At 55.9% G+C, this 57,384-nt stretch carries 51 protein-coding genes, 4 tRNA genes and 1 other annotated feature; of the genes, 50 read left to right on the top strand and 5 right to left on the bottom strand.

Annotated elements, in window-relative coordinates:
* Positions 1-200: 200 nt before the first annotated feature.
* On the bottom strand, positions 201-728 hold the full coding sequence (gene thiT, locus FZ041_RS09705) for an energy-coupled thiamine transporter ThiT (protein WP_149189407.1): 528 nt from the start codon (positions 726-728) through the stop codon (positions 201-203).
* A gap of 176 nt (positions 729-904) precedes the next feature.
* Here thiT and cbiT point away from each other — a divergent pair, with 176 nt between their 5' ends.
* From cbiT to rpsI, 17 genes are all read left to right on the top strand, one after another.
* Positions 905-1,483, top strand: coding sequence for a precorrin-6Y C5,15-methyltransferase (decarboxylating) subunit CbiT (gene cbiT, locus FZ041_RS09700; protein ID WP_075443933.1), 579 nt, complete (start codon positions 905-907; stop codon positions 1,481-1,483).
* 36 nt (positions 1,484-1,519) lie between these two features.
* A complete protein-coding gene (gene cobM, locus FZ041_RS09695) occupies positions 1,520-2,275 on the top strand; it encodes a precorrin-4 C(11)-methyltransferase (protein WP_075443936.1) in 756 nt (251 codons plus the stop codon).
* A complete protein-coding gene (locus FZ041_RS09690; RefSeq protein ID WP_149189406.1) occupies positions 2,272-3,387 on the top strand; it encodes a cobalt-precorrin 5A hydrolase in 1,116 nt (371 codons plus the stop codon). Before cobM ends, FZ041_RS09690 begins: the two co-directional genes overlap by 4 nt.
* Complete coding sequence (gene cobJ / locus FZ041_RS09685) at positions 3,375-4,130, top strand: precorrin-3B C(17)-methyltransferase (protein ID WP_149189405.1); 756 nt, start codon at positions 3,375-3,377, stop codon at positions 4,128-4,130. The genes FZ041_RS09690 and cobJ overlap by 13 nt, the downstream gene beginning before the upstream one ends.
* Complete coding sequence (gene cobK / locus FZ041_RS09680) at positions 4,127-4,894, top strand: precorrin-6A reductase (protein WP_075443945.1); 768 nt, start codon at positions 4,127-4,129, stop codon at positions 4,892-4,894. Before cobJ ends, cobK begins: the two co-directional genes overlap by 4 nt.
* Before the next feature lies 1 nt (position 4,895).
* Positions 4,896-5,531 (top strand): precorrin-8X methylmutase, encoded by a 636-nt coding sequence (locus tag FZ041_RS09675; RefSeq protein WP_075443948.1) that lies wholly within the window; start codon positions 4,896-4,898, stop codon positions 5,529-5,531.
* 3 nt (positions 5,532-5,534) lie between these two features.
* Positions 5,535-6,113: a bifunctional adenosylcobinamide kinase/adenosylcobinamide-phosphate guanylyltransferase gene (gene cobU / locus FZ041_RS09670; RefSeq protein WP_149189404.1), complete on the top strand. Its 579-nt coding sequence runs from the start codon at positions 5,535-5,537 to the stop codon at positions 6,111-6,113.
* Positions 6,114-6,125: 12 nt separating this feature from the next.
* Entirely contained in the window at positions 6,126-7,661 is a 1,536-nt protein-coding gene (locus FZ041_RS09665; RefSeq protein ID WP_149189403.1) for a cobyric acid synthase, read from the top strand.
* Positions 7,655-8,596, top strand: coding sequence for an adenosylcobinamide-phosphate synthase CbiB (gene cbiB, locus FZ041_RS09660; RefSeq protein WP_149189402.1), 942 nt, complete (start codon positions 7,655-7,657; stop codon positions 8,594-8,596). The genes FZ041_RS09665 and cbiB overlap by 7 nt, the downstream gene beginning before the upstream one ends.
* Positions 8,597-8,638: 42 nt before the next feature.
* Positions 8,639-9,406, top strand: a complete 768-nt coding sequence (cobS, locus tag FZ041_RS09655) for an adenosylcobinamide-GDP ribazoletransferase (protein ID WP_149189401.1) — start codon at positions 8,639-8,641, stop codon at positions 9,404-9,406.
* Between the two features lie 30 nt (positions 9,407-9,436).
* Complete coding sequence (locus FZ041_RS09650) at positions 9,437-10,327, top strand: GHMP family kinase ATP-binding protein (protein ID WP_075443962.1); 891 nt, start codon at positions 9,437-9,439, stop codon at positions 10,325-10,327.
* Between the two features lie 15 nt (positions 10,328-10,342).
* On the top strand, positions 10,343-11,725 hold the full coding sequence (locus tag FZ041_RS09645) for a cobyrinic acid a,c-diamide synthase CobB (RefSeq protein WP_149189400.1): 1,383 nt from the start codon (positions 10,343-10,345) through the stop codon (positions 11,723-11,725).
* 12 nt (positions 11,726-11,737) lie between these two features.
* On the top strand, positions 11,738-12,805 hold the full coding sequence (gene cobD / locus FZ041_RS09640; protein WP_149189399.1) for a threonine-phosphate decarboxylase CobD: 1,068 nt from the start codon (positions 11,738-11,740) through the stop codon (positions 12,803-12,805).
* 3 nt (positions 12,806-12,808) lie between these two features.
* Positions 12,809-13,426, top strand: coding sequence for a histidine phosphatase family protein (locus FZ041_RS09635; protein ID WP_149189398.1), 618 nt, complete (start codon positions 12,809-12,811; stop codon positions 13,424-13,426).
* Positions 13,427-13,444: 18 nt separating this feature from the next.
* Positions 13,445-14,368, top strand: coding sequence for an NAD-dependent epimerase/dehydratase family protein (locus tag FZ041_RS09630; RefSeq protein ID WP_149189397.1), 924 nt, complete (start codon positions 13,445-13,447; stop codon positions 14,366-14,368).
* A gap of 201 nt (positions 14,369-14,569) precedes the next feature.
* On the top strand, positions 14,570-15,010 hold the full coding sequence (gene rplM, locus FZ041_RS09625) for a 50S ribosomal protein L13 (RefSeq protein WP_033170485.1): 441 nt from the start codon (positions 14,570-14,572) through the stop codon (positions 15,008-15,010).
* Between the two features lie 24 nt (positions 15,011-15,034).
* Positions 15,035-15,427 carry a 30S ribosomal protein S9 gene (gene rpsI / locus FZ041_RS09620; RefSeq protein ID WP_075443976.1) on the top strand — a complete coding sequence of 131 codons (393 nt, stop codon included), beginning with the start codon at positions 15,035-15,037 and terminating at the stop codon, positions 15,425-15,427.
* Between the two features lie 116 nt (positions 15,428-15,543).
* Here rpsI and FZ041_RS09615 read toward each other — a convergent pair whose 3' ends face one another.
* Positions 15,544-15,750, bottom strand: a complete 207-nt coding sequence (locus FZ041_RS09615; protein ID WP_075443979.1) for a hypothetical protein — start codon at positions 15,748-15,750, stop codon at positions 15,544-15,546.
* Positions 15,751-15,989: 239 nt separating this feature from the next.
* Here FZ041_RS09615 and FZ041_RS09610 point away from each other — a divergent pair, with 239 nt between their 5' ends.
* The 10 genes from FZ041_RS09610 (at position 15,990) to clpB (ending at position 27,591) form a co-directional block, all read left to right on the top strand.
* Positions 15,990-16,724, top strand: a complete 735-nt coding sequence (locus tag FZ041_RS09610) for a hypothetical protein (protein WP_075443982.1) — start codon at positions 15,990-15,992, stop codon at positions 16,722-16,724.
* Between the two features lie 190 nt (positions 16,725-16,914).
* Positions 16,915-17,180, top strand: a binding site (T-box leader).
* A 47-nt stretch (positions 17,181-17,227) separates the two neighbouring features.
* The gene (locus FZ041_RS09605) at positions 17,228-17,857 is read left to right on the top strand and encodes a phosphoribosylanthranilate isomerase (protein WP_149189396.1); all 630 of its coding nucleotides are present in this window, start codon (positions 17,228-17,230) and stop codon (positions 17,855-17,857) included.
* On the top strand, positions 17,854-18,654 hold the full coding sequence (gene trpC, locus FZ041_RS09600; RefSeq protein WP_149189395.1) for an indole-3-glycerol phosphate synthase TrpC: 801 nt from the start codon (positions 17,854-17,856) through the stop codon (positions 18,652-18,654). The genes FZ041_RS09605 and trpC overlap by 4 nt, the downstream gene beginning before the upstream one ends.
* A 13-nt stretch (positions 18,655-18,667) precedes the next feature.
* The gene (gene trpB, locus FZ041_RS09595; protein ID WP_075443991.1) at positions 18,668-19,858 is read left to right on the top strand and encodes a tryptophan synthase subunit beta; all 1,191 of its coding nucleotides are present in this window, start codon (positions 18,668-18,670) and stop codon (positions 19,856-19,858) included.
* Complete coding sequence (gene trpA / locus FZ041_RS09590) at positions 19,855-20,649, top strand: tryptophan synthase subunit alpha (RefSeq protein WP_075443994.1); 795 nt, start codon at positions 19,855-19,857, stop codon at positions 20,647-20,649. The genes trpB and trpA overlap by 4 nt, the downstream gene beginning before the upstream one ends.
* A 77-nt stretch (positions 20,650-20,726) precedes the next feature.
* Positions 20,727-20,993 (top strand): hypothetical protein, encoded by a 267-nt coding sequence (locus tag FZ041_RS09585; protein WP_255449334.1) that lies wholly within the window; start codon positions 20,727-20,729, stop codon positions 20,991-20,993.
* 77 nt (positions 20,994-21,070) lie between these two features.
* Positions 21,071-22,573 (top strand): anthranilate synthase component I family protein, encoded by a 1,503-nt coding sequence (locus FZ041_RS09580; RefSeq protein ID WP_149189394.1) that lies wholly within the window; start codon positions 21,071-21,073, stop codon positions 22,571-22,573.
* Positions 22,554-23,123 carry an anthranilate synthase component II gene (locus FZ041_RS09575; RefSeq protein ID WP_149189393.1) on the top strand — a complete coding sequence of 190 codons (570 nt, stop codon included), beginning with the start codon at positions 22,554-22,556 and terminating at the stop codon, positions 23,121-23,123. Before FZ041_RS09580 ends, FZ041_RS09575 begins: the two co-directional genes overlap by 20 nt.
* Positions 23,124-23,229: 106 nt before the next feature.
* Entirely contained in the window at positions 23,230-24,870 is a 1,641-nt protein-coding gene (locus FZ041_RS09570) for a DUF4127 family protein (protein WP_149189392.1), read from the top strand.
* 147 nt (positions 24,871-25,017) lie between these two features.
* A complete protein-coding gene (gene clpB, locus FZ041_RS09565; protein ID WP_149189391.1) occupies positions 25,018-27,591 on the top strand; it encodes an ATP-dependent chaperone ClpB in 2,574 nt (857 codons plus the stop codon).
* Positions 27,592-27,648: 57 nt separating this feature from the next.
* On the opposite strand, the gene FZ041_RS09560 is transcribed toward clpB, so the two are convergent.
* A complete protein-coding gene (locus FZ041_RS09560; protein WP_075444009.1) occupies positions 27,649-28,494 on the bottom strand; it encodes a polysaccharide deacetylase family protein in 846 nt (281 codons plus the stop codon).
* 175 nt (positions 28,495-28,669) lie between these two features.
* Complete coding sequence (locus FZ041_RS09555; protein ID WP_149189390.1) at positions 28,670-29,341, bottom strand: C40 family peptidase; 672 nt, start codon at positions 29,339-29,341, stop codon at positions 28,670-28,672.
* A 234-nt stretch (positions 29,342-29,575) separates the two neighbouring features.
* Between FZ041_RS09555 and map the strand changes: the two genes are divergently transcribed.
* From map to rpoC, 16 genes are all read left to right on the top strand, one after another.
* Positions 29,576-30,448, top strand: coding sequence for a type I methionyl aminopeptidase (gene map / locus FZ041_RS09550; protein WP_075444014.1), 873 nt, complete (start codon positions 29,576-29,578; stop codon positions 30,446-30,448).
* Positions 30,448-31,761, top strand: a complete 1,314-nt coding sequence (locus FZ041_RS09545; protein WP_149189389.1) for a DEAD/DEAH box helicase — start codon at positions 30,448-30,450, stop codon at positions 31,759-31,761. The genes map and FZ041_RS09545 overlap by 1 nt, the downstream gene beginning before the upstream one ends.
* A gap of 156 nt (positions 31,762-31,917) precedes the next feature.
* Positions 31,918-33,207: a diphosphate--fructose-6-phosphate 1-phosphotransferase gene (gene pfp, locus FZ041_RS09540; RefSeq protein WP_149189388.1), complete on the top strand. Its 1,290-nt coding sequence runs from the start codon at positions 31,918-31,920 to the stop codon at positions 33,205-33,207.
* Positions 33,208-33,369: 162 nt separating this feature from the next.
* Positions 33,370-33,445: transfer RNA gene (locus tag FZ041_RS09535), tRNA-Met, on the top strand.
* Positions 33,446-33,484: 39 nt separating this feature from the next.
* A tRNA-Met gene (locus FZ041_RS09530) sits at positions 33,485-33,560 on the top strand.
* Between the two features lie 13 nt (positions 33,561-33,573).
* A tRNA-Thr gene (locus tag FZ041_RS09525) sits at positions 33,574-33,649 on the top strand.
* An 8-nt stretch (positions 33,650-33,657) separates the two neighbouring features.
* Positions 33,658-33,734 (top strand) — tRNA-Met (locus FZ041_RS09520).
* 170 nt (positions 33,735-33,904) lie between these two features.
* Positions 33,905-34,054 carry a 50S ribosomal protein L33 gene (rpmG, locus tag FZ041_RS09515; RefSeq protein WP_075431109.1) on the top strand — a complete coding sequence of 50 codons (150 nt, stop codon included), beginning with the start codon at positions 33,905-33,907 and terminating at the stop codon, positions 34,052-34,054.
* Positions 34,055-34,084: 30 nt separating this feature from the next.
* The gene (secE, locus tag FZ041_RS09510; protein WP_075444023.1) at positions 34,085-34,264 is read left to right on the top strand and encodes a preprotein translocase subunit SecE; all 180 of its coding nucleotides are present in this window, start codon (positions 34,085-34,087) and stop codon (positions 34,262-34,264) included.
* A gap of 16 nt (positions 34,265-34,280) precedes the next feature.
* Positions 34,281-34,832, top strand: coding sequence for a transcription termination/antitermination protein NusG (nusG, locus tag FZ041_RS09505; protein ID WP_075431105.1), 552 nt, complete (start codon positions 34,281-34,283; stop codon positions 34,830-34,832).
* Between the two features lie 40 nt (positions 34,833-34,872).
* On the top strand, positions 34,873-35,298 hold the full coding sequence (gene rplK, locus FZ041_RS09500; protein WP_033170889.1) for a 50S ribosomal protein L11: 426 nt from the start codon (positions 34,873-34,875) through the stop codon (positions 35,296-35,298).
* A gap of 64 nt (positions 35,299-35,362) precedes the next feature.
* Complete coding sequence (gene rplA / locus FZ041_RS09495; RefSeq protein WP_075431103.1) at positions 35,363-36,046, top strand: 50S ribosomal protein L1; 684 nt, start codon at positions 35,363-35,365, stop codon at positions 36,044-36,046.
* Between the two features lie 208 nt (positions 36,047-36,254).
* Positions 36,255-36,794, top strand: a complete 540-nt coding sequence (gene rplJ / locus FZ041_RS09490; protein WP_075431100.1) for a 50S ribosomal protein L10 — start codon at positions 36,255-36,257, stop codon at positions 36,792-36,794.
* 63 nt (positions 36,795-36,857) lie between these two features.
* Positions 36,858-37,226, top strand: coding sequence for a 50S ribosomal protein L7/L12 (rplL, locus tag FZ041_RS09485; protein ID WP_075431098.1), 369 nt, complete (start codon positions 36,858-36,860; stop codon positions 37,224-37,226).
* Between the two features lie 297 nt (positions 37,227-37,523).
* Positions 37,524-41,258, top strand: a complete 3,735-nt coding sequence (gene rpoB / locus FZ041_RS09480) for a DNA-directed RNA polymerase subunit beta (protein ID WP_075444026.1) — start codon at positions 37,524-37,526, stop codon at positions 41,256-41,258.
* Between the two features lie 18 nt (positions 41,259-41,276).
* Complete coding sequence (gene rpoC, locus FZ041_RS09475; RefSeq protein WP_075444029.1) at positions 41,277-45,278, top strand: DNA-directed RNA polymerase subunit beta'; 4,002 nt, start codon at positions 41,277-41,279, stop codon at positions 45,276-45,278.
* A gap of 55 nt (positions 45,279-45,333) precedes the next feature.
* Here the strand turns inward: rpoC and FZ041_RS09470 are convergent, their stop codons facing one another.
* Positions 45,334-46,185 carry an AraC family transcriptional regulator gene (locus FZ041_RS09470; protein ID WP_149189387.1) on the bottom strand — a complete coding sequence of 284 codons (852 nt, stop codon included), beginning with the start codon at positions 46,183-46,185 and terminating at the stop codon, positions 45,334-45,336.
* Positions 46,186-46,354: 169 nt separating this feature from the next.
* Between FZ041_RS09470 and FZ041_RS09465 the strand changes: the two genes are divergently transcribed.
* The 7 genes from FZ041_RS09465 (at position 46,355) to FZ041_RS09435 (ending at position 57,377) form a co-directional block, all read left to right on the top strand.
* Positions 46,355-46,678: a hypothetical protein gene (locus FZ041_RS09465; RefSeq protein ID WP_075444044.1), complete on the top strand. Its 324-nt coding sequence runs from the start codon at positions 46,355-46,357 to the stop codon at positions 46,676-46,678.
* A 172-nt stretch (positions 46,679-46,850) separates the two neighbouring features.
* Complete coding sequence (locus FZ041_RS09460; protein WP_075444047.1) at positions 46,851-48,374, top strand: flotillin family protein; 1,524 nt, start codon at positions 46,851-46,853, stop codon at positions 48,372-48,374.
* 203 nt (positions 48,375-48,577) lie between these two features.
* The gene (locus FZ041_RS09455; protein ID WP_149189386.1) at positions 48,578-48,772 is read left to right on the top strand and encodes a hypothetical protein; all 195 of its coding nucleotides are present in this window, start codon (positions 48,578-48,580) and stop codon (positions 48,770-48,772) included.
* A 209-nt stretch (positions 48,773-48,981) separates the two neighbouring features.
* Positions 48,982-50,946: a molecular chaperone HtpG gene (gene htpG, locus FZ041_RS09450; protein WP_075444053.1), complete on the top strand. Its 1,965-nt coding sequence runs from the start codon at positions 48,982-48,984 to the stop codon at positions 50,944-50,946.
* Between the two features lie 105 nt (positions 50,947-51,051).
* Positions 51,052-51,798, top strand: coding sequence for a nitroreductase (locus FZ041_RS09445; RefSeq protein WP_255449333.1), 747 nt, complete (start codon positions 51,052-51,054; stop codon positions 51,796-51,798).
* 129 nt (positions 51,799-51,927) lie between these two features.
* Positions 51,928-55,083 carry a beta-galactosidase, LacZ type gene (gene lacZ / locus FZ041_RS09440; protein WP_149189385.1) on the top strand — a complete coding sequence of 1,052 codons (3,156 nt, stop codon included), beginning with the start codon at positions 51,928-51,930 and terminating at the stop codon, positions 55,081-55,083.
* Between the two features lie 44 nt (positions 55,084-55,127).
* Positions 55,128-57,377 carry an alpha-galactosidase gene (locus FZ041_RS09435; protein WP_149189384.1) on the top strand — a complete coding sequence of 750 codons (2,250 nt, stop codon included), beginning with the start codon at positions 55,128-55,130 and terminating at the stop codon, positions 57,375-57,377.
* The last annotated feature ends 7 nt before the right edge of the window (positions 57,378-57,384 follow it).

The following is a 57,384-nucleotide window of genomic DNA, read 5'->3' as shown; positions in this document are numbered from 1 at the left end:
TCCATGTCAGAGACCTCACTTTCAAAGGATTTCGACCTTTCTGCGAGGGGAAACGAATCGCCTACCGTATCGGTGGTCTGTGGCAGACAGGTAATCTGCCACAGATATTATAGCATGGATGTAGTTGTGGAACAAATGATGTTTTGTAGACAAGACAACCCCGAAGGGCTCGATGGATGTGTGAGCCTTTCGGGGGTGTTTTATTTTGCCGTGCTGAGTTCTGCCGTCAGCCGTTTGAGCGGGAGCAGTCTTAAGATCAGGCAGCAGATGGCAAAGTCGGGGACTAGCGTTGTGGCGTTGTAGGTGGCGGAGTAGAGGATTGGTGACATGCCTTCGGGGGCATAAGCGGCGAAGAAGATGACGCCGGAAAGGAAATGGCAGAGGAATTTCAGGGTGAAGGCGGCTGTGACGCCGAGGTAGAGATGGCTGCGGAACAAGGCGACGATGGCCATGACCATGTAAGGCAGGGGATAGTCGAGCAGCACCTGCACGGGATGATAGATGAAGGGATTGAGCAGCAGGCCGATGAGGCCGCAGAGGAAGCCGGCGAGCAAGGTGATCTTGCTGCCATGGGTGCGGGCCAGTAGGATCAGCGGCACCATGGTGCCCAGGCTGATTTCACCGCCCTGCGGCAGCTGGAACAGATGGAACTGGGCGAGGACAATCGTGATGGCTGACATCATGGCAGCCTGTATAAGGATGCGTGTGGAAAGTTTCTTATGATTCATGTTAGGTCACTCCTTTGGGAACAATATCTTCTATTATAACGCAAAAAGCGAAACGCTCACAATGGTTTTGCCGCGATTGTGCTGAAAGCTATCAGACATTGAGGTTTTCCGCGTAATTTGGTATGATAGATACGTATTGTTATAAGATAAATCAGAATGATGCAGGAGGCTTGGCGATGGATTATTTGGGTCTGGATGATGAGGCTTTTATCCGCAAGAATGTGCCGATGACGAAGCAGGAGATACGCATCCTCAGTTTGGTCAAGGCGAGAATCAAGCCGGATGCGGTCATTTACGACATCGGTGCTGGTACGGGCTCGCTCTCCATCGAGGCGGCCCGTATGGCGCCGCAGGGGACGGTGTATGCCTTGGAGCGCAATCCCGAGGGCGTCAGTCTCATCCGTGCCAATGCGGCGAATTTCTCCGTGGGCAATCTCAAGGTCATGGAGACGGAGGCGCCAGCTGGCATGGAGAACCTGCCTGCGGTGGACACGGTGTTCATCGGGGGCAGTGCGGGCAGGCTGGCGGATATCCTTGCGGTGGTGACGCCGAAGCTCAAGGCAGAGGGGCGCATTGTGCTCAACTGCATCACGGTGCAGACGCTCATGCAGTGCATCGAGTATATGCGCAGCCATGCGGATATCTATGCGTATGAGGCGATACAGGTGCAGATCAGCCGTCTGCAGCAGGTGGGGCCGTATGATATGGCTAAGGCCTTGAACCCCATCTATATCGTGACCTGCTGGAAGAAATAACAACAATCAGATACTTGACGGAAGAGGGAATTGGATATGGTACATATCGTTGGTGCGGGTCCTGGCGATCCGGAGCTTATCACAGTCAAAGGTCAGCGCTATCTGCGCGAGGCGGATGTGGTCATCTATGCGGGCTCGTTGGTCAATCCGGCGCTGCTGGAGCTTTGCAAGCCGGGGGCAGAGATCCACAACTCGGCGTCGATGACGCTGGATGAGGTCGTAGCTGTCATCGAGAACGCGGAGCAGAAGGGGCAGGTGACGGTGCGTCTGCATACGGGCGATCCTTCGGTTTACGGTGCCATCCAGGAGCAGATGGATGCCTTTTCCAAGAAGGGCATCGCCTACGATATCGTTCCCGGCGTGAGCAGCTGCTTTGCCACGGCCGCAGCGCTCAAACAGGAGTATACGCTGCCGGGCATCTCCCAGACGGTCATCATCACGCGCAACGAGGGCCGCACACCAGTGCCTGAGGCAGAGAAGCTGCGCAGTCTGGCGAAGCATCAGTCGACGATGTGCATTTACCTGTCGATCGCGATGCTCGACAAGGTCGTAGAGGAGCTCATCGCGGGCGGCTATGCACCGGATACGCCGATCGCGATCGTCCAGCGGGCTTCGTGGCCGGAGGAGAAGATCGTGCGGGGGACGCTGGCAACCATCGTCAAGGATATCGAGGGCAAGAATATCGACCGCACGGCCATGATCGTCGTCAGCCGTTGCCTGGGCGCAAGCTATGATCTTTCGCGCCTGTATGCGCCGGAGTTTTCCCATATGTTCCGTGAGGCCAGCAAATGAGATTAGCCGCTTTTGCCTTGACAGCCAAGGCGTATGAATTAGCCAAGACCTTCCAGCGCAGCCTGGATAATCCGATGACCGTCTATGTGTCGGCCAAGGTGGCCCCCCCGACGGTTGCTGCCGAGACGGGGGCGGGGATAAAGACCTTTGCCAAGCTCGAGGAAGCGGTGGCCGAGACGTTTACCGCTTATGACGGGCTTGTGTTCATCATGGCAGCGGGAATCGTCGTACGGACGATCGCGCCCCTGCTGCAGGATAAGCTCCAGGACCCTGCCGTGGTCGTTTTTGATGAACGCGGCCAGCATGGCATCAGCCTGCTTTCGGGCCATATCGGCGGCGCCAATGTGCTGACGCAGCAGCTTTGCCAGGCTGTGGGAGCATCGCCGGTCATCACGACGGCGACGGACGTCAATCAGTGCCAGGCACCGGATGCCCTGGCGGCTAAGCTGTGCCTGCGCCCCTGGCCGAAGGTGCGCATCCGCACGCTCAATTCGGCGGTACTTGAGGGGCAGGAGGTATGCTGGCGGATAGACAAGACACTGCCCCACAGCGTCTTCTATAAGAGGCAGCTGGAGCAGGCTGGCCAGACCGCCGAGCTCTGCGTGACCAGCCAATGCCTGCAGTTTTGTGCCGAGGAGAAGGATAGAACTTGGGCGGTCATCCTGTCGGAGCCGAATCTGCCAGCTCTGCCAGAGCTGCCGCAGAATGTGCTCTGCCTGACGCCGCGCCGGCTCATTGCTGGTGTCGGCTGCCGCCGCGGGACGCCGGCTGCCTTGGTCATGGGCGCTTTGGATATGGCGTGCCGCATGATTGGCCGTGACCGTTCGTTCATTGATGCCTTGGCGAGTACGGTCGTAAAGCGCCATGAGGCGGGGATTTTGTTTGCGGCAGACAGTCTGGCACGGCCGGTGCATTTCTACGACCATGCGCAATTGCAGGCGATGATTGCACGGTATCAGCTGGAGGAGTCTGACTTCGTGAAGGAGAATATAGGCATCGGCAATGTCTGCGAGGCCGCAGCCTATTGCTGCGTCGGCGAGGCCGGCGGGCGGCTGGCGCTGCGCAAGACGAAATTCGAGAAAGTGACGGTAGCATTAGTATGGGAAAAATAACAGTGATCGGTATTGGCCCTGGCAGCCTTGAGGATATGACGCCGCGGGCGCGCAAAGCCATCGAGGCAGCTGAGGTCGTAGCCGGATATAACACGTATATCAAGCTCATCGAGCCGCTGCTGGCTGATAAACAGGTAATCGGCACGGCGATGATGCAGGAGATCGAGCGCTGCCGCATGGCAGTCGATGAGGCGGCAGCCGGCCGTGACACCGTAGTCGTATCCAGTGGTGATGCGGGCGTTTATGGTATGGCTGGCCTGGTGCTGGAACTCATCCTCCAGCGTGAGGAAAGCCAGCGTCCGGCATTTGGCGGCATCATTGCGGGGGTCTCGGCAGTGAATGCGGCGGCGTCGGTGCTCGGCGCACCGCTGATGCACGATTTCGCCGTCATCAGCTTGTCGAATCTGCTGACGCCTTGGGAGCTTATCCGCAAGCGCATCGAGATGGCAGCCCAGGGCGACTTCGTCACGGCGCTCTACAATCCGAAGAGCAAGAAGCGCGTGCAGAACATCGAGGAAGTCCGCGAGATCATGCTGAAGCACCGCGACCCGCAGACGCCGGTCGGCATTGTCACGGCAGCCAGCCGCGACAAGGAAGCGAAGGTCATCTCGACGCTGGCTGATTTCACCAAGGAGGATATCAATATGTTCTCGATGGTTATCATCGGCAATAGCCAGACCTATGTCAAAGAGGGCTGGATGATCACGCCGCGTGGCTATGAGAATAAGGAGAACGGTTTATGATTTTTGTTGCCGCTGGTACGCAGGATGGCCGGGAGCTGTCGAAGTACCTGCTGGAGCATGGTTATGATGTAGCGGCCTCTGTGGTCACAAGCTATGGTGAGCAGCTGCTGGCTGACTGCCGGGGGCGCAATCTCATCATCAATGACCAGCCGCTGGACCGGGAGGGGATGCAGGCCTATCTGGCTGACCATCATATACGGCTGCTGGTCGATGCCAGCCATCCCTATGCCGTCAACATTTCGGCCAATGCGATGGAGGCTTGCCAGCTGCTGGGCATTCCCTACGTGCGCTATGAGCGTGACCTCACAGCCGTGGACTACGATCAGGTCACGGTCGTGCACAGCTATGAGGAGGCGGCGGTGGCAGCGGCCAAGCTGGGGCGCCGTATCTTCTTGACGACGGGCAGCCGCAATCTGGTGAAGTTCACGACGGCTGAGGCCCTGGCAAGGTGTGAACTCATCGCTCGCGTGCTGCCCTCGGCGGAGGTCATCAGCCTCTGCGAAAGCCTTGGTCTCACACCGGGGCAGATTGTTGCCATGCAGGGGCCATTTTCCAAGCAGCTCAACAAGGAGCTTTTCCGGAAATACCGTGCCGATGTCATCGTGACGAAGAACAGCGGGTCCATCGGCGGCACCGATACGAAATTCGCAGCTGCCGAGGAACTGGATCTGCCGGTGGTCGTCATTGACCGGCCGGCCATGACCTATGGCAATATCGGCAGAACCTATGAAGATATCTTGAGATTCGTAGAGGAGCATTATTGAGATGGACTTTATCAAACAGCCAATGGAAATCGAATCACGCAGCATGGAGATCATCGCGCCGCATCTGCAGGCCTTCAATCTCGATGAGAAGACGACGAAAGTCTACAGCCGCATCATCCACGCGGCTGGTGATGTGGAATACGCCCCGATCATCCGTGTCGGCGAGGGGGCAATCGATGCAGCGATTGCAGCCCTGGCCGGTGGCTGTGATATCTATACCGATGTCGAGATGGTCCGCACGGGCATCAACAAGCGCAAGCTGGCTTCGTTTGGCGGGCAGGTGCATTGCCTGATCGCCGATGAAAAGGTGGCAGCTGCGGCCAAGGCGGAGGGTATCACGCGTTCGATGGCGGCCATGCGCACCTTCGGGGCTGCGCTGGATGGCAATATCGTCGCCATCGGCAACGCGCCGACGGCGCTCTTCGAGGTGCTGCGGCTCATCCGTGAGGAGGGAGTCCGTCCCGCCTGTGTCGTCGGCATCCCCGTAGGCTTTGTCGGTGCCGCGGATTCCAAGCAGGCACTGGCCGAAAACGGTCTGGTGCCGTATATCACCGTTGCGGGCACCAAGGGCGGCAGCCCCATTGCGGCGGCGGCCATCAATGCCATGATGTATTTCATCAACAACGAGCGAGGCTGAACGATGAACGGGACAGAGACAGGCAGGATCGTGCTGGTGACTGGCGGTGCCCGGTCGGGCAAGTCGACGTTCGCGGAGAAGCTGGCTGCGCAGAGCGGCCAGAGGATTGGCTATATCGCCACGGCACAGATCTACGATGAGGAGATGCGGTTCCGGGTCGCCCTGCATCAGCAGCGGCGCCCGGCCAACTGGCAGACCTATGAGGCGCCGTTTGGGGCAGAGAAAGCCATCCAGGCGGCCTGCCAGCAGAACGATGTCATCCTGTTTGACTGCATCACGCTGTATTTGAGCAACCTGCTCTGCAGCCTGCCCGAGGCAGAGCTTGCGGCCCAGGATAAGGTCTACGCGCTGACCCGTCAGAAGGTCGGAGCGCTCATCACGGCAGCGGAAGCGGCGGCCGAGCGGGGCTTGACGGTCATTTTCGTTACCAATGAAGTGGGCGCGGGCATTGTTCCGGAGAACAAGCTCAGCCGCATCTACCGGGATATCAGCGGGCTGGCCAATCAGCAGATTGCGCAGGCCGCAGCAGATGTATACGCAGTCATAGCAGGCATTCCAGTAAACATCAAGGCACTAGCTTAAGGAGGAACCCACATGTCGAACGCGATCATGCTCATGGGAACGAGCTCCCATGTCGGCAAAAGCATCATAACCACAGCCCTCTGCCGCATCTTCCATCAGCAGGGGCGCAAGGTCGTCCCGTTCAAGGCGCAGAATATGGCCTTGAACTCCTATGTCACCAAAGATGGCAAGGAGATGGGGCGCGCGCAGGTCGCCCAGGCCGAGGCAGCGGGCCTTGAGCCGATGGTCGACATGAATCCGGTCCTTTTGAAGCCGACGGGCAACAGCTGCTCCCAGGTCGTCCTGAACGGCGAGCCCATCGGCAATATGAGTGCCCGGGAGTATCACAAGGGGTACAGCCTCAAGGCCTTTGACGCCGTAAAAGCTGCACTGGGACGCTTGCAGGCTGGTTTCGACACGCTGGTGATCGAGGGCGCGGGCAGTCCGGCCGAGGTCAATCTCAAGGCCAATGACATCGTCAATATGCGTGTGGCCAAATACCTCCAGGCGCCGGTGCTGCTGATTGCCGATATCGATCGCGGCGGTGCGCTGGCGTCCCTGGTCGGGACGCTGGAGCTTCTCGACGAGGAGGAGCGGGCTCTCGTCAAGGGGCTGGTCATCAACAAGTTCCGTGGCGATGTGAGCCTCCTGACACCAGCCGTTGATTTTCTTGAGCAGAAAACGGGCAAGCCGGTGCTTGGCATCGTGCCGCATATCGATGCACTGGGCATCGACGATGAGGACTCGGTATCCCTGGAGGAAAAGCAGGCTGTGTCCCAGGATGCGCCCATAAGCATCGCGGTCATCCAGACGCCGAAACTTTCGAACTTCACGGATTTTGACAGTCTGGCCGCTGAGCCGGATGTATCCCTCTACTATGTGAAGTCCGTCGAAGAGCTCGGGGAGCCGGATCTCATCTTGCTGCCGGGGTCGAAGAACACCACGGAGGATCTGCTCTATTTGCGGGAGTCGGGCATCGAGGCGGCTATCCGTCAGGAGGTGGAGCAGGGAACACCGCTTTGGGGCATTTGTGGCGGCTATCAGATGCTGGGCCGCGCCATCCATGATCCCCTGCATACAGAGTCTGCCCACGATAGTGTCACAGGGATGGGGTATCTGGCTATGGAGACGACCTTTGCTGCGTCTAAGCTCACGACTCAGGTGACTGCCGATTGTGTCAAGCTGCCATTCCTGGGCAGGACGCTGATGGCAGAGGATATGCCTGGCTATGAGATCCATATGGGCAAGACGGAGTTTGGCGAAGAAATCCAGCATCCGTTCCATATCACGGCCAAGGCTGATAAAGCCTTTGATGGCTGGGATGGCGCATGGACAGCAGCGAATCATGGCGAGGTGGTCGGCACCTATATCCATGGCATCTTCGACCATGACGGGTTCCGCCGCCAGCTCATCAATGCCCTGCGGGAGCGCAAGGGGCTGGCCGGACTTTCCGTCCAGCGCAACGTGCGGATGGAGAAGGAAAAGGCCTACAATCATCTGGCTGATGTGGTGCGGCAGAGCCTCGATATGGAAAAGCTGGCTCAGATCATGGGAGAAACGACATGCTGACAGCAATCCTGGCTTTTTTCATCGATACGGTCATTGGCGACCCCAACAGCCGCTGGCATCCCGTCGTGCTGATGGGGAAGCTCATCGGCGGCCTGGAGCGGCTGTTTTATCGGCCTGAGGACAGCGACGGCAAGAAATATGCGATGGGGGCCATGCTCGTGCTGATCACGCTGCTGGTGAACTATGAGGCGGCTGCGGCAATCATGATGCTTTCCTACCATATCCCTTGGGAATGGGGCAAGATTGTTGTGGGGGCGTTGCTGCTCTCGTTCACGATTTCGCCTAAGAGCCTTGCTAAGGCCGGCAAGGGCATTTATGCACTGCTGATTCTCGGCGAAATCGAGGAAGCGCGCAAGAAAGTGGGCTGGATTGTTGGCCGTGATACGGAGGAGCTTACTGATGCCGAAATCGCCCGGGCGACGGTGGAGACCATCGCGGAAAATACAGTCGATGGCATCATTGCCCCGCTGTTCTTTTTTGTCCTTGGCGGTGTGCCGCTGGCTGTGCTTTATCGTGCAGCCAATACGATGGATTCGATGATTGGCTACAAGAACGATAAGTATCTTTATTTTGGACGGGCGGCGGCCAAGCTCGATGATGTGCTGAACTACATTCCCGCCCGCATCACGGGGGTGCTGTTCATCTTTGCGGCCTGCCTGCTGGGCTTTGATTACAAGAACGCCTATGATATGATGCTGCGGGACGCGGCCAAGCATCCGAGCCCGAATGGCGGCTATGCCGAGGCGACGGTGGCCGGTGCCCTGCATATCCGCCTGGGCGGCATCAATTCGTATTTCGGCAAGAAGTCGCTGCGTGCGTATATGGGCGAGGCCATTGAGCTGACTGCGCCCAAGCATATCATGGAATGCATCCGCATGATGTACACCGTGACTGTGATGTTTATCATTATTACCTATGCGATGTTTGGGTTATGATAGGAGTGATAAATATCACTAACATCTAGGAGGACATTATCCATGAAATCATTCATCACTGCTTTGCAATTCCTGACGCGTATCCACGTGAAGAACCAGCCAGATCTGACCATCGAGGACTTCGGCCGTAGTACGAAGTTCTTCCCGCTGGTCGGTGCGATCCTCGGTCTTATCTATCTGCTGGCGACCTGGTGCCTGATTGCTGTGTTCGGCTGGGCGAATTTTGTCACGACGATCCTGGTCCTGCTGCCGGTCCTCGTGACGGGCGGGCTGCTGCTCGATGGCTACATGGATACGGCTGATGGTGTCTTTTCGGCCCGGGACCGTGAGCGCAAGCTCGAAATCATGAAGGACAGCCGCGTTGGCTCCTTCGGTGTCATCGCGCTCGTCGCCCTTATGATGGTCAACTGGACGGTGCTGCGCGATATCAAGCTCGTGCTCATCATGACGGCCTTGTTCATCATGCCGATCATCGGCCGCATGGCCATGGTCATGGTCATCGCCTTTTTCCCCTATGCCCGCAAGGAAGGCATGGGCAAGGCTTTTGCGGATATGGCCGATAAGGAGACGGTAGCCATTGCTGGCATGACGACAATCCTGTTTGTCGTGCCCTGGGGGCAGGCGGCGATCGCGGCACTGGCTGCGGGGCTGGGCTTTGCCTGGCTGCTGGGGGTCTGGCTGACGAGCAAGCTCGGCGGGCTGACCGGCGACACCTATGGGGCGATCGAGACGTTGACCGAGACCATGGTGCTCGTCGTATTCTTAGTGACTTCCTGGATTCCAGGCGGTCTGCATATTTTATGGCGCTGAGGAAGGCGCCCCTTAGGAGCGTTTGAATTTATGGAAATCACTGTCCGTGTCCCCGGTTCCTGCGGCGAGCTGCTGCAGGGCGAGCTGCAAGGCGAGCCGTTTCTGGTCACTTGCCCGATTGGCTGCTATACGACGGTGCGTGTTTCGGATGCCTTGGCAGGCATCCATGGGCTGGGCCGCAAGTCGCTGATGGCCTTGGAGAAGACGCTGACGAGTCTCGGCAAGGAGGAGCTTCCCTGGGGAATCCGCCTGGAGTCGAGCCTGCCGCGCGGCAAGGGTATGGCTTCGTCGAGTGCTGACATTGCAGCGACCATCGCCGCGGTGGCGCTGGCCTTTGGCTATCAGCCGTATTGGGAGGAGATCATGCGGCTGGCTGTGGATATTGAGCCCACGGATGGTGTTTTCTGTCCTGGTGTCGTGTGCATCAATCATATGGATGGGCGAATGCTGGCAGGCTATCGGGGCCTGCCGGCTTTTCGTATCTCTGTTTACGATACGGGCGGTGAGGTGGATACCATCCGCTATCATGAGACAATGGCAATGTCGCCGGCTGGCAGCGCGTCGGCTGCGGCGATGGAGCAGTTCCAGCGCGGGGTGCAGCTGCGCGATGAGGCGCTGCTGGCGGCTGCGGCGACGACCAGTGCGCTGGCCAATCAGCGGCTGCTCCCCAAGGAAGGCTTGGAGGAGCTGCTGGCCTTCAGCCGGCGTCTTGGTGCGCATGGACTGAATGTGGCGCACAGCGGTACTGTGGTCGGTGTGCTGTGGCCGGCAGGCTTTGCGGATGATGAGCTGCGGCAGGCGGAACGCTGCATAGGGAAGCGCTTCCCGCAGCTGAAGTTCCTGTTGCGCTCGCGCCTGCAGGGCGGCGGCATCTGGATGGCGGCAGGCGATGACGGACAGTGGCAGGGATTGTTTGCGTGACAGGAGGAAACAAAGATGGTACAGAAGCAGGAAAAGGCGGTATTGCCGCGGCTCGTCATAGCTGCGACCCAGTCCGGCTCAGGCAAGACGACAATCGTTACGGGACTGCTCGCGGCACTGCGGGCGCGCGGGCTGGTGGTGCAGTCCTTCAAGGTGGGGCCGGATTACATCGATCCTGGCTATCACGCCCTGGCCAGTGGCAGGCCGGCACATAATCTGGATACCTGGCTGACGCCAGCCGAGCTCGTACCGGCCTTGTTCGCGGCTGAGGCCGCTGGCGCTGACCTGGCTGTCATCGAGGGCGTCATGGGACTCTACGATGGCGGCCGCCAGGGGGTGAGCTCGACTGCTGCCATTGCCAAGCTGCTGGACGCACCCGTGCTGCTGGTGATCGATGCCAAATCGATGGGAGCATCGGCGGCGGCGATAGCCCAGGGCTTCCGTGACTATGATCCGGAAGTGAAGCTGGCAGGTGTCATCCTGAACCGGCTGGGGTCTGACACGCATGAGGCGATGATCCGTGAAGCCATGGCTGCTATCGGCATCGAGGTCTACGGTGCCCTGCGCCGTGATGATGCGCTGCGGATGCCTGAGCGCCATCTGGGACTGCTGCCCGTACAGGAAAACGAGGAGCGGCAGGTCGTGCAGGCAATGGGGCAGGCAATCGGCCGCCAGCTTGACATCGCGGCGATAAGACGGCTGGCGCAGCAGGCGGCGCCACTCGCCGTCCCTGGGCTGACGGCAGCTGATGCGCCGGAGAAGCGCTGCCGCATCGGCGTGGCACGCGATGAAGCGTTTTCGTTCTATTACCCGACGAGCCTGCAGGTCTTGGAGCGCCTGGGGGCAGAGCTGGTACCCTTCAGCCCGTTGCACGATACGGCCCTGCCAGCCGTCGATGGCCTGCTGCTCGGCGGCGGATTTCCCGAGATGTTTGCCCCGCAGCTGGCCGCGAATAAAGGTATGCGCCTGGCAATCCGCCAGCAGGCGGAGGCGGGCATGCCTATCTATGCCGAATGTGGCGGGTATATGTACTTGTTTGCAGAGCTGCAGGATTTTGCGGGGGACTGCTATCCGATGGCCGGCGTGTTTTCTGGGCGGGCCGTGATGACGAAGAAATTGCAGATGGTCGGCTACGTGACGGCTGAGCAGAAATGTGATACGATACTAGGAGAAAAGGGCATGACCCTTAAAGGTCACGAATTCCATTTTTCGCTGGAACAGGAGAACGGGGAGCTGGAGCGTCCCTTTGCCTTCACGAAGCTGCGCAACGGAGCTGTCTATGCAGCGGGCCAGCAGGCTGGGCAGGCATTGGGCAGCTATCTGCATCTGCACTTTGCCGGCTGTCCGGCGGCGGCAGCGTCCTTTGTCCGCCGGTGCGAGAAATGGCATGCTAGGTAAGAGGTGGCAGACATGGAAAAGTTCGAACATGGCGGGAATATCTATCGGGAGGACGTGCCTGCTGGTGACTGGCTGGATTTTTCAGCCAATATCAATCCGGCGGGACTGGCACCTTCGGTGCGGGCCGCTTTGCTGGCGGCAGTAGACGATGTGATAAATTATCCCGATCCCGAGGCAAGGGAACTCAAGGCAGCCTTGGCGGAGCGTTATAACGTGCCTGCGGAGCAGCTCGTGCTGGGAAATGGTGCGGCAGAGCTTTTTTATCTGTTCCTGCAGACCGTCCGGCCGCGGCGTGTGCTGCTGCCGGTGCCGTCGTTCAGTGAGTATGAGCGGGCGGCGCTGGCAGCGCGCTGCAAGGTGAGCTGTTTTGCCCTCAGTGCCGAGAATGATTTCCGCATCGATTGGGAGGAGATGCTGGCGGCGCTGCCGGTGACGGACTGCATCATCCTGGGCAATCCCAACAATCCGACGGGCACGCTGGTGACGCGCAACGAGCTGGTACGCCTGCTGGAGGCAATCAAGGATGGCACGCAGTGGCTGGTCGTTGACGAGTCCTTCCTGGATTTCCTGCTCTTTGACAGCCGCTATACGGTGCGCGATCTGGTGGCGGAGTACCCGCGGCTGTTCGTCGTGCAGTCGCTGACGAAGTTCTATGCCTTGCCGGGGCTGCGTCTGGGCTTTGGCGTAGCGCAGGAAGAGCTGGCTAAGCGCCTCAATGCTGGCAAGGATGTCTGGAATGTCAACCTTCTCGCTCAGAAGGCGGGGGTGGCGGCGCTGGCGGATACGGAGTATCAGCAGCAGAGCCGCCAGCAGCTCATCGAAGAGATGCAGCGCCTGTACAAACGCATCGACGGCCTGCGCGGCATCAAGGCTTTCCAGCCAAGTGTGAACTTCATGCTGCTGGATGTCTCGGGAACGGGGCTCAGCAGCAGTGGATTTACGGCAAGATTGCGGGCGCGGGGGATTCTCGTGCGCGATTGTGCCAATTATACAGGCATCGAAGACGATTGTTATGTGCGCATTGCCATCCGCCGGCCGGAGGAGAACGATCGCCTGCTTGCCGTACTGGAGGAATTTTGATTCATGGTGAAAGTTGTATTCGTCCGTCATGGACAGACGGAATGGAATGTCAGTGGCCGGTATCAGGGGCAGTCGGATGTGGCCCTGTCGGCGGCGGGACTGGCGCAGGCTGAAAGGCTGGCTGCGGAGTTTCCCGTGGCGAAGCTTGACGCAATCTATGCCAGCGACCTGGTGCGTGCGCGCGTTACCGCTGAGACGGTGGCGCAGAGATTCGGCTTGCCCGTCCAGCTGGAGCCGGCTTTCCGGGAACTGAGCTTTGGGGACTGGGAAGGCCTGACCTATGAGGAGATCGTGGCTGCATGGCCCGATGCCATGCGCAACTTCCTGGCGCATCCGGATATCCTGGAGGTGCCTAACGGCGAGTCGTTCCCCGCTGTGCAGCAGCGGGCGCTGGAACGGTTGCACGAGCTGCTGGCTAAGCATGAAGGCCAGACCATCATGATCGCCGCCCATGGTGCCGTGCTGCGGACGATGCTGGCGGCGGCGCTGCACATGCCGCTGCAATATCTGTGGAGCATCCGGCAGTTCAACACGGCGGTCAACATCGTGCGTTACGATGCAGACGGCAATCCGACGGTAGAGTTATTGAACAGCACAGCTCATCTAGGTGAGCTCAGATAAAAGGAAGAAGGTTTGGACATGAAGGTTTTAGTGACAGGCGGAGCAGGGTTCATCGGTTCCCATTTGGTGCGGCAGCTGCTGGCTGCAGGCAATGAAGTCACCGTGCTTGACAATGTCAGCACGGGCGACTGGGGACACTTGCCAGCAGGCTGCGAGGAGTGGGAGATGGACATCCGCTCGCAGGAGATCATCCCGCGCATCATGAAGGCGCGCTTTGATGCCATCGTGCATCTGGCTGCCCAGACGATGGTCAACGTCTCGATCGATGATCCGGCGTTCGATGCGATGCAGAATGTCGTCGGCACCGTGAATGTGCTGGAGGCTGCCCGCAAGAGCGAGGTTGGCCGTGTCATCTTTGCTTCGACTGCTGCCGGCTATGGCGACGTGGCGGAAACAGAGCTGCCCATCAAGGAGCAGCAGGCACTGCAGCCGATGTCCTTCTATGGGCTCAGCAAGGTGACGGTGGAGAAGTATCTGGCGATGTACAAGGAAGTCTTTGGCCTGGATTATGTTGCGCTGCGCTTTGCCAACGTCTATGGTGAGCGCCAGGGAGATACGGGCGAGGGCGGTGTCATCAGCATCTTCGCGAAGCGGGTCGCGGCCGGCAAGGGCATTACGATCTATGGTAACGGCGAGCAGACGCGTGACTTCATCTATGCGGGGGATATCGCTGCGGGCATCTGCGCGGCCCTGGAAACGGAGAATGTCAATGCGGTCTATAACCTGAGCACCAGCACAGAGACCAGCCTCAACGAGCTCGTGAAGATCATGGAGGATATCACCTGGAAGAAGGTCGATGTGTCCTACGGTGCTGTCCGCACGGGGGACATCCGCCGCTCGGTGCTGGATAACAGCATGGCTGTCCAGAATCTTGGCTGGAAGCCGCAGACGAGCCTCAAGAAGGGCCTCAAGAACACCATCGGCTATTTCAAGGGGGCATGATGCTTATCCACAGGATCGCTGTGAATAAGCTGGCATTTTTCTCGGAGAAAATGTAAAAAATCCCTTGACTTGTTGCGTTTTTATGAGTAGAATATTTCTATGTGATGTTACGGACTCAGGCATCCATTAGCCCCGGAAGCCGTTTTCGAGAGCGTCATATACCGATAAAATAAGAATTGAAATCATTAGGGGGGAAATCGCATGAAGACAACGTTTATGGCAAATGCATCCAATATCGAGCGCAAATGGTATGTTGTAGACGCTGAAGGCCAGACTGTCGGCCGCCTCGCAGCTGAAGTCGCAAAAGTTCTTCGCGGTAAAAATAAACCGACCTTTACTCCGCACGTTGATACGGGTGATTACGTCATCGTCATCAATGCAGAGAAAGTAAAATTCACGGGTAAGAAACTGACGGACAAGACCTACTTCCGTCATTCCGGTTACCAGGGTGGCACGACGTTCACGTCCGCTGGCCTGATGCTCGAGAAGTTCCCGGAGCGCGTCCTGGAGCACGCTATCAAAGGCATGCTGCCGCACAACCGCCTCGGTGCTCAGATGTACCGCAAGCTCAGCGTTTACGCTGGCAGCGAGCATCCGCATGCAGCTCAGAAGCCGGAAAAGCTTGAGCTGAACATTCGCTAATCTGGAAAGGGAGGAACATTCTACATGGCACAAGTAAGCTACTACGGCACTGGCCGCAGAAAATCTTCCGTTGCCCGTGTTCGTCTGGTTCCGGGCGAAGGCAAAGTTACGATCAATGGTCGTAGCATGGAAGAGTATTTTGGTCTGAAGACTCTCGAACTCATCGTTCGTCAGCCGCTCAACCTTACGGAGACTGTTGACAAGTATGACGTCATCGCAAACGTTGCAGGTGGCGGTGTAACTGGTCAGGCAGGCGCCATCCGTCACGGTATCACCCGTGCACTCATGGAGATGGATGCTGATCTTCGTCCGGCCCTCAAGAAGGCTGGTTTCGTAACGCGTGACCCGCGTGAGAAAGAGCGCCGTAAATACGGTCTCAAGAAAGCTCGTAAGGCTTCCCAGTTCTCGAAACGTTAATCCGTTTTATACGAACAATATATCCGCAGCTTCGGCTGCGGATTTTTTTGCCGCGGGGCAAAAAAAGAACCAGCAAGTGTACTTGCTGGTTCTTTTTTGCTGTTGATGATTGCTGCTTACTTCTTCAGCGCCTCTTTGAGGATTTCCGTCAGGGCTTTCTGTGAGATACGCATCATGTCAGAGAGCAGAGCGTTGTACAGATCGCCACCGTCCGTTACGCCACGGCCATTTTCCGTGATGAAGAATTTTTTCGGATGATCTTCTGCTTTGTAGGCCTCGTCAAGTTTTTCCTGGACAAGTTTCTCAATTTCCTGTTCTGTCATTAAAGACACCTCTTTCCTAAAATCTAAATATATTATACGACATTGTGTGATGTTTTTCCTTGTTTTTTCTAAAAATAAATGAAATTAATCTTTTCAGCTGCTTTCCATTGAATTTGAATCACAATTTAATTGCTACTTAAAACTAATTTAAATACAAGCCCTTATACTGTAACCATAGCAAGCAACCGAAGCAAGGCTGCTTGCCTGGAGCAAGCGAGTACAGAAAGGTGATGGATAATATGAAAAGCATGAAGAAAAAACTGTTAGCAGGTGTAGTGGCCGGTGCGGTCCTTACGGGGGTAGGCCTCAATGCGACGAGCGTGAAGGCTGCTGAGAACATGCAGCGCCAGACGCCGCCGCCGATGCATCAGCAGGGACAGATGGGACAGCATCCGCCGGTCCAGATGAGTGCGGATGAAGCAGCGAAGAACATCCATGAAACGTTTGGCGTCGATGAGGCTGAGGTAAAGGCAGCCATCACGGCGCACAAGGATTTCCGCGATATCGGCCAGGCAGCGATGCTCTCCAAGATCAGTGGCAAATCCTTCAAGGATGTGCTGGGCATGAAGACCGAGAAGAACAACTGGCCGGAGATCGGCAAGAGCCTTGGCGTGACGCGCGAGCAGGTAGAGACGCAGATGCTCACGATGCAGGCCATGCACATCGAGAAGAAAGCGAATATCGGCAAGGACAGAGTCCTGGCGCTGCTCAAGAACGGCTACCAGGCACGGGACATCGAGTGTGCGGGTCTGCTGGCCAAGGCTGCGGGCAAGGACGTACAGGCTGTCCTGGACATGAAGAAGATCAACAATCGTTGGACGGACGTTGCTGCGGAGCTGGGTGTGGACAAGAACGTGCTCAGACCTGAGAAAGGGGCACGCCCAGGCCATGGACCGCAGGGCGGCCCGCCGGCTGAGGGCATGATGGGAGCTCCGGACGGTGCGCCTCAGGGCGAGCCGCAGCCGGCCGAATGATTGCATATGGTATGGCTGTCACACGCTTCTGCGTGTGGCAGTTTTTTTGTTTGGAAGCATCGTTCTATACGTTAATGGAATAATGTCTGCATTTTTTGCTGAAAAATGTAAAATATGTATTGACAAGAAAAACAAAAGCGTGTAGTATATGAAACATCGACGGGTTAACAACTTTACAGTCGATAACAAAGATAAATCGGCGAACGGGAAATAGTAGGAATGCAGGTCGCTGTCAAGCGAGCCGGAGACTGGGGAACCAGTGGTGTGAAGTCCGGTCAGCGAGGTGTTTTGAATGGTCCCGCGAGAGTCCACCGAAAACAGCCTGGGCTGTAAGTAGGCTGGAACGGCTGCCTCCGTTAACGGGCTACGGCATCGGCTCTTTGGGCCTGCGCCGGAATGAGGTGCGTCTTTGACGTATGAAAACGGGTGGTACCGCGAAGTAGATTCGCCCCGACTGGATTTTTCCAGCCGGGGCTTTTGTATTACATATAGGGGATGAGCAGATGAAGGTAAAGATGTGTGGGATGAAATCGTTGCTGGCAGCCAAGGTTGCCGAGGAAGCCGGAGCAGATTTCATCGGGTTTATTTTCTGGCCGCAGAGCCATCGTTATATTGAGCCGGAACATGCAGCCGTCATCGCCGGGCAGTTGCAGCAGGCTTGGAAGACAGGCGTCTTCGTCGATGAGGATATCGAGAAGGTCAACGAGATTGTCCAGCAGGTACATCTTGACTTCGTCCAGCTCCATGGACATGAGAACGCGGCTTATGCCCGCAAGGTGCAATGTCCCGTGATCAAGGCGTTCCATTACGATGATGGATTCAGTGCGCAGGCAGCCAATGAGTTCCCTGCTGAAATGATCTTGATCGATACTTACCGTCCGGGGCAGCCGGGTGGTACGGGGGAACCCTTTGACTGGCGGGATGCCGCGGAAGAGATAGCCAAAGTGGAGAAACCCGTGCTGATTGCCGGTGGCATCAATACGGGGAATCTGCGGACGGTGGCGCGTATCTTTCATCCGTATGGTGTGGATGTATCGGGCGGTCTCGAGGAGAACAAGGAGAAATCAATCAGCAAGATACAGGCTTTCATGCGTCGCGCACGGAGCCTGCCACGCGGGAGGAAACGTCATTGAAAGATATTTTAGGCGAAATTGTCGAAAAGAAAAAAGCTATCGTAGCTGAGGCCAAGCGGAAAATGCCTCTGGCGGAAGTGAAGGCACGCATGCAGCCGGGGACATTCCGCATGAGCAAGGTCTTCAAAAAAGATGCATGGAATCTCATTGCAGAGTGCAAGCTCCAGTCGCCAGCCAAGGGGCGGCTGAACCAGACACACACGGTGGAGCAGCTGGCGGCTATCTATGCAGCCAACGGTGCCAGTATGCTATCCGTGCATACGGATCCCCATTTCCTGGGCTGCAATGAAGATTTCTGCAAGGTGCGCGAGCTCGTGGAGCTGCCACTGCTGCGCAAGGACTTTGTCATCGATGACTATCAGCTGTATGAGGCGCGGATGCTGGGGGCCGATGCTGTGCTGCTGATTGCCCGCATCCTATCCCCAGAACAGCTCAAGGAATATCTCTATACGGCTTGGAGCCTGGGCATGGATGCGCTGGTCGAGGTGCATGATGAGGTGGATATGGCCGCAGCCCTGACGACACCGGCAGAATTCATCGGTATCAACAACCGCAACCTCAAGACCTTCACGACGTCGATCGAGCAGACGCTGCAGCTTCTGCCCTATGCCGACAAGGAACGGGTGCTGATCAGCGAAAGCGGCGTGCTTTGTGCAGACGATGCCAGGGTATTGCGTGAGGCTGGCTGCGATGGCATCCTGGTCGGTGAAGGCTTGGTGAGGGCTGGTGATATCGGTGCGATGACGAATGCGCTGGCGGATATCGATGCAGGCAATGACAGGAAAATGATGGCATAAGGAGATAGACAGAATGAATACCAAGGGAAGATTTGGCCAGTATGGCGGGCAGTATGTGCCGGAAATCGTGATGCCGGCGCTCAATGAGCTTGAGGCCGCTTACCATAGATATAAGAACGATCCGGAATTCACGGAGCAGTTCCGCGCGTTGCTGCGCGAATATGCAGGGCGTCCGACGAATCTCTACTACGCAGAGAAACTGACCGCGCATTATGGCCGGGCGAAGATTTTCCTCAAACGTGAGGACCTGCTGCACACGGGAGCTCATAAAATCAACAATGCGCTGGGGCAGGCGCTGCTGGCTAAGCTCATGGGCAAGAAACGCATCGTGGCGGAGACGGGGGCCGGCCAGCATGGTGTGGCTTCGGCTACCGTTGCTGCGCTGTTTGGCATGGAGTGCCATGTGTTCATGGGGGCTGTGGATGTCGAGCGGCAGAAACTCAACGTGTTCCGCATGAAGCTGCTCGGCGCCAAGGTCATCCCCGTTTCAAGCGGCACGGGAACTCTCAAGGATGCGACGAGCGAGGCCATCCGCTATTGGGCGACGAATATCACCGACACCCATTATATCATCGGCTCGGCTGTCGGCCCCCATCCGTATCCGACGATCGTGCGCGACTTCCAGAAGGTCATTGGCGAGGAAATCCGCGAGCAGATCAAAGCGCAGACCGGGGGACTGCCGGATTATCTGGTCGCCTGCGTCGGCGGCGGCAGCAATGCCATCGGCACATTCTACGATTTCCGCAAGGACAGTGCTGTCAGGAAGTTTGGTGTCGAGGCAGGCGGCCGCAGTGATGGGGTGGCGGATAATGCCAAGACGCTCTCCGGTGCTGGTGAGCCGGGAATCCTGCATGGTGCCTTCAGCTACCTGCTGCAGACGCCTGATGGCCAGGTCGTCGAGGCGTATTCGATATCCGCAGGTCTTGACTATCCGGGGGTAGGGCCGGAACATTCCTACTATAAAGATGAGAACATCGTCAAATATGTATCGGTCACGGATGAAGAGGCCTTGGCGGCCTTCCAGCGCTTGTCGCAGATCGAGGGCATCATTCCTGCCTTGGAGAGCTCCCATGCGTTGGCGTACCTTGAGAAACTGATGCCGGAAACAAAAGCTGGTGAGTCCGTAGTCGTATGCTTGTCGGGCCGTGGCGATAAGGATGTAGCCATGGTGGCCAGGGCACTGGGGGAGGATATCGAGTTATGAACCGTATTGAGGCGAAGATGGCAGCGCTCAAAGCTGCTGGCAAAAAAGGCATTTATATCTATATCACCTGCGGTGCGCCGGATGTGGCGACGACAATCGAGGCAGTCCGGCAGGCTGAGCAGAATGGCGCTGATCTCATCGAACTGGGACTGCCGTTCTCAGATCCGATGGCCGATGGCCCGGTCATCCAGACCGCATCGGTGGTGGCGCTCAAGAATGAGATGACGCTGGCCAAGGAGCTGGAAATCCTGCGCGAGATCCGCAAGTTCTCGGATATCCCCTTGGTGGGTATGGGGTATATCAACAATATGTACCACTATGGATTTGCGAGATTCGTCAAGGATTTCCAAGCTGCTGGCATGGATGGCATCATCGTGCCGGATGTCCCGCATGAGGAGTCGGAAGAGATGCGCCGGATCTGCCAGGAGAATGATTTCGTGCTGGCGGAATTCATCACGCCGGGCACGACGGAGGCGCGCATGCAGGATACCTGCAAGGATGCACGTGGTTTCATCTACTGTGTCTCCAACAATGGTGTCACAGGGGTCAAGAAGGTGGACTACCGTGTGATCGGCGGCGTTTGCGACAAGGCGCGCAAGTATACGGATACGCCGCTGGCGGTGGGCTTTGGCATCGGCTCGGCTGAGGCGGCTGTGGAAGCCGCTGCGCATGCGGATGCTGTCATCGTGGGCAGTGCTGTGGTCAAGCGTCTGCTCGACCATGAGCTTACGGAAGCCATGGCCTTGGTCCATGAGATGCGCGTGGCGCTCGATGCGAATTATGCGCAGTGAAAACAGAGAAAAGGATTTTTAGAAGCGATGACGAATAGTTATTTCTAGGAAATTCGATTCCAGAAAGGAAGATAGCTATGATCGTCACTGATATAAAAACCGTAGATGCGGCCGAAGATCTCATTCGCCGCCATACGCAGAACCGTCCGGAAAAACCAAGGAGCGTACAGGAGATATCGGCCCGCTACCGGCAGGCGATAAAGCAGTATCAGGTACTCATGCATGCGGAGATCGATAACCGCGAGCAGCGGGTCATGCTGTATTCGGAAATCAAGACGCTCGGCTGGTGTTTGGGACGCGACGAGCATAAGGTGGTAAAGGATATCAACACGCCGCAGCCATGACGGCGTCCATCCGGTGAAAGCCCCTGCCTGGTGATAAGACGCCAGGCAGGGGCTTTTTCTGGATGGGAGTGAGACATATGAAGCTTGAGCCAGCGTGTGCTGACTTTTGCCGGTTGGCAAAGACGAAGAATCTCATCGCTGTGTCGGCAGAACTCAATATGGATATGGATACGCCAGTGTCGGTATATTATAAGCTGGTCGATGAGCACAAAGGCTTCATCCTGGAGTCGGTTGACACGACGCATCAGCAGTTCGGCCGCTATTCGTTCATCGGAGCAGAGCCGTTTGCACGGCTGCAGGTCTTCAAGAACCGCTTGATGATCAAGGAAAATGATTTGATGAAGACCATCGAGGGCAATCCGGTCGCAGCAATCCGCCAGTACATGGCACGGTTCCAGCCGGCCATCGAAGATGCGGCGATCCCTCTGGCCAATGGTGGACTGGTGGGGTATTTCAATTATGAGATTGTTGGGACCTTTGACCGGGTGCGGGGCTTGGACATCGGGGAGGAGGATCTCTTGGGGCAGTTCATGCTCTGCCGCATTCTGGTCGTCTACGATGCGCTGCGCAACCGGGCAAGGATTGTCTGCTTTGCTGACATCAAGGCTGGCGAAGAGCCTGAGGCTCTGTACCACAGCATCGAGGCGAAGATGGAAGCTTTGCAGCAGAAGCTCGCAGCGCCGGTGGCCTTGCGGGCAGCAAAGCCTGCAAAGCGCCAGGAACCTGTGGATTTCCTCGGGAAGTATGGGCAGGTGCCTGAGGATTTCCTCACGGCGATCCGCAAGGCCAAGGAGCATATCTTTGCCGGAGATATCTTCCAGATCGTGCCTTCGCGTCAGTTCCGGCAGAAAATCACCAAGCCCTGCTTTGATTTCTACCGCCGGCTGCGGCAGGTGAATCCGTCCCCCTATATGTTTTACCTCAACTTTGGCCGCGTGAAGCTTGTCGGCGCTTCGCCGGAGATGCTGGTCAAGGTGACCGGTGGTACCGTCTATACTTATCCGATTGCCGGTACGCGCCGCCGGGGCAGGACGGCCGCAGAGGACAGCGAGCTGGCGGCAGGCCTCAAGGCGGACAGCAAGGAGGTTGCAGAGCATTCGATGCTCGTGGATCTGGCGCGCAACGATATCGGCCGCATCAGCGAGCCGGGCTCGGTCCGCGTGACCAAGCTCAAGCAGGTCGAGTATTTCAGCCATGTCATGCATATGGTTTCTGAGGTGGTGGGCAAGATAAAAGCGGGCTATACGCCGATGGATGTGCTCAAGGCGACGTTCCCGGCGGGAACAGTCAGCGGGGCACCGAAGCTGCGGGCGATGGAAATCATCCATGCGCTTGAGCCGGTGAAGCGCGACACATATTCGGGGACAGTCGGCTATATGGACTTTGCCGGCAATATGGATATGTGCATCACCTTGCGCACGATGCGCATCGAAAACGATGACACGGCCATCATCCAGTCGGGGGCTGGCATCGTGGCTGACTCGGTGGCCGAGAAGGAATACCAGGAGATCCTGCAGAAATCCAAGGCGCTGTTTGAGGTAGTAGAGGAGGTGGAAAACGATGTTGTTGCTTTTAGATAACTACGATTCGTTCACCTACAATGTCTACCAACTCTTGTCGGAACTTGGGGCTGAGGTCGAGGTCATACGCAACGATCAGACGACCGTAGAGGAAATCCGCCGCCACGGCTATGCGGGCATTGTGCTTTCACCGGGGCCGGGGGTACCGGCGGAGGCCGGCATCACAGAGCAGGTGATTGTCGGGCTGAAGGGCGAGCTGCCGATGCTGGGCATCTGCCTCGGCCATCAGGCCATTGGCGAAGTCTTTGGCGGCCAGGTGGTGCGGGCTGGCGAAATCGTGCATGGCAAGACTTCGCCGCTGAAGCATACCGGTCAGGGCTTGTATGCCGGACTAGCTCAGGGAATCCCGATTGGCCGCTATCATTCGCTGGTGATCGACCGGGAGACACTGCCGCCGTGCTTTGCCGTTACCAGTGAGCTGGCTGATGGCATGGTCATGGGCATCCGCCATAAGGAATATGATATCGAGGGGATACAGTTCCATCCTGAGTCCATCCTGACGCCGGATGGACGTACGATGATGCAGAATTTCCTGGCGCGTCTGGGTTGAGGAGGAAAGATTATCTGGCCTTCCCTGCGGGGAGGGCTTTTTCTTTTGCCTGAGTGTGCTATAATAGAAGCCGTCATGCTTTTTATGATGGTGAAAGGAAATATTCATGCGAAATATACTGACCAAGGCGGGAATCCTGGTGCTGCTGTTCCTGATGCTGCTGCCAGCTGTTCCCGTGGCCGCGGGCAGGCATAAGGCTGACCAGGCGGCAAAGCCGAAGGCCAGGATCTTGTTTGTGCCGCAGGACAACCGGCCGACATCCTGCGAGCAGACCGCTGATGTGGTACGCAAGCTCGGCTATGAAGTGGTGATGCCTGACAAGGAATTGCTGGGCGGGCTCAAGAAACGCGGCAATCCCGAGCGTCTGTGGCAATGGACCAAGGAGCAGGCGCCGAAGGCCGATATCGCGGTGATTGCGACGGACTCGCTGCTCTACGGCGGCCTGGTAGCCTCGCGCAAACACAATACACCGCTGCCGGTACTGCAGGAGCGGGCTGGCAGGCTGGCGGAGCTGCATCGGGACAATCCTGGCCTCAAGCTCTACGCCTTTGCGTCGCTAATGCGCACGCCGCGCAGCGGCGAGGCGTCGGGCGGTGAGGACCCGGATTATTATATTGATTACGGGGCCAAGATCTTCCGCTATACGGGGCTTATGGACAAGGCTGAGATGCGCGGGCTCAGTGCCGCCGAGGCGGATGAGGCGATGGAACTGGAGTCGGCAATCCCGGACTGGGTGCTGGCCGATTGGATGAAGCGCCGGCAGCATAATGTCGATACGACGAAAATGCTCATCGACGACGTGCGCGCTGGTGCCATGGAGTATCTGCTGGTGGGCAAGGACGACAATGCGAGCTTGTCGCAGACCCATCGCGAGAGCCGCTGGCTGAAGACTTATGCCGAGGGGATTCCGGCCGAGCACTTCCAGCTGGTAGCGGGCATCGATGAACTGGGCCTGCTGCTCTTGAGCCGGGCCGCCAATGCCTGGGAACATGTCGTCCCGCAGGTGGCGATTCGGTATAATGAAGGCTTTGGCGGACAGACGATACCGACGTATTCCGATGAGCGCGTCGAGGCGACCCTGCAGACGGATCTGCAGATTGCTGGCGGAAGGCTTGTGGCGGAACCGGCGAAGGCGGATTTCACGCTGCTGGTGAATACGAATCCGGATGGCGTCACTGGCGAGGCCAACCATATCCGCGACTGGGAGCAGGCGCCGCTGAACAACGGGCAGGATCGTGCGGGAACCAATGCTTTCCTGCGGCAGCTGCGGGAGCTGCTGCACAAGGGCTATGCCGTAGGCGTAGCTGATATAGCCTTCACGAACGGTGCGGACAATGCGCTCATGCGCCACTTGGAACAGGAGAACCTGTTGTTCTCCCTGCGTTCGTATGCCGGCTGGAATACAGCGACCAATAGCCTGGGTTTTTCCCTGGCTCAGGGCATGCTCGCTGCGCGCATGCCCAAAGCGGCGGCCAACGCACTGCTATTGACCCGCTATCTGGACGATTGGGGGTATCAGGCCAATGTGCGCACGGCACTGGCCATGGAGATTGAACAGTTGGAAGATCCGCAGGTATATCTCTATCTGGGCGATTATGAGCCGTATATGGTGGAGCAATCGACGGCATTGCTGCAGGCGTTTGCCCGCGAGCATCTGCCACAGCTGCATAGGCCGGAGACATTGCGGGTGACGTTTCCTTGGCAGCGCATGTTCATAGCGGATATCCGCTATGATGCGCAGAACTGAAGAGCAGCGGGAGCAATCCCGCTTTCTTTTCAGCTTTAAAGTCAAAAGGTCAGAAATAATATTTGACTTTTTGACTTTAAGCAGTATAATAAGAATTAGAAACGGAACCGTTCGAATGATGACATGAGATTACGGAGGAAATAGATTATGGGACAGGAAAGATATACGGCGAAGACCATGGCGGCCTTGCAGTCGGCACAGCAGCTGGCAGCCATGCGCTACCATCAGGAGATCAGCTCAGCGCATGTATTGCTCGCGCTGGCCAAGGAGCCGGAGGGGCTGCTGGCGACGATCTTTGCAGACTGCCAGACGGATATGCCGATGCTCAAGGCCCGGCTGGAGCAGGTATTAAACAAGATCCCGAGCGTCAAGGGCTCGGACCGTCTGGGCATGGGCATGGATATGGTGCGCGTGCTGGGGCGGGCGGAAGAGCTGGCCAAGGCGATGAAGGATGACTATGTATCGACGGAGCATCTGCTGCTGGCGGTTGTCAGTGATGGCAGTGACGAAGTGCAGTCCATCTGCCGGGAGTTCAAGCTCACGAAGAGCAGCATCCAGAGCTCGATCAAGAAGAATCGCAAGCAGAATGTCACGAATGAGAACCCGGAGGAAGGCTATAAGTCGCTGGAGAAATTCGGCCGCGACCTCACGGAGGCAGCGCGCCATGGCAAGCTCGACCCTGTCATTGGCCGTGACGAAGAGATCCGCCGCACGATCGAGATCCTGTCACGCCGCACCAAAAACAATCCGGTGCTGATCGGCGAGCCGGGTGTCGGCAAGACCGCAATCGTCGAAGGGCTGGCCCGCCGTATCGTGGCAGGGGATGTGCCGGAGTCCCTGAAGAACAAGACGCTGTACTCCCTCGACATGGGGGCGCTGATCGCCGGTGCCAAGTTCCGCGGTGAATTCGAGGAGCGCCTCAAGGCGGTGCTGAACGAAATCGTCAAATCCGACGGCCAGATCCTGTTGTTCATCGATGAAGTGCATACGGTAGTCGGTGCCGGTGCGGCAGAGGGCGCTATGGATGCGGGCAATCTCTTGAAGCCCATGATGGCACGTGGCGAGCTCAGATGCATCGGCGCGACGACCCTCAACGAGTACCGCAAATACATTGAGAAGGATACGGCCCTGGAGCGCCGCTTCCAGCCGGTCATGGTCGGCGAGCCGTCGGTGGAGGATACGATCTCTATCCTGCGCGGGCTAAAGGAGCGCTATGAGGTGCATCATGGTGTCCGCATCCGCGATGCTGCGCTGGTATCGGCAGCCGTGCTCTCCGACCGGTATATTTCGGACCGCTTCCTGCCCGACAAGGCCATCGATCTTGTCGATGAGGCGGCAGCTAAGCTGCGCACGGAGATTGAGTCGATGCCAGGGCCGCTCGATGAGATTCGCCGCAAAATCATGCAGCTGGAGATTGAAGAGCAGGCTTTGAAGAAAGAAAATGACGAGGCATCGAAGGCGAAACTGGATTCGATTGCCAGTGAAAAGGCGGCGCTGCAGCAGCAGGAAAGCGGGCTCAAGGCAAAATGGGAGAGTGAGAAACAGGCTATCCTGCGCGTCCGCGCGATAAAGAAAGAAATCGATGAAGTGAACAGCCAGATGGAGGCGGCTGAGCGCGCCTATGACCTCAACCGCATGTCGGAGCTTAAATACGGCAAGCTGCCTGAGCTGCAGAAAAAACTGGCCGATGAGGAGAATATCATTGCGGCTAAGTCTAAGGATGAGCAGCTGCTCAAGGAAGAAGTTGGTGAGGAAGATATCGCCAAGGTCGTCAGCCGTTGGACGGGGATACCGGTGGCCAAGATGATGACAGGAGAGCGCGAAAAGCTGATTCATCTCGAAGAAGGACTCCATACGCGGGTCGTGGGTCAGGATGAGGCGGTGAAGGCTGTCAGCGAGGCCATTTTGAGAGCGCGGGCGGGAATCAAAGACCCCAACCGTCCAATCGGCTCCTTCATTTTCCTTGGCCCCACTGGTGTCGGCAAGACTGAGCTGGCCAAGACGCTGGCTGAGTCGCTGTTTGACGATGAACGCAGCATGATCCGCATCGACATGAGCGAGTATATGGAAAAGCATAGCATTGCCCGCCTGATCGGTGCGCCTCCGGGCTATGTCGGTTATGATGAGGGCGGCCAGCTGACCGAGGCTGTGCGCCGCCGTCCGTACAGTGTCATCCTGCTCGATGAGATCGAGAAGGCGCATCGCGATGTGTTCAACGTGCTGCTGCAGATCCTCGATGATGGGCGGCTTACCGATGGCAAGGGCCGTGTGGTCAACTTCAAGAACACGGTCATCATCATGACGAGCAATCTCGGTTCCCAGGAAATCCTCAACAAGGATTATGAGGAAGCCAAGTCAGCTGTGGACAGTATCCTCAAGGAATACTTCCGGCCGGAGTTCCTGAACCGCGTGGACGATATCATCGTCTTCAAGGCGCTGCAGAAGGAGCAGGTCAAGAATATCGCCGCTATTCTCCTACAGAAACTCGGCGAGCGGCTGCAGAAGCAGGTCAGGATCACCTTGGGCTGGGATGAAGCGGCTCTGTCGGCTCTGGCTGAGCAGGGCTTCGACCCGAACTTTGGCGCCCGGCCGCTGCGCCGCCTGCTCGTGCATACCGTTGAGACGGAACTGTCCAAGTCCATTATCCGCGGGGATGTACAGGAGGGCGACACGGTGGCTATCGGCTTTGCAGATGGCGCGTTCACCTTCACCAAAGCATGATGCTGCACATAGAAAAAACGGTGGCTGGAGTGATCGATCACTCCAGCCACCGTTTTGTTATGGCGTGGGGATGAATCTGGCGAGGAAGGTATGATTCCCGTCCAGAAGGTCCTTATGCAATTTTGCCAGCGGGGCGAAGATTGGAGAGTACTGCAAGCGCAGCTTGAAGCGCAGGAACGTGTGGTTCGTGCAGCCGAAGATGGGCACGCGGTTGAGTACGTAGCGGTTATCGCCTTGGCCGGCGAGGCCGTAGTTGACGGTGAAAGCGCCCTTGTAGCCGGCGTCTTTCACCCGCTGCTGCAGCTCCTCATCATAAGAGCCGCAAGGGTAGGCAAGGAAGTTTATCGTCTTGCCGAGCTTCCATTCCAAAGCTTTTTTTGACCCGTCAAGCTGATTCCAGGTTTCTTCGGGGCTCGTGCTGTCGAGCTGGGCATGGGAGAGGGTGTGGCTCTCGAAGTTGATGAGCCCGCTCTCCTGCATCTCCGCTGCCTGGGACCAGGTCAGATAATTGGGATAGGTGCTGACGTAGTCAGAGATAAGGAAAATGGTGCCGCGCAAGTTGTATTTCTCCAGGATGGGGAAAGCATTGCGGTAATTATCGGCATAGCCGTCGTCGAAGGTGATGATGACAGGTTTATCCGGCAGCGGCCGTCCCTCGTCCCAGGCGGAAATCATCTCGTCCGGTGTGATGGTGTGGTAGCCATTGTCAGCCAGATACTTCATCTGCGTTTCGAACTGGTCTGTGTGTACGGTCAGCGCGTTCTCGTCGCGATCATTGATCTGATGGTAGTTTAATACGGGAACGGAATCTGCTGCACCATGCATGAGATAGAGGCAGCCGCCGATTCCTGCAAGCAGAACGGCTAGCAAAACTCCACCCAGCCGTTTTAGCCATGTTGCCATGAAAGACACATCCTTTTGTTGATTTTAATATCCTGTCTAATATATACCAATGCGGCAAGCATGTCAAATGATAAAAGGGCGCTGCGCCGCTCTGCAAGCAAAAATCCGCTGACGCTGGTGTCAACGGATTCGTATGCATCGGTATGTAGATCGGTTAAGGAACCCGGGGCGGAGCTCAGCCGATGACGCGGCAGGCACCGGCATAGTGGGCAACGCGGTAATCGCGGGACAGGGAATCGTAAGCGATGCCGTGCGTGCTGGAGGCGTGGATCATCTGACCGTTGCCCACGTAGATGCCGACATGGGAGATATTCACGTAATCGCCCGCGAAGAAGACGAGGTCGCCAGGCTGCAAGTCGGCTTTGTTGACCGGGTGGCCAGCGGAGATCTGGATATCAGCAGTCCGTGGCAGGTTGATGCCGTGCTTGGCGTAAACGTACTGGACGAAGCCGGAACAGTCAAATCCGCTGGGCGAGGATCCACCCCATACATAAGGAACACCCAGAAATTGCTGTGCCGTGCCGATGATAGCGCTGATGCCGGCCAGATATGACTTGTGCTGCACGAATTTCGGCATAGCGCGGTGCAGGAGTGCCTGATAAGACTGGTCACCGACAAGCCCATCGGCAGTCAGATGATGATCGCGCTGGAATTGGCGGACGGCCTCCTGTGTTGCGGGGCCAAAATCGCCATCGACGCTGACATCATAACCGGAGCTGGCAAGTGCTTGCTGGATTTCACTGATTTCCTGCCCTGTGTCGCCGAGACGGAAGGCTGCGGCATCGCAGATGGAAGGGATGGACAGACAGAATGTGGCAGCTAATAATAGACGACCTAACTTATGCAAGGGAAATCCTCCTTAATAATATAGTTGATGTTTCATAAATAAGAAAGAATAGGTTCCAATCAAAACCGAGCCCATTATATCATGTTAGCACCTGACAGGTCAAATAGGTCATAACTTTGCCGAGCATATCCTGGACAAAGGGGCTTTCATTCGCTGCGGATTCGTTTTATAATAGATGGGTGCATTTGATTAGGAAATGAAGGCAATCTAAAAATAAAGGAGATATTGCGATTTATGCAAAGAAATGATTTGTGCTGGTGTGGCAGCGGCAAGAAGTATAAGAAATGCCATGAGGACTTTGACGAGCGTCTGAGCGAGATGAAGTTCGATGTATTCCTGGGACAGTGCCGCCCCCCGAAGAAAATCATCAACAATGCGCATGACATCGAGTGCATCCGCAAGGCAGGCGTCATCAATGATGGTGCGCTGGATCTGGCGGGGACGATGATCAAGGCGGGCATGGACACGGCGACGATCGACAAGGCCGTGCATGACTATATCGTGGAGCGCGGCGGCTATCCGTCCTGCTTGAATTATGAGGGCTTCCCGAAGAGCTGCTGCATCTCCCTCAATGAGGTAGTCTGCCATGGCATCCCGTCACCGAAGACCATCCTCAAGGACGGCGATATCCTGAACATCGACATCACGACGACGCTGGACGGCTATTATGCGGATGCCTCGCGGATGTTCATGGTCGGCGAGGTCAGCCCTGAGGCGGAAAAACTCGTGCGCGTGACGAAGGAGTGCATGGAGCTCGGCATCGCTGCTGCCAAACCGTGGCATTTTGTCGGTGACATCAGCGCGGCTTGCGGCAACCATGCCCATGCCAATGGCTATACGGTCGTCACGGACCTCGGCGGCCATGGCGTCGGCAAGGATTTCCATATGGAACCCTTTGTCGCCCATGAAGGCGAAGCCAATACGGGCATGCTGCTCGTGCCGGGCATGGTGCTCACGGTGGAGCCGATGATCAATATGGGCAAGAAGAATGTCACGGTCGACGCCAAGGACAACTGGACCGTGCGGACGAAAGATAAGAGCCTGTCAGCCCAGTGGGAGAAGACGATTCTCATCACGGAGACGGGGACGGAGGTATTGTCGTCGTAATGACTACGTTCAAGGAATTAGGAATCAGCGACAGCGTCTGCGAGACGCTGCGCTATAAGGGCATCAAGGAGGCTACGCCGGTACAGGAGGCAGCTATCCCGCTCGTGCGGGCTGGCCGTGATGTCATCGCGCAGGCGCAGACCGGCACGGGCAAAACGCTGGCCTTTCTGCTGCCAATCCTCGAGAAGATCAAGCCGCAGGCTGAAGTAGCACAGGCCCTTGTGGTGACACCGACCCGGGAGCTGGCCATCCAGATCGCCAAAGTGGCGGCACTCGTTGGTGAGGCATCCGGTGTGAGTTCGCTGGTCATTTATGGCGGGCAGGATATCGAGCGGCAGAAGCAGAAACTCCGCCGTCATCCGCAGCTCATCATCGGTACGCCGGGCCGCTTGCTCGATCATCTGCGCCGGGGTACGATTGACTTGTCAAAAGTCAACAAGGTAGTGCTGGATGAGGCCGATGAAATGATGCGGCTCGGCTTCATCGAGGATGTCGAGGTGCTGCTCAAAGCTGCGGCAAACGACCGCCAGCTGACGCTGTTCTCGGCGACTATGCCGGACCGCATCAAGGCCTTGGCGCATCAGTATATGCGCGCCCCGGAGAATATCAAGATCAAGAGCGAGCATGTCACGCTGGATGCCATCGAGCAGGTCATCATCAATACGACCGAAGAGGTGAAGATCGATCGTCTCTGTGAGTGTATCAACAGTGACAATCCTTATCTGGCCATGGTATTCTGCCATACGAAGCAGCGTGCGCATATGGTCACGATGGCGCTGGCGGCCCGCGGCTATCTGGTCGACGAGCTGCATGGCGACCTGTCACAGGTACAGCGGGCACTGGTGCTCAAGCGCTTCCGCAAGGCGGAGCTGCAGATCCTCTGTGCGACGGATATCGCTGCCCGCGGTCTTGACATCGAGGGCGTTACGCATGTATTCAACTATGATATTCCCCATGACGCCGAAAGCTATATTCATCGCATCGGCCGTACGGGCCGTGCCGGGCAGCAGGGCAAGGCGGTGACCTTTGTGAATGCCCGCCAGTACGATCTGTTGCGCCGCATCGAGTCGGGCATCAAGAACCACATCCGCAAGGAGCACTCGGAGCGCCATCATCGCCGGCAGGAGAAGCAGGCCAAGATCCTGCAGGAAATCCGCGAGAAACGCGAAGAGAAGAAAAAGAAGAGCAAGCCGCTCTCCAAATACGCCAACCGCAAGGGCAATGCGCACAAGGGGCGCAATGACCGCAGCCGCCGCGTGAAAGCCAAGACGAAGACGAATCTGGGACACCGTGCAAAGATGGGGCGTCATTGACAATATTGTATGCAGAACTCCCGGGATTTATGGAATCCCGGGAGTTTTTTGTGGGGATAATTGTCATAAATTTTTCAAAAAAATAATAATACAAGCAGGAATATGATAAAAAAAGCCGAAGTATATCCCTGTAACCAAATTAAAGGGGGAGATTCCATGATCGGTATCAAAAATGTTATTGCCATTGTTTGCGGCGGTGGACCGGCGCCAGGCATCAACAGCGTTATCTCAGGTGTAGTCAACGAGGCGACCCGCCATGGCTGGGATGTACTCGGTATCTATGACGGCTTTTCCCGCATCGGCCGTGGCGAGAAGAACTATGTCCGCCTTGAGCCGAAAAACATCAGCCGTATCCACCTGACGGGCGGCTGCATCCTCAAGATGTCGCGCTTCAATCCGACGAAGAAAGAGTCCGATCTGCGCACGGTCGTCGAGACGCTCACAGAGCTTGGCGTCACGCATCTCGTGACGATCGGTGGCGATGACACGGCTTACAGCTCGGCGGCGGTATCTGAATACGCGCGCAAGATGGGCCGCACGATCAATGTCGTCCATGTCCCGAAAACCATCGACAACGACCTGCCGCTGCCGGAAGGCGTTCCGACCTTCGGCTTTGAGACAGCCCGGGCCTTTGCTACGACGGAAATCGAAAACCTTATGGAAGATTCCCGCACGACGAATAACCGCTGGTATTTCACGATTGCCATGGGCCGTACGGCTGGCCATCTGGCACTGGGCATGGGCCGCAGCGCCGGAGCAGCGCTCACGGTCATCCCCGAGGAGTTCCCCGAGGAGAAGATCCCCCTGCAGCAGGTGGTAGACATCATCACCGGTTCGATCGTCAAACGCTATCTGACGGGCAAGAATTACGGTGTGGCAGTCATTGCCGAGGGTGTCATCGAGAAGATCGCGCCGGAGGACTTCAAGAAGCTCGGTACGGTGGTCACTGATGAGCATGGCCATATCCGCTACAGTGAGCTCGACTTTGGTGAGATCCTCAAGCAGGCTGTCCTGGCCGAAGTCAAGAAGCTCGGCATCAAGATTTCCGTCATCGATAAGGAGATCGGCTATGAGCTCCGCTGCACGGCACCGATTGCTTACGATATCGACTATGCGCGCTCGCTCGGCTATTCGGCAGTCAAGTTCCTCATGGCTGGCGACAGCGGTGCCCTGATCACGATTCAGGACAACAAGGCAGTGCCGATGCGCTTTGAGGATATCAAGGACCCGGCAACCGGCAAGACCATGGTCCGCAAGGTCAACATCGAGTCGATCCAGTACAAGATCGCCCGCGGCCTCATGATGCGCTTGGAAAAAGAAGACCTGAACGATCCGGGCCTTGCCAATGCATATCGCATGGAACCCAAGGAGTTCAAAGAGCGTTATATGTATCTCTTTGATGCACCGGAAGAGGCTGAGGCCAGCCAGGCAGAACCCAAGAAATGAAGTCCTATATAATAGAATAGAACGCAGATTTAGCAGGGGATTTTCTTTCCCTGCTAAATTTTTTTTATTTTTTTTGGTAAAAAGGGGTTGACGAACCCCAGGCGATGCTCTATAATAATTTCTTGTCAGCCAGTGATGCGCAAGCGTCACAAGCGATAACATCGCGGGGTGGAGCAGTCGGTAGCTCGTCGGGCTCATAACCCGAAGGTCACAGGTTCAAGTCCTGTCCCCGCAACCAAATTGATTATTACCAACATTTCGAGATAATACACATTATCGCGGGGTGGAGCAGTCGGTAGCTCGTCGGGCTCATAACCCGAAGGTCACAGGTTCAAGTCCTGTCCCCGCAACCAAAATGCTGGAATCGCTGATATAGCTCAGTCGGTAGAGCGTATCCTTGGTAAGGATAAGGTCACCAGTTCAATCCTGGTTATCAGCTCCATATATTCTGGCGGCGTAGCTCAGTTGGCTAGAGCATGCGGTTCATACCCGCAGTGTCAGGAGTTCAAATCTCTTCGCCGCCACCAACTTTATCAATGAACCCCTGTTGCAGGGGTTTTATTTATGTATAGTGTCCCGAAATAAAATTTCACCTTGTCAAGGTTTCCTAGTTGACAGTCTAAGGCAAGTGTGCTAAATTGTATTAGTGACATTGTGAAAGAGTCATAGTTTCTGAGCGTAAGGGGTGTAATAAGAGATGCGCAACAATATCACGTTGGAGTGCACGGAGTGCCATAGCCGTAACTACCGTACCAACAAGAACAAGAAGAACAACCCGGATCGTCTGGAGTTCAATAAGTACTGCAAGTTCTGCAAGAAGCACACGCTGCACAAAGAGACGAAATAATCGCTTTAGCGGGTTGAACGGAGATGTGAAGTGACTGTGAAGAAATTCATAGACGAAGTAATCGCCGAGATGAAAAAAGTATCCTGGGCAACCAAAAAGGAGCTTTTCAACTACACCGTGGTTGTAGGCATCGCTGTTGCGATTGTTTGTGCCCTGATTTGGTTCTGTGATACGGTCTTTGCAAGATTGTTCCACATCATTTTAAGGTAAGCAGGGTGAGATAAGCATGGCAGACAAGGACGAGATGGATCTTCGTCAGGATAATCCTGGCAGAGCATGGTATGTAATCCATACCTACTCAGGCTACGAGAACAAGGTGAAAGCCAATCTCGAGCGCCTGATTCACACGGCCAACATGAGCGACATGATCTTCAATGTCGTCGTTCCGGTAGAGGATGAGGTCGAAATCAAGGACGGCAAGAAAAAAGTCGTTCCGAGAAAAGTCTTCCCAGGCTATGTGCTGGTTGACATGATTGTCGATGAGCATTCCTGGTACGTTGTGCGCAACACCACCGGTGTAACGGGTTTTGTCGGTTCTGAGAAACACCCGATTCCGCTTACTGATGCTGAAGCGAAACGTATCTTGAAATCCATGGGCGAGGAAGAGCTCAAACCCGAGCTGGATGTATCCGTCGGGGATGTGGTTCGCATCAACTCGGGTGTTTTCGAGAACTATACGGGCGCCGTTACTGAGATCGATCAGGAAAAAGGCCGCTTGAAGGTTCTGGTAGAGGAAACCCCGATTGACCTTGGCTTCGATCAGGTCGAAAAGCTCTAATTGAAGCCACTAAAATCCATTTTTGGGAGGTGTAAATACAATGGCAAAGAAAGTTTCTAAGATTGTCAAGCTCCAGGTTGTTGCTGGTAAAGCTAATCCGGCTCCTCCGGTAGGTCCGGCTCTTGGTCAGGCTGGTGTCAACATCATGGGCTTCTGTAAGGAATTCAACGAGAGAACCAAGGCACAGGCTGGTCTTGTCATCCCTGTTGTCATCACGGTTTTTGAGGATAGATCCTTCACGTTCATCACCAAGACTCCGCCGGCTGCTGTCCTTCTGAAGAAGGCTGCTAAGATCGACAAAGCTTCTGGTGAGCCGAACAAGAACAAAGTTGCTAAACTGCCGCGTGCAGAGGCAATGAAGATTGCTGAGAGCAAGATGGCTGACCTCAACGCTGCTGACATCGAGGCTGCTACCCGCATGATTGAGGGTACGGCACGCAGCATGGGTATCGAAATCGTTGACTAATGGTTGATGATTTCATCCCGTGGGAGGCATTCACCGTTATTACCACGAGAGGAGATTACTTACAATGGCTAAAGCTGGTAAGAAATATCAGGACGCTTGCAAGCTCGTAGAAGCTGGCAAGGTCTACACGGCTGCTGAGGCTATGGATCTCGTCAAGAAGACGGCTACGGCTAAGTTCGATGAAACCATCGAGCTGCACGTACGTCTCGGCGTTGATCCGAAATACGCTGATCAGCAGGTCCGCGGCGCTATGGTCCTGCCGCATGGCACGGGTAAATCCAAGCGCGTACTCGTCTTCGCAAAAGGCGAGAAAGTAAAGGAAGCAGAGGCAGCAGGTGCTGACTTCGTTGGTTCCGATGAAATCGTCCAGAAGATCCAGGGCGGCTGGCTCGACTTCGACGTCGCTGTCGCTACTCCGGACATGATGGGCACTGTCGGTCGTCTTGGTAAGGTCCTTGGTCCTCGCGGCCTCATGCCGAACCCGAAACTGGGCACGGTTACGATGGATCTCACGAAGGCTATTTCCGAGATTAAAGCAGGTAAAGTCGAGTACCGTACCGACAAAGCTGGTAATGTACATTGCCCGATCGGTAAGGCATCCTTCGACGCTGAGAAGCTTCAGCAGAACTTCCAGGCCCTGATTGATACACTGAACCGTGTAAAACCGGCTGCTGCTAAAGGCCAGTACATGCGCTCCATTACGGTCAGCGCAACGATGGGCCCTGGCATCCCGGTCCAGATTGGCTGATCCAGTCTGATTAGGTTCAACGAGGCTCCGGTCTCCACAACTGTATAACGATGGCTGTAGACAGCAGGTTTGATTCTATCATCTAACGACGATTCGTCGCCTGCCGAGGCCGGAGCTCACTGAATTTGAATATTCAACCTCCGGCGTACGCAGCCGGAGGTTTTTTTACAGGCTTTAAAATCCAAAGTGGACAGGAGGTGAAATTAAAGTGGCAAACTTAACGAAAAAACAGGCTATCGTCGCTGAGCTCAAAGACCAGCTGACGAATGCTAAAGGTGTAGTTCTGACGAGCTACAAAGGTCTGACGGTTGCTCAGGACACGGAACTCCGCCGCGAGCTCCGCGCTGCTGGCGTAACGTATCATGTTGTCAAGAACACGATGCTCCGTCTGGCTGCTAAAGAAGCTGGTATCGAGGGCTTTGATGAGCATCTCGAGGGCACGACGGCTTTCGCATTCTCCACGGAGGATGCTATTGCTCCGGCAAAAGTCATCTGCGGCTTCATCAAGAAGAACAAACTGGACGAGAACGAGGTTCTGACGATCAAAGTTGGTACGGTCGAGGGCAAAGTCATCGACGCCAAAGAGGTCAAAGCTCTGGCTTCGCTGCCGTCCCGCGAGGAACTCATTGCCAAGATGCTGGGCAGCATGAACGCCCCGATTTCCAACACGGTCAACGTGCTGCAGGGTGTTATCCGCAATGCTGTTTATGTGCTTGACGCTGTTCGCGCTCAGAAGGAATCCGCATAATCTGCGTTTCCCTCTTATATAATTAATGAAGAAATAAAGAAAGATTTTTGGAGGTATATTCAAATGACTAAAGAAGAAATCATGGAAGCCATTGAGAACATGACTGTCCTCGAGCTGTCTGAGCTCGTAAAAGCTATGGAAGAGAAATTCGGCGTTAGCGCTGCTGCTCCGGTTGCAGTTGCTGCTGCTGGTGGCGCTGCTGCTGGTGCTGCTGAAGAGAAAGACGAGTTCACGGTTGTTCTCGCTTCCGCTGGCGACAAGAAAATCAACGTTATCAAAGCTGTCCGTGAAGCTACGGGTCTCGGCCTGAAAGAGGCTAAGGCTCTCGTTGATGGCGCTCCGGCTAACGTTAAAGAGAACGTTGCTAAGGCTGAGGCTGAGTCCCTCAAGGCTGCCCTCGAAGAGGCTGGCGCTACGGTTGAGCTGAAGTAATTTCAGTCTTTGACTTTTCAAGGACCATCCCTATGGGATGGTCCTTTTTCTTATGCAAAAAAATCTGATAGTCCAGCAGAAATGCTTGACATGATAAGGAAAGGGTGCTAAACTAAGAAACTACAGGAAAATGAATAGGGATAACTATGCGCAAGCGGAAAGGAACTGGAAGCAAGGTGTAAAATGATCTCATACCTTGTTTTTTTTCTTGTTCCTGTATTCCGCTCTTGTTTGTGTGGTCTGATCCCTGCATTTCAAAGATCATTCTAGTATAAATCAGGCTAAGGGGTGAAGGATTTGTTATTTAATCCTGTGCCGGTGGGCAAGAGAACCAGGTATAGCTATGCCAGAATCAAGGAAGTCATGGAAATGCCGCATCTGCTGGATATCCAGCGGAACAGCTACAAGTGGTTCCTCGATGAGGGTTTGCAGGAAATTTTCAACGACATTTCGCCGATCAAGGACTTCTCCGAGAATCTCGTGCTGTCCTTTGAGAGTTTTTCGCTTGGCGAGCCGAAATACGGCCTTGACGAGTGCAAAGAGCGCGATGTAACCTATGCGGCTCCTATCCGTGTAAATGTCCGTCTCATCAACCGTGAGACCGGTGAAATCAAGGAGCAGGAAGTCTTCATGGGCGATTTCCCACTCATGACGGATACGGGTACGTTCATCATCAATGGTGCTGAGCGTGTTATCGTCAGCCAGCTGGTTCGTTCGCCGGGCGCATATTATGGTGAGGAGATCGATCCGACTGGTAAGCATCTATATAATGCAACGGTCATTCCAAACCGTGGTGCCTGGATCGAGCTCGAGACGGATGCGAACGATGTTGTTTCGGTTCGCATTGACCGCACGCGTAAGATGCCGGTCACGTATTTCATCCGCGCCCTTGGCTTTGCTACCGACGAGGAGATCGTAGAGCTCTTCGGTGAAGATCCGCGCATCATGAATACCCTTGAGCGCGATGGTGAAGAAGTCAAATCCCAGGGCAAGGCTGTCATCGAGATCTATAAACGCCTCCGTCCGGGCGAGCCGGCCAATGAGGACAATGCTACGCAGCTCCTCAATTCGCTGTTCTTTGATCCGAAGCGTTATGATCTGGCTACGGTCGGCCGTTATAAACTCACGAAGAAGCTGGGCTGGAAGCGCCGTATCCTCGGCAAAGTCCTCGCCGAGCCGATCGTTGATAAAGAGACGGGCGAGATTGTCATTCCGCAGGGCGTAGTCGTCACGGAAGACATGATCGATGCTGTGGATGTTGAGCGCGAGCGGCAGATCTTCGGTGAGGGTGGCCTCATCACGCTGTACGCCCTGCAGAAGGACGGCAGCAAGGTCAAGATGCTTTGCAGCCCGACGCTTGATATCCATGACCGTACGATCACGAAAAATGATATCATTGCTTCGATCAATTACCTGCTGAACCTCATGGATGGTTTCGGCAACACGGATGATATCGACCATCTGGGCAACCGCCGCGTCCGTGCGGTAGGTGAGCTGCTGCAGAATCAGTTCCGCATCGGTCTTTCCCGTATGGAGCGTGTCGTCCGCGAGCGCATGACGATTCAGGACGTTGACGTCATCACGCCGCAGGCACTCATCAACATTCGTCCGGTTGTCGCTGCCATCAAAGAGTTCTTCGGTTCTTCGCAGCTGTCCCAGTTCATGGACCAGCACAACCCGCTGTCCGAGCTGACGCATAAACGCCGTCTGTCGGCACTGGGACCGGGCGGTCTGTCCCGTGAGCGCGCAGGCTTCGAGGTCCGCGACGTACACAACTCCCATTATGGCCGTATGTGTCCGGTAGAGTCTCCTGAGGGTCCGAATATCGGTCTTATCGGTTCGCTGGCTACCTATGCCCGTGTCAACCAGTTCGGCTTCATGGAGACGCCGTATCGCCGTGTCGACAAAGAGACGCATCAGGTCACGGATGAAGTCCGCTACCTGACGGCTGACGAAGAGGATGAGCTCGTCATCGCGCAGGCCAATGAGCCCCTCGATGAAAATGAGTGGTTCATCAATGAGCGTGTAACGGCTCGTTATAACGAAGAAACCGGTCTGCATAACCGCGATACCGTCGATTACATGGACGTTAGCCCGCGCCAGGTCTTCTCGATTGCAACGGCAATGATCCCGTTCCTCGAGAACGACGATGCGAACCGTGCCCTGATGGGTGCGAACATGCAGCGTCAGGCAGTTCCTCTGCTCCGCACCCAGGCACCGCTGGTCGGTACTGGCATGGAGTACAAAGCTGCCTGCGACTCTGGCGTCATGATCCTTGCCAAACATGCTGGTACGGTTGAGCGTGTAACGGCTGACTTCATCGATGTCCGCCGTGAAGATGGTCAGCTTGACCACTATAAACTGCAGAAATTCCTGCGTTCCAACCAGGGCACCTGCATCAACCAGGTTCCTATCGTATACAAAGGCGACAAGGTTGTCGAGAAACAGCCGATTGCTGACGGCCCGGCTACGGACCATGGCGAGCTGGCTCTTGGTTACAACATCATCGTTGCCTACATGCCTTGGGAAGGCTACAACTACGAGGATGCTGTCCTCCTGTCGGAGAACCTCGTAAAACGCGACCTCTACACCTCGATCCATATCGAAGAGTATGAGTGCGATGCGCGCGACACGAAGCTTGGTCCTGAGGAAATCACCCGCGATATCCCGAACGTTGCGGAAGAGGCTCTCAAAGACCTCGACGAAGAGGGTATCATTTCCATCGGTGCTGACGTACGTCCTGGCGATATCCTCGTCGGTAAGGTCACGCCGAAAGGCGAGACGGAGCTTACGGCAGAGGAGCGCCTGCTGCGCGCTATCTTCGGTGAGAAGGCTCGTGAAGTCCGCGATACGTCCCTGCGTGTGCCGCATGGTGAGCAGGGTAAGATCGTTGACGTCAAGATCTTCAGCCGCGAGAACAACGATGAGCTGCCGCCAGGCGTCAACCGTCTTGTCCGCGTCTACATCGCACAGAAACGTAAGATCTCCATCGGCGATAAGATGGCAGGTCGTCACGGTAACAAGGGTGTCGTTTCCCGCATCATGCGTCAGGAAGACATGCCGTTCCTGCCGGATGGCACGCCGGTCGATCTCGTGCTGAATCCGCTGGGCGTTCCGTCGCGAATGAACATCGGTCAGGTGCTCGAGGTTCATCTCGGCATGGCTGTCAAAGTCCTCGGTCAGCAGATCAAGGACGGCGATCCGACGGTTGAGCAGCGTCTCCGCGATGCCGGCTACGACTTCGATAAATACGGCATGCCGAAACCGGATGTCGCTGGTATCCATATCGCAACGCCGGTCTTCGACGGTGCGAAAGATGACGATGTCTGGGGTACGGTCAAAGCTGCTGGCCTGCCGGCTGACGGCAAGACGGTCCTCTACGATGGCCGTACGGGTGAGCCGTTCGAGAACCGCGTAACGGTTGGCTGCACGTACTTCCTCAAGCTGCATCATCTCGTTGCCGATAAGATTCATGCGCGTTCGACCGGTCCGTACTCCCTCGTCACGCAGCAGCCGCTCGGTGGTAAAGCACAGTTCGGTGGCCAGCGTTTCGGTGAGATGGAGGTTTGGGCCCTCGAGGCTTATGGTGCCGCTTACACGCTGCAGGAAATCCTGACGGTCAAATCCGATGATGTTGTCGGACGTGTCAAGGCTTATGAAGCCATCGTCAAGGGCGAAAACATTCCGGAACCGGGTGTACCGGAGTCCTTCAAGGTTCTCATCAAAGAGCTCCAGTCCATCGGTCTCGATATCAAGGTCCTCAATGAGGATGCCAAGGAAATCTCGCTCTTGGACGAAGATGATGATGAAGATATCAACAAGACGGCCAAAGATCTCGATCTTGACGTCGCCGGTGTTGATCCGAATAAAGAAGGCGCCGCTGCGGCGCAGACGGCTGGAGCAGACTCCTACGATGAAGGTGCTCCGTCTGATGATGAAAAGCCGGACGACATCATTGCCGACATCGGCAGCATGGGCTCGATTGAAGGCCCGGCCGTAGACAATGCAGATGAAGGTAATGATGAGGAATAAGAAGGGAGTGTCATCTCTTTGCTGGATGTAAATAATTTTGATTCGATGCGCATCGGTCTGGCCTCTCCGGATAAGATCCGCGAGTGGTCCTACGGTGAGGTCAAGAAGCCGGAGACCATCAACTATCGCACGCTGAAACCAGAGCGCGACGGTCTGTTCTGCGAGCGTATCTTTGGACCGACCCGTGACTGGGAATGCCATTGCGGTAAGTACAAGCGTATCCGCTATAAGGGCATTGTCTGCGACCGCTGCGGCGTTGAGGTCACGCGTGCCAAAGTGCGCCGTGAGCGCATGGGCCACATCGAGCTCGCTGCTCCGGTGTCCCATATCTGGTACTTCAAAGGTATCCCGAGCCGTATGGGCCTGATCCTCGATATCTCTCCGCGAGCTCTCGAGAAAGTCCTGTACTTCGCTTACTATATCGTCCTGGATCCGGGTGAGAATACGGATCTGGCCAAGAAGAGCCTGCTCTCCGAGAAAGAGTATCACGATGCTCTGGAGAAATATGGCAACACCTTCCGCGTCGGCATGGGTGCTGAGGCCATCAAAGAGCTCCTCGACGAGCTCGACCTCGAGACCATGAGCGAGTCGCTGCGCAAGGACGTCCGCACGACGTCCGGCCAGAAGAAGATCCGCGCCATCCGCCGTCTGGAAGTTGTCGAGGCTTTCCGCAAGTCCGGCAACAAGCCGTCTTGGATGATTCTCGATGTTGTTCCGGTCATTCCGCCGGAGCTTCGTCCGATGGTACAGCTCGATGGCGGCCGTTTCGCAACGTCCGACCTCAACGACCTGTATCGCCGTGTCATCAACCGCAACAACCGCCTGAAACGCCTGCTGGATCTCGGTGCACCGGACATCATCGTCCGCAACGAGAAACGCATGCTGCAGGAGGCTGTCGATGCCCTGATCGATAACGGCCGTCGCGGCCGTCCGGTCACGGGCCCGGGCAACCGCCCGCTCAAGTCCCTTTCGGATATGCTCAAGGGTAAACAGGGCCGCTTCCGTCAGAACCTCCTGGGTAAGCGCGTTGACTACTCGGGCCGTTCCGTTATCGTCGTCGGTCCGGAGCTCAAGCTCCACCAGTGCGGTCTGCCGAAGGAGATGGCTCTGGAGCTCTTCAAGCCGTTTGTCATGAAGAAACTCGTGGCTTCGGGTGCTGCGCATAACATCAAATCGGCTAAGCGCATGGTTGAGCGTGCACGTCCGGAGGTCTGGGATGTGCTCGAGGATGTCATCAAGGAGCATCCGGTTCTCCTGAACCGTGCCCCGACGCTGCATCGTCTCGGTATCCAGGCTTTCGAGCCGGTCCTCACCGAGGGTCGCGCGCTGAAGCTCCACCCGCTGGCTTGTACGGCATACAACGCTGACTTCGATGGTGACCAGATGGCTATCCATCTGCCGCTGTCCGCTGAGGCACAGACGGAGGCCCGCATCCTGATGCTGGCTGCCAACCACATCTTGGCGCCGAAAGATGGTAAACCAATCATCGTTCCGACGCAGGACATGGTTCTGGGTGCATACTACCTGACCATTGTCCGCCCGGGTGCCAAGGGCGAGGGTATGGCTGTCACGAGCATTGCCGAGGCACTGCTGGCTTACCAGCAGCATGACCTTGACCTGCAGGCACAGATCCACTGCCGCATCGAGGGCCATGGCCTTGTCAAGACGTCGCTGGGCCGCATGATCTTCAGCGAGATCCTGCCGCCGGAGCTCCGTTACTACTACAAAGAAAAAGATTCCGACCAGGAGTGCCTGGGTATCCTGATGAACAAGAAGGAGCTTGGCAAGCTGGTTGCGAACTGCTATAACCACTTTGGCGCTACGAAGACCGCTGAGGTCATCGATAACGTCAAGAACCTCGGTTACCACTATGCCTGCATCGCCGGCATGACGGTTGCTATCTCCGACGTTATCGTACCGCCGAAGAAGAAGACCATCATTGCCGACACGCAGAAGATCGTCAACAAGGTTGAGCGCCAGTTCGACCGCGGTCTCATCACCGAGGAAGAGCGTTACCACAAGGTCGTTGACCTCTGGTCGGTTGCTACCGACGATGTCGCTGATGCGATGATGGACAACATGGACACCTTCAACCCGATCTTCATGATGGCTGACTCCGGTGCCCGTGGTAACAAACAGCAGATGCGTCAGCTGGCTGGTATGCGCGGCCTTATGGCTGACCCGTCTGGTAAGATCATCGACTTGCCGATCACGGCAAACTTCCGTGAGGGTCTGTCGGTATCCGATTACTTCATCTCGTCCCATGGTGCCCGTAAAGGTCTTGCTGATACGGCTCTGCGTACGGCTGACTCGGGTTACCTTACCCGTCGTCTCGTCGACGTCGCACAGGATGTCATCGTCCGTGAGGAAGACTGCGATATCTCGACGCTCAACATGGTACAGGCGCGTGCGCGTCTCACCGAGTCCACGCTCGATGCGCTGGAGATCCTCAACGACAGCCTTATGGGCCGTCTGCTGGGTGCCGATGTCCTCGATCCAGAGACCAAAGAAGTCCTCTTTACGAAGGACACCATTCTCGGCGAGGAAGAACTTCAGATCATCGGCGAGAAGAGCGTACCGGAGATCATGGTCCGCGGTTCTTCGCTGGCTTCCGAGGCAGCTATCAGCAACGCGATGATTACCGAGGCAATTTCCCTCGGCGAACCGGATGCAGCTGCCCGTGCGAAGATCAAGGATTCCATGCTGCATGAGATGAATGGCAAGGAAGTTACTCGTGATGTTGTCGATGAGGATGGCAATGTTATCCTGGCAGCTGGCGAGCATCTTGATGAAGCTAAGATTCAGTCGATTCTCGACAGCAGCGCTAAGGAACTTCGTGTTCGCAACAATAACGTCCGCGGTATCGAAGTCGAGGCCATCAAAGAAGGCGACGGCATTATCGAGTCGTTGGCTGAGCGTATTGTCGGCCGTGTTCTCGCTGAGAACATCGACGATCCGCAGACGGGCGAGCGCATCGCTTCCATCAACGATACGGTGGATGAAGACCTGGCAAAACGCATCGAGAAAGTCCGTGACCGCGTATCGATCCGCAGCGTACTGACCTGTAAGTCGCAGTTCGGCGTCTGCATCAAGTGCTATGGCCGTGACCTTGCCAACCAGGCTGAGGTTGAGATCGGTGAGGCAGTCGGTATCATTGCCGCACAGTCCATCGGCGAGCCGGGCACGCAGCTCACTATGCGTACGTTCCACTCCGGTGGTGTCGCTGGTGACGATATCACTCAGGGTCTTCCGCGTGTCGAGGAGCTTTTCGAGGCTCGTAAGCCGAAACATCATGCAATCATTGCCGAGATAGAAGGCCGTGCAGAGGTCGAGGATTCCGGTAAGGGCATGCGCAAGGTTACGATTGTTCCGGACGAAGGCGAAGCTCGCGAGTATGCAATCCCGTATGGTGCCCGCATGGCAGCCAAGCAGGGTATGCACTTGAAGCCGGGCGACAAGCTCACGGAAGGTTCCATCAACCCGCACGATATCCTGCGCGTTTGCGGTCTGCAGGCTACGCAGCGCTATCTCGTATACGAGGTACAGAAAGTATACAAATCTCAGGGTGTTGAGATCAACGATAAGCATATCGAGGTAATGGTCCGCCAGATGCTTCACAAAGTGAAGATCGAGGAGTCCGGCAGCACGGACTTCCTGCCAGGCGAGTACATCGATATCAACTCCTTCGAGAGTGCCAATACGAAGGCCATCGAGGAAGGCGGCGAGCCGGCTGTTGCTAAGCCGATCCTTCTCGGTATCACGAAGGCATCGCTGGCTACGGATTCCTTCATGTCCGCAGCATCGTTCCAGGAGACGACTCGTGTCCTGACGGATGCTGCCATCAAGGGCAAGGTCGATCCGCTGATCGGTCTGAAGGAGAACGTCATCATCGGTAAACTCATCCCGGCTGGTACGGGCATGAGCCGTTATCGCAACCTCAAGATTGTCGATAACGATCCGAAACCGGCTCCGGAGGAAACGGCTGAGGAGACTGCCGCAGCTGAAGCCACCGAGGCATAAGCAATTGCTGCAATAGAAAAGAGGAAACCATCCCACTGGATGGCTTCCTCTTTTTTTAGTGCGTATTGCGGTATTCGCGGGGGGAGCACTTGAACATTTCCTTGAAGGCGCGGGAGAAAGTCGAGTAGTCAGCAAAGCCGACCTCACTGGCAATCTGGGCAATCGGCAGGTCGCTGCGCAGCATGTCGCGGGCGAGCAGCAGCCGCTTGCTGCGGATGTATTGGTGGAGGGCATAGCCGGTATCAGCCTTGAACTTGCGCATCAAGTAGAACTTGCTGGTATAGGTGTGCGCTGCAAGGGCGTCGATGCTGAGCTCATCGGCCAGATGCTGGTTGACATAGGCGAGCACTTCCTGGATCTTGGGATCGTAGGTTGCATTTTCAAGTCCGGCGAGTTCATGGCCTTCGAGCAGCCGATTGACGAGAATCATGAATTCAATGAATAAAAGCTCGGTGTAGAGCCCGTTGGCAAAGCCTTCGCCATGCGCGGCTTTTTCAAGCTTATCCATATGGAAAAGCAGGTCATGGCTGGTCCCAGGGGCTTGATGCATGACACTCGCGGTTTCGCGGGCCTGCAGGAAGCAGTGACCAAGATCGGTATGCTCTGGATCTTGACGCTGCCAGCGTTCGAGGAAGGCTGGCGAGACATAGATGACGATGCGCTCATAGTCAGCCGAGCCTGGCAGGAACACGGGCCGGTGGATCTCACCAGCCGAGACAAAGACGATGTCACGGGCCGTAAGGTGGTACGTTTTGCCTTCGATGACGTAGTCGACATTGCCGCTCAGAAACAGGATGATTTTATGGAAATCGTGGTAGTGGAAGGCAATCGGCTGCAGCGTGGGGTCCTTGAGGCGGAACACGCGGAAATCACTGGCGAGATAGCCTTTTTTCTCATAATCACTCACGGGAATGCTCCTTTCGTAGCTATAAGGTATAAAGCTAGTATAGTACAGTTTTTGCAATATTTAAAGCAGAAATTGTGATTTTATTGCAAATTAAACCTTGCTATAATAAAAACATCGAATTTGAGAAAACGCTCGTGAGAGCAGGACGTTAGAAAGGCCGGTGACAGAAATGATGTTGGTTCGCAGCTATCTGGTGGAGGATAAAGAAATCATGGTACTTGATGGGACGGCAGGCTACATGCCAGGCGAAGCGGCTATCCGTCTGCTCACCAGCCGCCAGGGCGTGGGAGCTGACCGCGTGCTCGTATTCACGGGAACCCAGGAGATTCCGTCCTTTACGGCCTTCACGAAAGACGGTGTACGTGAAGAGCTCACGGCTGCTGATTACCGCGTACTGTCTCATACCAAAGTGAATTTCGAGATTCGCCTGACCGACTGCTTTGTCGGCCGCATGCGCGAGGCTGATGCAGTGGACGAAACTGCTGCCTGCTGAAATCTACGGATAGATAGGCTTCCTCTCAGCTGAGGAGGTCTATTTTTTTGCTCATTTTACCGATATTAAAGAACTTCCAAGGCTCCTTTAAATGAATTTAAAGAATAAAGGCACAAAATAATACCTGTATTTATGCGTATGTCATGGTTGTTCTTTTATTGGGAGGGTATTTATGTTTTCCATGATTGTGCTGGCAATACCAGTAATTATTCTATTCGTCATTATCTTTGCAGCGATTACGATGATGTATGTGAAGGCGTCGCCGAATCGGGCCATCATCTTGTCGGGCCTGCGCAGGGAGCCGCGCTTCCTCATCGGACAGGGCGGTATCAAGATCCCGGCTTTGGAGCGTGCTGACTATCTGTATTTGGGGCAGATTTCTGTCGATATCAAGACGGGGCAGTCAGTGCCGACGAATGATTTCATCAACGTGCGTGTCGATGCCGTGGCCAAGGTGGCCGTGGCCAAAGATATCGAGGGGCGCAAGATTGCGGCGCTGAACTTCCTCAACATGAACCCTGAGGAAATCGCTGTGAGTCTGCAGGATTCCCTTGAAGGTAACATGCGTGAAATCATTGGTACGCTGGATCTCAAGGACATCAACACCGACAGGGATTCTTTCTCGGATCAGGTGGTCAGCAAGGCTTCGAAGGATATGCGTAACCTCGGTATCGACATCATCTCGTGCAATATCCAGAATGTCACCGATGATAACGGCTTGATCGTTGACCTTGGTGCTGACAATACGGCCAAGATCAAGAAGGATGCAGCGATTTCCCGTGCCCAGGCAGAGCGCGATGTGGCAATCGCACAGGCAGCGGCATCGAAGGAATCCAATGATGCCAAGGTCAAGGCCGAGCTCGAGATTGCTCAGCGTCAGACTGACCTAGCCATCCGCAAGGCCGAGCTGCAGAAACAGTCGGACATCAAGCGTGCTGAGGCTGATGCTGCCTATGAGATCCAGAACCAGGAGCAGCAGAAATCCATCCAGACGGCCACGGTCAATGCGGAGATCGCCAAGACCGAGCGCGAGCAGGAACTCAAACAGAAACAGGTTGCTGTCCGTGAGCAGGAACTGGCGGCAGAAATCCAGAAAAAGGCCGATGCCGATAAATATGCCATCGAGGTGAAGGCACAGGCAGAACTGGCCAAGCAGCAGCGCGATGCAGAGGCACGTCTCTACATCCAGCAGAAAGAGGCCGAGGCACAGAAAGCACAGGCTGAGGCCAAGAAGTATGCGATGGAGCAGGAGGCTGCTGGTATCAAGGCCAAGGGCGAGGCAGAAGCAGCAGCTATCCGGGCCAAAGGTGAGGCTGAGGCTGCAGCGATGGACAAGAAGGCCGAGGCCATGAAGAAATACGGCAAGGCCGCTATGGCACAGATGGCCATCGAGATCCTGCCGCAGGTAGCTGCCGAGATTGCTAAGCCGCTCACGGCCATCGACAAGATCTCGATCATCGGCGGCGGTGAAGACGGCGCATCCGTCGGACCTATCGCGGGCAATGTACCGCTGGTATTGGCCAAGACGTTCCAGTCGGTTAAGGAAAGCACGGGGGTAGATCTCGCCGACATTATGCGCAGCGAGTCATACGATGCGAAAGTCACGCGCAATGTCAATGTGACGGGGGATACGACGCCGGAGGAAACGGCGAAGATGGTAGCTGTGGCGAAGGCGCTTGATGAGAAAAATAAATAATATACCTACCCTCGCTCTCTGTTACGTTTGGATAATGCTGATTATTTCCGGTGATAGGTCACGAATTACCCCGTGACCCCCGAGCTACGTATTATCGGGATCCTATTTCACATGAACTGGCAATTTGCCAGCACCTTGCATTTTTTTTACAGAGTCATGATATAATATGGATGACATAGCATCGGGAACAGGAGGGACGGACGATGACTTATGAGGAATTGTACCAGGCGGCGCAGGCGCAGGGATTTGCTGGTTCGTATGAGGAGTTTCGCGTGGCCTATGATAACTATCAGCGGCTGAATCCCGCGACGGAGGCACAGATCCGCGGGCTGGTGGCAGATAATACGCTGGTTCATGTCATGAACCAGTCGTTGAAGCTGGTTTATAAATCGCTTTGATCTTGAGCTTCAGCGGGGAAGCAGCGAGCGGGCTGACCGGTCCATTGACCAGTCAGCCCGCTCTTTTTTGCGTTGCGGTAAAGGCAGTGGTTAGTAATTTGACTTTTTGTTTTTTATGTCGTATACTAATGCTTGTACGTTAGCACTCGGTAAAGCAGAGTGCTAAAAAAACGATTTCAATCTTTTCAGATAAAGGAAGGCAGATAGCAATGGCAAAAGAAACCCATGAATTCCAAGCGGAGACCAAGCAGCTCCTTGACCTCATGATCCACTCGATTTACACGAATCATGAGATTTTCCTGCGTGAGCTCATTTCCAATGCATCGGACGCGATTGACAAGGTTCACTTTGAGAGCCTGACGAACCGCGATATCCTTGAGGGCGATGACAGCTTTGAGATTTTCCTTGAGCCGGATGCTGAGGCGCATACGCTGACGATCTCCGATAATGGTATCGGCATGAGCCGCGAGGAAGTCATCGAGAACATCGGCACGATCGCCAAATCGGGCACGAAGGCCTTCATGGAGCAGCTCAAGAAAGCCAAAGAGGCCAGCGAGAGCGGCGAAAACAGCACGGATAAGGAGCTCATCGGCCAGTTCGGTGTCGGCTTCTACTCGGCTTTCATGGTGGCTGACAAGGTCACCATCGTGACGCGCAAGGCTGGCGAGAAGCAGGCAACGCGCTGGGAATCCACGGGTGATGGCTCCTATAGCATCGAGGAATGCGAGAAGGAGAAACGTGGCACGAGCATCACGATTTCGCTGGGCAAGGACTTCTTCGGCGATGCTTCGGAGGAGAACTACACGGATACCTACAAGCTTGAGAGCCTGGTCAAGAAGTATTCCGACTATGTCCGCTATCCGGTCAAGATGAACTTCACCTTCGAGGAGACGCCGAAGGATGAGGATGGCAAGCCCATCGAGGGGGCCGACAAGGTGAAACGCGTCGAGTTGCGCACGCTGAATTCCATGCAGCCGCTCTGGACGAAGAACAAGAGCGATATCAAGGACGAAGAGTACGAGGAATTCTTCAAGAATCAGTTCCATGAGTGGGAAAAACCGATGGAGGTCTTCCACACCCATGCAGAAGGTTCTGTGGAGTATACGGCTCTCCTGGCAATCCCGGCCAAAGCACCGTTCAACCTCTATCATACGGATTATGAGCCGGGTGTCCAGCTCTATTCCCGTCACGTATTCATCATGGACAAGTGCAAGGACATGCTGCCAGACTACCTGCGCTTCATGAAGGGCCTTGTCGACTCGCCGGATCTGTCCCTCAACATCAGCCGTGAGCTGCTGCAGCAGAGCCGTGAGCTCAAGACCATCGGCAAGGCGCTGGAGAAGAACATCCTCAAGGCGCTGGCCCGCAAGATGAAGAACAAGCGCGAGGACTATGAGAAATTCTGGAACGAGTTTGGCAAGTCCCTGAAGATCGGCGTCTACAACAGCATGTATGCTGGCAGCGACACGATCGACAAGCTCAAAGACCTGCTACTCTTCATGAGCTCGAAGGAAGGCAAGCTTGTATCCCTCAAGGAATACATCGAGCGCATGCCGGAGAGCCAGAAGAAAATATACTATGCGACGGCCAAGGACAAAGAGACCATCGAGCAGCTGCCGCAGATGGAGACGCTGCGCGACAAAGGTCTCGAGGTTCTGTATCTCCTCGACCCGGTCGACGAGTTCTGCATCGAGACGCTGCGTGAGTATGAGGGCAAGCAGTTCCATTCCATCAGCCGTGGTGACCTTGACCTCGATGATGCCGAAAGCCAGGAGGTCAAGAAGGAGACCGAGGACATCCAGAAGAAGAACGATGATCTCATGAAGGACATCAAAGAGGCACTGGGGGATAAGGTAGCTGACGTCAAGGTTTCGGCCCGTCTCAAATCGAGCGCTGTCTGCCTCGTCGCTGATGAGGCTGGCCCGTCGCTTTCGATGGAGCAGACCTTCGCTGAGATGAACAATCCGTTGTTCAAGGCGCAGCGTATCCTTGAGATCAATCCGCATCATGACCTCTTTGCCCGCCTGCAGTCGCTGCATGGCGCTGGCAAGGACAGCCAGGATTTCAAGGACTATTGCGACCTTCTCTACACGCAGGCCCTGCTTATCGAAGGTATCCTGCCGGAGAATCCGGTCGACTTTGCCAATAAGGTCGCCAAACTCATGGCCAAATAAGCAATATTTTACGAAAAATAAGAACCTGCTCCGGCTCCGGGGCAGGTTTTTGTTTCCTGTTGGCGAATAAGATAATATAGAATGAAATGAAATGGAGGGCATAGAATGGAGAATCAGCCGAATGCAGAATGGTTTGAACATGTAATTAGCAAACTCGAAGACGTTGATGATGTGCTTTTGATGGAAGGCCATCAAAAGTCACACAAAAAAGTCAGTGATGCACTCGAACTCTTGAATTGGGCCGAAGAGAATCTCACGCGGGGCACGCTGCCATGCATTGCTACGCGTCATAGCACGCGCAAGTTCAAGCAGGAGCCCATCGAGGAGGAAAAACTCCGGCAGGTCATCGAGGCTGGCCGTCAGGCACCGAGCGGCAAGAACAAGCAGCAGAATCACTTCCTCGTCGTGCGCGATAAAGCTGTCCTTGAGCGTCTTGTAGAGCTCGTGCAGCAGGAATTTGCCAAGATGGAGATCACCGATGAGAACAGCGAGGATATTGGCGGCGCAATCCGCTTGGCCAAGAAGGGCAACTATGTCTTCAAATACAATGCGCCCTGCCTGATCATCGTCGCCAACAAGCGCAATTATGGCAATCGCTATGCCGATACGGCCTGCGCCATCGAGAACATGATGCTCGCGGCCAATGCGCTTGACCTCGGCTCGTGCTGGATCAACCAGCTGCGCTGGCTCAAGGATAATCCAGTCATCATGGAGTACCTCTATGAGCTGGGCCTGCATGAGGAGGAAGCCGTATTCGGCTCGCTGTCCCTCGGCTATGCCGACAGCGAAGACGGCCTGCCGAATCGCCGCGAAATCCCCATCAAGGGCAACGAAGTCACTTATATTGGCTGAAACATAAGAAAAGCGAAAAACAAGGGTGTTTTGCCCTTGTTTTTTCTTGTTTATTTCGATATAATATTGACAGGAAGTAAAGAAAACGTTTACTGAAAACCGCTTTTCCAGCGCGAGGAGGATGCTGATATGGCTGATCAGAAATTTACCGTAGAGAGACTGGCAGATCCGACATTTTTCCAGGAGAACCGGCTGCCGGCTCATAGTGACCATGCGTTTTATGCCGACGTGGCGGAGATGGCACGAGGGGAATCGTCCTTTTGCCGCACGCTGAACGGGCTATGGCATTTCCACTTCGCGAAGAATCTCGCACTCAGGCCGCAGGGCTTTGAGGCCGTGGACTTTGACTGCCGCAGCTGGGATACCATCCGCGTGCCGGCGCATCTCCAGCTGGAGGGCTATGGCCATCCGCAGTATACGAACCAGACGTATCCATGGGATGGCCACGAGGCCGTGACGCCGGGGCAGGTGCCGCAGCGGGAGAATCCCGTCGGCTCGTATGTCAAGTATTTCGTGCTGCCTGCGGGCTGGGAAAATGCGTTCATCTCGTTCCAGGGAGCTGAGTCGGCATTGGCCGTTTGGCTGAACGGTCATTACGTCGGTTACAGCGAGGATTCGTTCACGCCAGCAGATTTTGACCTCACGCCGTACTTGGTGGCGGGGGAGAACAAGCTGGCAGTGCAGGTTTATCGCTTTAGCTCGGGCAGCTGGATCGAGGATCAGGATTTCTGGCGGTTCAGCGGATTGTTCCGCGATGTCACGCTCTATACGAAACCGGCCGTCCATGCCGAGGATATCTGGCTTAAAGCTGTGCCGCAGCATGGATATCAGGATGGTTGCTTGAGCCTTGATTTCAAATGGCGTACGGCAGAAAAGAAAACGATTACGGTAGAGGTGCTGGCGCCGACTGGCCAAAAGGTGCTTACCAAGCGTCAGGAGTTGACCGGTCAGACCAGCCATTTTGAGGCGGAGATCGATAATGTAGCGCTTTGGAGTGCGGAGCATCCGCATCTCTATCCGCTGGTGGTCTCTGTTTATGATGCGGAGGAGGTGCTGCAGGAAGTCATCCCGCTGCAGGCAGGCTTCCGTGAGTTCAAGCTGGAAGATACGCTGATGAAGATCAACGGACAGCGCATCGTCTTCAAGGGCGTCAACCGCCATGAGTTCGACTGTTATAGTGGCCGTGCGATGGACCCGGCCTCGTTTGAGCAGGATATCATCACGATGAAGCGCAACAACATCAATGCACTGCGCTGCTCGCATTATCCGAATTCGAGCTATATCTATGAGCTCTGTGACCGCTATGGGCTTTATGTTATCGACGAGACGAATCTGGAGACCCATGGTACCTGGCAGAAGAATGGCTTGCTGGCCCGCGATGAGCATACGCTGCCTGATGATCATGAGGAGTGGCAGGACATCATCCTTGACCGTGCGCAGTCGATGCTTGAGCGCGACAAGAACCATGCGTCCATCATCATCTGGTCGTGTGGCAATGAGTCCTGTGGAGGCAAGGATATCTATGTGATGAGCGAGTACTTCCGCAAGACAGACCCGAGCCGCCTCGTGCATTACGAGAGCATCTTCTGGGATCGCCGCTATAATGACACGAGCGATATGGAAAGCCAGATGTATCCGAAGGCCGCCGATATCAAGGCGTTCCTGCAGGAGCATCGCGATAAGCCGTTCCTCTGCTGTGAGTATACGCATTCGATGGGCAACAGCAACGGCGGCATGCATAAGTACACGGAGCTCACGGAAACGGAGCCGTTGTATCAGGGCGGCTTCATCTGGGACTTTGTCGATCAGGCGCTCTGGCATAAGGACCGCTATGGGCAGGATGCCCTGGGCTATGGCGGCGACTTCGGCGACCGCTCCACGGACTATAATTTCAGCGGCGATGGCATCCTGTTTGCGGACCGCCGGCCGACGACGAAGCTGCAGGATGTGAAGTTCAACTATCAGGACTTCACGCTGGCAGTAGATGCGGAAAAGGTAGTCATCAGCAACAAGAGCCTGTTTACGGATCTGGCGGAATACGACCTGCAGCTGACGCTGGCGCTCGATGGCCGCGTGCTCTGGCAGAAGACGCTGCCGGCACCTGCTGCAGCACCAGGCCAGAGTGCGACGGTAAGCCTGGCGGAACTGCCGCTCACCGATACTGGCGAGGAGTGTGTCACGGCATCGCTCCAGTTGCGTGAGGATAAGCCCTGGGCAGCACGCGGTTATGAGGTTGCCTTTGGACAGGGCATCTGGACGGTAGATGAAGTCGAGCTGCCAGCGGCAGCTGAGGCTGTGGAGTGCACGGATTTCGGTACGGAAGAGCGCTCTCTCCATTATCAGCCGCAGGAGAGTCTGCACACCTATACGGATAAGCCGCTGCATATCGTACAGGGGGACATCAATCTTGGCGTGCAGGGCGAAGGCTTTGAGATCCTGTTCTCCAGTGCGCAGGGAGCATTGGTTTCCTACAAGCATAATGGTGTGGAACTCATCGAGGAGATGCCGCGGCCGAGTTTCTGGCGGGCACCGGTCGATAATGACTATGGCAGCCGCCGCGATTTCGCGGTGGCCCAGTGGAAGCTTGCCAGCCTCTATCGCCGCTGCGTCAAGAAGGAAATGCGGCAGGAAGGCGGTGAGTGGACGGAATACAACTGGTTCGGCCAGCTGGGCATCAAGGAGTATGAAGCCCGCAAGATTTCCGTGCGGTTCACCTATGAGCTGGCAACGCAGCCAGCAGCCAGCTGCCGTATCACCTATACCGTCTGCAAGGATGGCTCGCTGAAGACGGAGCTTGACTATGAGAAGGTCGAGGGCCTGCCGGAAATCCCTGATTTTGCGATGGTCTTTACGCTGCCAGCTGACTATGACCGCATCCGGTTCTATGGCTATGGCCCGCTCGATAACTATGCGGACCGCCAGCAGGGGGCAAAGCTTGGCATCTATGAGACGAAGGTCAAGGAGGAGGTCGAGCCGTATCTGCTGCCGCAGGAGTGTGGCAACCATGGCGGCATCCGCTGGTTTGAGGTGACGGATAACCGCGGCCGCGGCGTCCGCATCAGTGGTGATACGCCGTTTGCGGCTTCGGCACTGCCTTATAGCGCCCATGAGCTGGAGAATGCCCGCCATGGCTATGACCTGCCAGCAGTGCATCACACGTTCCTGCGGGCGTCACTGGGTCAGTGCGGTGTCGGCGGCGATGATACTTGGGGCGCACCAGTCCTTGACGAGTATACCGTCAAGAATGACAGCAAGCATTTTGGATTCTATTTCAAGGGAATCTGATAAACAAGAAAAATGGCAACGAGGATGAACAGGAGGCATACACCATGATCACTTTCGATGAATCCACCGGCATATTCCATCTGCGCAATGACAAGGTCAGCTATGTACTGCAGCTGGTACGCGGCAAGTATCTGTTGCATCGCTATTGGGGCAAGGCGATCCGCGAGTTCCGCGACAGCCGTCCGTTCCAGGCGATTGATCGGGCTTTTTCGCCGCAGCCGGCTGCTTATGAGAACGAGCGCACGTTTTCGCTCGATGTCCTGCCGCGGGAGTATCCCGACTATGGGCATGGTGACTATCGCCTGCCCGCCTATGTGGTGCGCCAGGCAGATGGCACGACGGTCACGGAGTTCTGGTATGAAAGCCATGAGATCAAGGCTGGCAAACCTGGCCTGGCAGGACTTCCCGCTGCTTATGCCAAGGACGATGAGGCCGAGACGCTGACCATCCGCCTGCGCGATACGAAAGGGTCGCTGGCCATCGAGCTGCAGTATACGATTTTCGCGGAGGAAGCGGTCATTGCCCGCAACGCACGTTTCCTCAATACAGGGGAGCTGGCCGTAGACCTCTTGCAGGCTGCGAGCTTTGCCATGGATTTTGCCGACCATGAGTTTGAGCGGCTGAATCTTTGGGGCGGCCACGCAGCTGAGCGCAGTGTTGAACGCGTGCCGTTGATGCGCGGCCAGCAGGAGCATGGGAGCCGCCGCGGGGCAAGCTCCCATCAGCAGTCGCCATTCCTCGCGCTCGTGCGTCCGGGGACGACGGAGACGGCAGGCGATGCCTATGGCTTCAGCCTGGTATGGAGCGGCGAGTTCTCATTCAAGACAGAGGTCGAGCAGTTCGGCACGACGCGTGTCATTGGCGGCATCAATGACTTCGGTTTTGATTGGCAGCTGCAGCCGGAAGAGGAATTCCAGACGCCGGAGGCATTGCTCGTCTATAGTCCGGACGGCTTGAATGGCATGAGCCAGGCGTTCCATCATATCGTGCGGGAGCACATCGTGCGTGGCAAGTATCAGCATGCCCTGCGGCCCATCCTTGTCAATAACTGGGAGGCAACGTATTTCGACTTTGATGAAGAAAAGATCGATAAGCTGGCCGACTGTGCAGCTGACCTGGGCTTGGAGCTGTTAGTGCTCGATGATGGCTGGTTCGGCAAGCGCAACGATGACAACTCCTCGCTCGGCGACTGGGTGGTCAATACGCAGAAACTCAAGCAGGGATTGAAGGGCGTAGCCGAGTCGGCGCATAGCCGCGGCTTGAAATTCGGCCTATGGTTTGAGCCGGAGATGATTTCGGCGGATTCAGACCTTTATCGTGCCCATCCGGAGTGGGTATTGCAGGTGCCTGACTATCCGTCAAGCTATGGCCGTCATCAGCTGGTGCTCGACCTCACGCGTCAGGAGGTACAGGATTATATCGTCGAGGCGGTGGGCAGCGTCCTGCGGTCGGCACCCATCGATTATGTCAAATGGGACTTCAACCGCCATCTGACTGAGGCCTTCTCGCTGGCATTGCCAGACGAGCGGCAGGGGGAGACCAAGACGCGCTTCGTGCTCGGCCTCTATGCAATACTTGAGCGGATCACGCAGGCTTTCCCTGAGATCTTGTTTGAAAGCTGCTCGGGGGGCGGCGGCCGTTTCGACGCCGGCATGCTCTACTACATGCCGCAGACCTGGACTAGCGATAACACTGATGCCGTCTGCCGCCTGTCTATCCAGAGTGGCACGAGCATGGTCTTCCCGCCCGTGGCAATGGGGGCGCATGTCTCGGTGGTGCCGAACCATCAGGTCGGAAGGGTCACGAGCTTGCAGATGCGGGCCATCTGCGCCATGGCTGGAGACTTCGGCTACGAGCTTGATATCACACGCATGACGGATGCAGAAAAAGCCCAGGTGCGCGAGCATGTTGCGCTCTATAAAAAGCTGCGTCCGACGCTGCAATTCGGTTCGTTCTACCGTCTGCTCACGCCCTTTGCCGGCAAAGGCAACGAGACGGCTTGGCAGTTTGTCAGCCAAGATGGGAAACAGGCCGTGCTCATGTACTTCAAGACCTTGGCAGAACCAGCATCGCCAATCCGCACGCTGAAGCTGACGGGATTGGAAAAGGATGCCTGCTATAAGGTGACGAAATACCTGCCAGCACAGCGTACCTCAATGGACTTTGGCGGCGAGACGGCTACCAGCCTGGTCGGACAGAGTTTCTACGGGGATGAGCTGATGTACAGCGGCATGGCCGTGGAGAAAATCGATACGGACTTCGCTGCATACCTGTGGGTCTTTGAGCAGCAATAAAGATGGC

The sequence above is a fragment of the Pseudoselenomonas caprae genome (genome assembly GCF_008271345.1).
Classification (GTDB): Bacteria; Bacillota; Negativicutes; order Selenomonadales; family Selenomonadaceae; genus Selenomonas_A; species Selenomonas_A caprae.
Note: the sequence above shows the minus strand (reverse complement) of the source record. Positions and strands in the feature narration are given on the sequence as shown.

What these genes read in the sequence shown, in the direction of transcription:
- thiT (WP_149189407.1), bottom strand. Translation starts at nt 728, where the DNA reads ATGAATCATAAGAAACTTTCCACACGCATCCTTATACAGGCTGCCATG.
- cbiT (WP_075443933.1), top strand. Translation starts at nt 905, where the DNA reads ATGGATTATTTGGGTCTGGATGATGAGGCTTTTATCCGCAAGAATGTG.
- cobM (WP_075443936.1), top strand. Translation starts at nt 1,520, where the DNA reads ATGGTACATATCGTTGGTGCGGGTCCTGGCGATCCGGAGCTTATCACA.
- FZ041_RS09690 (WP_149189406.1), top strand. Translation starts at nt 2,272, where the DNA reads ATGAGATTAGCCGCTTTTGCCTTGACAGCCAAGGCGTATGAATTAGCC.
- cobJ (WP_149189405.1), top strand. Translation starts at nt 3,375, where the DNA reads ATGGGAAAAATAACAGTGATCGGTATTGGCCCTGGCAGCCTTGAGGAT.
- cobK (WP_075443945.1), top strand. Translation starts at nt 4,127, where the DNA reads ATGATTTTTGTTGCCGCTGGTACGCAGGATGGCCGGGAGCTGTCGAAG.
- FZ041_RS09675 (WP_075443948.1), top strand. Translation starts at nt 4,896, where the DNA reads ATGGACTTTATCAAACAGCCAATGGAAATCGAATCACGCAGCATGGAG.
- cobU (WP_149189404.1), top strand. Translation starts at nt 5,535, where the DNA reads ATGAACGGGACAGAGACAGGCAGGATCGTGCTGGTGACTGGCGGTGCC.
- FZ041_RS09665 (WP_149189403.1), top strand. Translation starts at nt 6,126, where the DNA reads ATGTCGAACGCGATCATGCTCATGGGAACGAGCTCCCATGTCGGCAAA.
- cbiB (WP_149189402.1), top strand. Translation starts at nt 7,655, where the DNA reads ATGCTGACAGCAATCCTGGCTTTTTTCATCGATACGGTCATTGGCGAC.
- cobS (WP_149189401.1), top strand. Translation starts at nt 8,639, where the DNA reads ATGAAATCATTCATCACTGCTTTGCAATTCCTGACGCGTATCCACGTG.
- FZ041_RS09650 (WP_075443962.1), top strand. Translation starts at nt 9,437, where the DNA reads ATGGAAATCACTGTCCGTGTCCCCGGTTCCTGCGGCGAGCTGCTGCAG.
- FZ041_RS09645 (WP_149189400.1), top strand. Translation starts at nt 10,343, where the DNA reads ATGGTACAGAAGCAGGAAAAGGCGGTATTGCCGCGGCTCGTCATAGCT.
- cobD (WP_149189399.1), top strand. Translation starts at nt 11,738, where the DNA reads ATGGAAAAGTTCGAACATGGCGGGAATATCTATCGGGAGGACGTGCCT.
- FZ041_RS09635 (WP_149189398.1), top strand. Translation starts at nt 12,809, where the DNA reads ATGGTGAAAGTTGTATTCGTCCGTCATGGACAGACGGAATGGAATGTC.
- FZ041_RS09630 (WP_149189397.1), top strand. Translation starts at nt 13,445, where the DNA reads ATGAAGGTTTTAGTGACAGGCGGAGCAGGGTTCATCGGTTCCCATTTG.
- rplM (WP_033170485.1), top strand. Translation starts at nt 14,570, where the DNA reads ATGAAGACAACGTTTATGGCAAATGCATCCAATATCGAGCGCAAATGG.
- rpsI (WP_075443976.1), top strand. Translation starts at nt 15,035, where the DNA reads ATGGCACAAGTAAGCTACTACGGCACTGGCCGCAGAAAATCTTCCGTT.
- FZ041_RS09615 (WP_075443979.1), bottom strand. Translation starts at nt 15,750, where the DNA reads ATGACAGAACAGGAAATTGAGAAACTTGTCCAGGAAAAACTTGACGAG.
- FZ041_RS09610 (WP_075443982.1), top strand. Translation starts at nt 15,990, where the DNA reads ATGAAAAGCATGAAGAAAAAACTGTTAGCAGGTGTAGTGGCCGGTGCG.
- FZ041_RS09605 (WP_149189396.1), top strand. Translation starts at nt 17,228, where the DNA reads ATGAAGGTAAAGATGTGTGGGATGAAATCGTTGCTGGCAGCCAAGGTT.
- trpB (WP_075443991.1), top strand. Translation starts at nt 18,668, where the DNA reads ATGAATACCAAGGGAAGATTTGGCCAGTATGGCGGGCAGTATGTGCCG.
- trpA (WP_075443994.1), top strand. Translation starts at nt 19,855, where the DNA reads ATGAACCGTATTGAGGCGAAGATGGCAGCGCTCAAAGCTGCTGGCAAA.
- FZ041_RS09585 (WP_255449334.1), top strand. Translation starts at nt 20,727, where the DNA reads ATGATCGTCACTGATATAAAAACCGTAGATGCGGCCGAAGATCTCATT.
- FZ041_RS09580 (WP_149189394.1), top strand. Translation starts at nt 21,071, where the DNA reads ATGAAGCTTGAGCCAGCGTGTGCTGACTTTTGCCGGTTGGCAAAGACG.
- FZ041_RS09575 (WP_149189393.1), top strand. Translation starts at nt 22,554, where the DNA reads ATGTTGTTGCTTTTAGATAACTACGATTCGTTCACCTACAATGTCTAC.
- FZ041_RS09570 (WP_149189392.1), top strand. Translation starts at nt 23,230, where the DNA reads ATGCGAAATATACTGACCAAGGCGGGAATCCTGGTGCTGCTGTTCCTG.
- clpB (WP_149189391.1), top strand. Translation starts at nt 25,018, where the DNA reads ATGGGACAGGAAAGATATACGGCGAAGACCATGGCGGCCTTGCAGTCG.
- FZ041_RS09560 (WP_075444009.1), bottom strand. Translation starts at nt 28,494, where the DNA reads ATGGCAACATGGCTAAAACGGCTGGGTGGAGTTTTGCTAGCCGTTCTG.
- map (WP_075444014.1), top strand. Translation starts at nt 29,576, where the DNA reads ATGCAAAGAAATGATTTGTGCTGGTGTGGCAGCGGCAAGAAGTATAAG.
- FZ041_RS09545 (WP_149189389.1), top strand. Translation starts at nt 30,448, where the DNA reads ATGACTACGTTCAAGGAATTAGGAATCAGCGACAGCGTCTGCGAGACG.
- pfp (WP_149189388.1), top strand. Translation starts at nt 31,918, where the DNA reads ATGATCGGTATCAAAAATGTTATTGCCATTGTTTGCGGCGGTGGACCG.
- rpmG (WP_075431109.1), top strand. Translation starts at nt 33,905, where the DNA reads ATGCGCAACAATATCACGTTGGAGTGCACGGAGTGCCATAGCCGTAAC.
- nusG (WP_075431105.1), top strand. Translation starts at nt 34,281, where the DNA reads ATGGCAGACAAGGACGAGATGGATCTTCGTCAGGATAATCCTGGCAGA.
- rplK (WP_033170889.1), top strand. Translation starts at nt 34,873, where the DNA reads ATGGCAAAGAAAGTTTCTAAGATTGTCAAGCTCCAGGTTGTTGCTGGT.
- rplA (WP_075431103.1), top strand. Translation starts at nt 35,363, where the DNA reads ATGGCTAAAGCTGGTAAGAAATATCAGGACGCTTGCAAGCTCGTAGAA.
- rplL (WP_075431098.1), top strand. Translation starts at nt 36,858, where the DNA reads ATGACTAAAGAAGAAATCATGGAAGCCATTGAGAACATGACTGTCCTC.
- FZ041_RS09465 (WP_075444044.1), top strand. Translation starts at nt 46,355, where the DNA reads ATGATGTTGGTTCGCAGCTATCTGGTGGAGGATAAAGAAATCATGGTA.
- FZ041_RS09460 (WP_075444047.1), top strand. Translation starts at nt 46,851, where the DNA reads ATGTTTTCCATGATTGTGCTGGCAATACCAGTAATTATTCTATTCGTC.
- FZ041_RS09455 (WP_149189386.1), top strand. Translation starts at nt 48,578, where the DNA reads ATGACTTATGAGGAATTGTACCAGGCGGCGCAGGCGCAGGGATTTGCT.
- htpG (WP_075444053.1), top strand. Translation starts at nt 48,982, where the DNA reads ATGGCAAAAGAAACCCATGAATTCCAAGCGGAGACCAAGCAGCTCCTT.
- FZ041_RS09445 (WP_255449333.1), top strand. Translation starts at nt 51,052, where the DNA reads ATGGAGAATCAGCCGAATGCAGAATGGTTTGAACATGTAATTAGCAAA.
- lacZ (WP_149189385.1), top strand. Translation starts at nt 51,928, where the DNA reads ATGGCTGATCAGAAATTTACCGTAGAGAGACTGGCAGATCCGACATTT.
- FZ041_RS09435 (WP_149189384.1), top strand. Translation starts at nt 55,128, where the DNA reads ATGATCACTTTCGATGAATCCACCGGCATATTCCATCTGCGCAATGAC.